The organism is Achromobacter sp. 10T422, assembly GCF_056394065.1.
On record NZ_JBFTHD010000007.1, the window covers coordinates 278,707 to 336,377 of the forward strand.

General features: G+C 64.0%; 43 protein-coding genes (2 of these 43 only partly in view). 25 read left to right on the top strand and 18 right to left on the bottom strand.

The window, feature by feature from the left end:
- Positions 1 to 3,552: the 3' portion of a DUF3683 domain-containing protein gene (locus AC1DB0_RS20485; RefSeq protein ID WP_054420649.1), read on the top strand. 408 nt of this gene lie to the left of the window's left edge; 3,552 of the gene's 3,960 nt are visible here — the last part of the coding sequence; its start codon lies off the left edge, out of view; the stop codon is at positions 3,550 to 3,552.
- A 113-nt stretch (positions 3,553 to 3,665) separates the two neighbouring features.
- Here AC1DB0_RS20485 and AC1DB0_RS20490 read toward each other — a convergent pair whose 3' ends face one another.
- Both AC1DB0_RS20490 and AC1DB0_RS20495 read right to left on the bottom strand, forming a co-directional pair.
- Entirely contained in the window at positions 3,666 to 4,634 is a 969-nt protein-coding gene (locus AC1DB0_RS20490; protein WP_476757524.1) for a Bug family tripartite tricarboxylate transporter substrate binding protein, read from the bottom strand.
- A gap of 173 nt (positions 4,635 to 4,807) precedes the next feature.
- Positions 4,808 to 5,527, bottom strand: coding sequence for a YggS family pyridoxal phosphate-dependent enzyme (locus tag AC1DB0_RS20495; RefSeq protein WP_427951155.1), 720 nt, complete (start codon positions 5,525 to 5,527; stop codon positions 4,808 to 4,810).
- A 191-nt stretch (positions 5,528 to 5,718) separates the two neighbouring features.
- On the opposite strand from AC1DB0_RS20495, the gene AC1DB0_RS20500 reads away from it, so the two are divergent.
- Both AC1DB0_RS20500 and AC1DB0_RS20505 read left to right on the top strand, forming a co-directional pair.
- On the top strand, positions 5,719 to 6,960 hold the full coding sequence (locus AC1DB0_RS20500) for an aminotransferase-like domain-containing protein (protein ID WP_476757525.1): 1,242 nt from the start codon (positions 5,719 to 5,721) through the stop codon (positions 6,958 to 6,960).
- A gap of 108 nt (positions 6,961 to 7,068) precedes the next feature.
- On the top strand, positions 7,069 to 8,085 hold the full coding sequence (locus AC1DB0_RS20505; protein ID WP_054420645.1) for an amino acid ABC transporter substrate-binding protein: 1,017 nt from the start codon (positions 7,069 to 7,071) through the stop codon (positions 8,083 to 8,085).
- 47 nt (positions 8,086 to 8,132) lie between these two features.
- Here the strand turns inward: AC1DB0_RS20505 and AC1DB0_RS20510 are convergent, their stop codons facing one another.
- The 3 genes from AC1DB0_RS20510 to dprA form a co-directional block, all read right to left on the bottom strand.
- Positions 8,133 to 8,606 (bottom strand): hypothetical protein, encoded by a 474-nt coding sequence (locus tag AC1DB0_RS20510; RefSeq protein ID WP_175171734.1) that lies wholly within the window; start codon positions 8,604 to 8,606, stop codon positions 8,133 to 8,135.
- 9 nt (positions 8,607 to 8,615) lie between these two features.
- Positions 8,616 to 9,524 carry a hydroxymethylglutaryl-CoA lyase gene (locus AC1DB0_RS20515; protein WP_054420643.1) on the bottom strand — a complete coding sequence of 303 codons (909 nt, stop codon included), beginning with the start codon at positions 9,522 to 9,524 and terminating at the stop codon, positions 8,616 to 8,618.
- A 133-nt stretch (positions 9,525 to 9,657) separates the two neighbouring features.
- A complete protein-coding gene (gene dprA, locus AC1DB0_RS20520) occupies positions 9,658 to 10,770 on the bottom strand; it encodes a DNA-processing protein DprA (protein ID WP_346553453.1) in 1,113 nt (370 codons plus the stop codon).
- 250 nt (positions 10,771 to 11,020) lie between these two features.
- Between dprA and def the strand changes: the two genes are divergently transcribed.
- Both def and fmt read left to right on the top strand, forming a co-directional pair.
- Positions 11,021 to 11,533: a peptide deformylase gene (def, locus tag AC1DB0_RS20525; protein ID WP_175171736.1), complete on the top strand. Its 513-nt coding sequence runs from the start codon at positions 11,021 to 11,023 to the stop codon at positions 11,531 to 11,533.
- Positions 11,534 to 11,592: 59 nt separating this feature from the next.
- A complete protein-coding gene (gene fmt, locus AC1DB0_RS20530) occupies positions 11,593 to 12,534 on the top strand; it encodes a methionyl-tRNA formyltransferase (protein ID WP_476757526.1) in 942 nt (313 codons plus the stop codon).
- Positions 12,535 to 12,591: 57 nt separating this feature from the next.
- On the opposite strand, the gene AC1DB0_RS20535 is transcribed toward fmt, so the two are convergent.
- Genes AC1DB0_RS20535 through AC1DB0_RS20555 form a run of 5 tightly spaced genes read right to left on the bottom strand, consistent with a single transcriptional unit; the run spans position 12,592 to position 15,625 of the window.
- Positions 12,592 to 13,110 (bottom strand): class IV adenylate cyclase, encoded by a 519-nt coding sequence (locus tag AC1DB0_RS20535; RefSeq protein ID WP_175171738.1) that lies wholly within the window; start codon positions 13,108 to 13,110, stop codon positions 12,592 to 12,594.
- Between the two features lie 22 nt (positions 13,111 to 13,132).
- Positions 13,133 to 13,759, bottom strand: a complete 627-nt coding sequence (locus AC1DB0_RS20540; RefSeq protein WP_447982774.1) for a pyridoxamine 5'-phosphate oxidase family protein — start codon at positions 13,757 to 13,759, stop codon at positions 13,133 to 13,135.
- Positions 13,760 to 13,773: 14 nt separating this feature from the next.
- Entirely contained in the window at positions 13,774 to 14,400 is a 627-nt protein-coding gene (locus AC1DB0_RS20545; RefSeq protein WP_054420637.1) for an HAD hydrolase-like protein, read from the bottom strand.
- Positions 14,401 to 14,436: 36 nt separating this feature from the next.
- Positions 14,437 to 15,000, bottom strand: a complete 564-nt coding sequence (locus AC1DB0_RS20550; RefSeq protein WP_346553456.1) for a hypothetical protein — start codon at positions 14,998 to 15,000, stop codon at positions 14,437 to 14,439.
- 34 nt (positions 15,001 to 15,034) lie between these two features.
- Positions 15,035 to 15,625 carry an LOG family protein gene (locus AC1DB0_RS20555; RefSeq protein WP_476758728.1) on the bottom strand — a complete coding sequence of 197 codons (591 nt, stop codon included), beginning with the start codon at positions 15,623 to 15,625 and terminating at the stop codon, positions 15,035 to 15,037.
- Between the two features lie 234 nt (positions 15,626 to 15,859).
- On the opposite strand from AC1DB0_RS20555, the gene AC1DB0_RS20560 reads away from it, so the two are divergent.
- Entirely contained in the window at positions 15,860 to 16,408 is a 549-nt protein-coding gene (locus tag AC1DB0_RS20560; protein ID WP_054420634.1) for a ferritin-like domain-containing protein, read from the top strand.
- 121 nt (positions 16,409 to 16,529) lie between these two features.
- Here the strand turns inward: AC1DB0_RS20560 and rimO are convergent, their stop codons facing one another.
- Positions 16,530 to 17,846: a 30S ribosomal protein S12 methylthiotransferase RimO gene (rimO, locus tag AC1DB0_RS20565; protein WP_054420633.1), complete on the bottom strand. Its 1,317-nt coding sequence runs from the start codon at positions 17,844 to 17,846 to the stop codon at positions 16,530 to 16,532.
- Between the two features lie 377 nt (positions 17,847 to 18,223).
- Between rimO and AC1DB0_RS20570 the strand changes: the two genes are divergently transcribed.
- The 7 genes from AC1DB0_RS20570 to AC1DB0_RS20600 all read left to right on the top strand — a co-directional run bounded on the left by AC1DB0_RS20570 (position 18,224) and on the right by AC1DB0_RS20600 (position 36,740).
- Positions 18,224 to 19,939 (top strand): ShlB/FhaC/HecB family hemolysin secretion/activation protein, encoded by a 1,716-nt coding sequence (locus AC1DB0_RS20570; RefSeq protein ID WP_476757527.1) that lies wholly within the window; start codon positions 18,224 to 18,226, stop codon positions 19,937 to 19,939.
- A 115-nt stretch (positions 19,940 to 20,054) separates the two neighbouring features.
- A complete protein-coding gene (locus tag AC1DB0_RS20575; RefSeq protein WP_476757528.1) occupies positions 20,055 to 33,692 on the top strand; it encodes a two-partner secretion domain-containing protein in 13,638 nt (4,545 codons plus the stop codon).
- Complete coding sequence (locus AC1DB0_RS20580) at positions 33,689 to 34,036, top strand: hypothetical protein (protein ID WP_476757529.1); 348 nt, start codon at positions 33,689 to 33,691, stop codon at positions 34,034 to 34,036. Before AC1DB0_RS20575 ends, AC1DB0_RS20580 begins: the two co-directional genes overlap by 4 nt.
- A 249-nt stretch (positions 34,037 to 34,285) precedes the next feature.
- The gene (locus AC1DB0_RS20585) at positions 34,286 to 34,462 is read left to right on the top strand and encodes a hemagglutinin repeat-containing protein (protein ID WP_476757530.1); all 177 of its coding nucleotides are present in this window, start codon (positions 34,286 to 34,288) and stop codon (positions 34,460 to 34,462) included.
- A 526-nt stretch (positions 34,463 to 34,988) separates the two neighbouring features.
- On the top strand, positions 34,989 to 35,699 hold the full coding sequence (locus AC1DB0_RS20590; protein WP_476757531.1) for a hypothetical protein: 711 nt from the start codon (positions 34,989 to 34,991) through the stop codon (positions 35,697 to 35,699).
- 245 nt (positions 35,700 to 35,944) lie between these two features.
- A complete protein-coding gene (locus AC1DB0_RS20595) occupies positions 35,945 to 36,274 on the top strand; it encodes a hypothetical protein (protein WP_346553461.1) in 330 nt (109 codons plus the stop codon).
- Between the two features lie 7 nt (positions 36,275 to 36,281).
- Positions 36,282 to 36,740, top strand: coding sequence for an immunity 42 family protein (locus tag AC1DB0_RS20600; RefSeq protein WP_346553462.1), 459 nt, complete (start codon positions 36,282 to 36,284; stop codon positions 36,738 to 36,740).
- 755 nt (positions 36,741 to 37,495) lie between these two features.
- Here AC1DB0_RS20600 and AC1DB0_RS20605 read toward each other — a convergent pair.
- Positions 37,496 to 38,128: a LysE family translocator gene (locus tag AC1DB0_RS20605; RefSeq protein ID WP_175171746.1), complete on the bottom strand. Its 633-nt coding sequence runs from the start codon at positions 38,126 to 38,128 to the stop codon at positions 37,496 to 37,498.
- 93 nt (positions 38,129 to 38,221) lie between these two features.
- On the opposite strand from AC1DB0_RS20605, the gene rsmB reads away from it, so the two are divergent.
- From rsmB to AC1DB0_RS20640, 7 genes are all read left to right on the top strand, one after another.
- On the top strand, positions 38,222 to 39,559 hold the full coding sequence (gene rsmB, locus AC1DB0_RS20610; RefSeq protein ID WP_427949240.1) for a 16S rRNA (cytosine(967)-C(5))-methyltransferase RsmB: 1,338 nt from the start codon (positions 38,222 to 38,224) through the stop codon (positions 39,557 to 39,559).
- 39 nt (positions 39,560 to 39,598) lie between these two features.
- Positions 39,599 to 40,189: a DUF4390 domain-containing protein gene (locus AC1DB0_RS20615; protein WP_156336368.1), complete on the top strand. Its 591-nt coding sequence runs from the start codon at positions 39,599 to 39,601 to the stop codon at positions 40,187 to 40,189.
- Positions 40,186 to 42,501: a sensor histidine kinase gene (locus tag AC1DB0_RS20620; protein ID WP_476757532.1), complete on the top strand. Its 2,316-nt coding sequence runs from the start codon at positions 40,186 to 40,188 to the stop codon at positions 42,499 to 42,501. Before AC1DB0_RS20615 ends, AC1DB0_RS20620 begins: the two co-directional genes overlap by 4 nt.
- An 11-nt stretch (positions 42,502 to 42,512) precedes the next feature.
- Complete coding sequence (locus tag AC1DB0_RS20625; protein ID WP_054420624.1) at positions 42,513 to 43,205, top strand: response regulator; 693 nt, start codon at positions 42,513 to 42,515, stop codon at positions 43,203 to 43,205.
- Positions 43,202 to 44,581 carry a Trk system potassium transporter TrkA gene (gene trkA / locus AC1DB0_RS20630; RefSeq protein ID WP_054420623.1) on the top strand — a complete coding sequence of 460 codons (1,380 nt, stop codon included), beginning with the start codon at positions 43,202 to 43,204 and terminating at the stop codon, positions 44,579 to 44,581. The genes AC1DB0_RS20625 and trkA overlap by 4 nt, the downstream gene beginning before the upstream one ends.
- A gap of 53 nt (positions 44,582 to 44,634) precedes the next feature.
- A complete protein-coding gene (locus AC1DB0_RS20635) occupies positions 44,635 to 46,104 on the top strand; it encodes a TrkH family potassium uptake protein (protein WP_054420622.1) in 1,470 nt (489 codons plus the stop codon).
- Positions 46,105 to 46,431: 327 nt separating this feature from the next.
- Positions 46,432 to 47,676: a YbdK family carboxylate-amine ligase gene (locus AC1DB0_RS20640; protein ID WP_476757533.1), complete on the top strand. Its 1,245-nt coding sequence runs from the start codon at positions 46,432 to 46,434 to the stop codon at positions 47,674 to 47,676.
- Between the two features lie 27 nt (positions 47,677 to 47,703).
- On the opposite strand, the gene AC1DB0_RS20645 is transcribed toward AC1DB0_RS20640, so the two are convergent.
- Complete coding sequence (locus AC1DB0_RS20645; protein WP_054421346.1) at positions 47,704 to 48,639, bottom strand: methyltransferase domain-containing protein; 936 nt, start codon at positions 48,637 to 48,639, stop codon at positions 47,704 to 47,706.
- Between the two features lie 249 nt (positions 48,640 to 48,888).
- On the opposite strand from AC1DB0_RS20645, the gene AC1DB0_RS20650 reads away from it, so the two are divergent.
- The gene (locus AC1DB0_RS20650) at positions 48,889 to 49,440 is read left to right on the top strand and encodes a ComF family protein (RefSeq protein ID WP_476758729.1); all 552 of its coding nucleotides are present in this window, start codon (positions 48,889 to 48,891) and stop codon (positions 49,438 to 49,440) included.
- Positions 49,441 to 49,613: 173 nt separating this feature from the next.
- Entirely contained in the window at positions 49,614 to 50,084 is a 471-nt protein-coding gene (locus AC1DB0_RS20655; RefSeq protein WP_054420619.1) for a tRNA (cytidine(34)-2'-O)-methyltransferase, read from the top strand.
- A 28-nt stretch (positions 50,085 to 50,112) separates the two neighbouring features.
- Here AC1DB0_RS20655 and AC1DB0_RS20660 read toward each other — a convergent pair whose 3' ends face one another.
- From AC1DB0_RS20660 to AC1DB0_RS20680, 5 genes are read right to left on the bottom strand one after another with little or no spacing between them, the layout of a single operon-like run.
- Entirely contained in the window at positions 50,113 to 51,105 is a 993-nt protein-coding gene (locus AC1DB0_RS20660; protein ID WP_175171751.1) for a Bug family tripartite tricarboxylate transporter substrate binding protein, read from the bottom strand.
- A 49-nt stretch (positions 51,106 to 51,154) separates the two neighbouring features.
- A complete protein-coding gene (locus tag AC1DB0_RS20665; RefSeq protein WP_054420617.1) occupies positions 51,155 to 52,240 on the bottom strand; it encodes an NAD(P)H-dependent glycerol-3-phosphate dehydrogenase in 1,086 nt (361 codons plus the stop codon).
- Between the two features lie 15 nt (positions 52,241 to 52,255).
- Entirely contained in the window at positions 52,256 to 52,798 is a 543-nt protein-coding gene (secB, locus tag AC1DB0_RS20670; protein WP_054420616.1) for a protein-export chaperone SecB, read from the bottom strand.
- Positions 52,799 to 52,837: 39 nt separating this feature from the next.
- Positions 52,838 to 53,095, bottom strand: coding sequence for a glutaredoxin 3 (grxC, locus tag AC1DB0_RS20675; protein WP_054420615.1), 258 nt, complete (start codon positions 53,093 to 53,095; stop codon positions 52,838 to 52,840).
- Between the two features lie 44 nt (positions 53,096 to 53,139).
- Positions 53,140 to 53,562 carry a rhodanese-like domain-containing protein gene (locus tag AC1DB0_RS20680; RefSeq protein WP_054420614.1) on the bottom strand — a complete coding sequence of 141 codons (423 nt, stop codon included), beginning with the start codon at positions 53,560 to 53,562 and terminating at the stop codon, positions 53,140 to 53,142.
- Positions 53,563 to 53,746: 184 nt separating this feature from the next.
- Between AC1DB0_RS20680 and gpmA the strand changes: the two genes are divergently transcribed.
- The 3 genes from gpmA to AC1DB0_RS20695 form a co-directional block, all read left to right on the top strand.
- Positions 53,747 to 54,499: a 2,3-diphosphoglycerate-dependent phosphoglycerate mutase gene (gpmA, locus tag AC1DB0_RS20685; RefSeq protein WP_054420613.1), complete on the top strand. Its 753-nt coding sequence runs from the start codon at positions 53,747 to 53,749 to the stop codon at positions 54,497 to 54,499.
- Positions 54,500 to 54,687: 188 nt separating this feature from the next.
- A complete protein-coding gene (locus AC1DB0_RS20690) occupies positions 54,688 to 56,301 on the top strand; it encodes a murein hydrolase activator EnvC family protein (protein WP_054420612.1) in 1,614 nt (537 codons plus the stop codon).
- Positions 56,302 to 56,369: 68 nt separating this feature from the next.
- Positions 56,370 to 57,671: the 5' portion of a S41 family peptidase gene (locus AC1DB0_RS20695; RefSeq protein ID WP_054420611.1), read on the top strand. 144 nt of this gene lie beyond the right edge of the window; 1,302 of the gene's 1,446 nt are visible here — the first part of the coding sequence; it begins with the start codon at positions 56,370 to 56,372; the stop codon falls past the right edge of the window.

Below are 57,671 nucleotides of genomic sequence, written 5' to 3' on the forward strand. Positions count from 1 at the left end.
CGCTCCGCCATTGCCGCGTTCGAAGGGGAGTTCGACCAGACGACCATGATGCGCAAGCAGGCGCAGAAGGTGCTGGGCCGCATCACCGCCCGCGACAACATCAAGTTCGATGGCCTGTCGCGCGTGTCGCACGTGACCGACGCCACTGACTGGCGCGTGGAATATCCCTTCGTGGTGCTGACGCCGGACTCGGAAGACGAGATCGCCGCGCTGGTCACCGCCTGTATTGAGCTGGGCCTGACCATCGTCCCGCGTGGCGGCGGCACCGGCTACACGGGCGGCGCCATTCCGCTGACGTGGAAATCGGCCGTCATCAACACCGAAAAATTCGACAAGCTGGGCAAGGTCGAGTCCTGTATTTTGCCGGGGCTCACCGAGCCCGTGGCCGTTATCCATGCCGGCGCCGGTGTCGTCACCAAGCGCGTGTCGGAAGCGGCCGAGGCCGCGGGCTTCGTGTTCGCCGTGGACCCCACATCCGCCGAAGCGTCGTGCGTGGGCGGCAACATCGCCATGAACGCGGGCGGCAAGAAGGCCGTGTTGTGGGGCACCGCGCTCGACAACCTGGCCTGGTGGCGCATGGTGGACCCGGATGGCAACTGGCTTGAAGTCAGCCGCCTGGAACACAACATGGGCAAGATCCATGACGTGGATACGGCGCGCTTCGAACTCAAGTGGTTCGACGGCAAGGGCAAGCCCGGCGAGCGTCTGCTGAAGACCGAACTGCTGGAAATCAAGGGCCGCGTGTTCCGCAAGGAAGGCCTGGGCAAGGACGTTACCGACAAGTTCCTGGCGGGCCTGCCCGGCATCCAGAAAGAAGGTTGCGACGGCCTGATCACGTCGGCGCGCTGGGTGCTGCACCGCATGCCGCGCCATACGCGCACGGTCTGTATGGAATTCTTCGGGCAGGCGCGCGACGCCATCCCGTCGATTGTCGAGGTCAAGGGCTATCTGGACGGCGAGGGCAAAGCCCGCGGCGCCATCCTGGCTGGCCTGGAACACCTGGACGAACGCTATCTGCGCGCGGTGGGCTACGCCACCAAGAGCAAGCGCGGCGTGCTGCCCAAGATGGTGCTGATTGGCGATATCGTCGGCGACGACGATGACGCCGTTGCCGCCGCCGCCAGCGAAGTCGTGCGCCTGGCCAACACGCGCCATGGCGAAGGCTTTGTGGCCGTGAGCCCCGAAGCGCGCAAGAAATTCTGGCTGGACCGCTCGCGCACCGCCGCGATCGCGCGCCACACCAACGCCTTCAAGATCAACGAAGACGTCGTGATTCCGCTGCCCCGCATGGGCGAATACACGGATCACATTGAACGCATCAACATCGAACTGTCGACCAGCAACAAGTTGAAGCTGCTGGGCGCGCTGGACGCGTACCTTTGTACGCCGCTGCCGGTGGGCAAGGCCGATGATGCCGACATCGAGAACACCCGCGCCGAAGTGCTGGCGGATCGCACCCGCCAGGCGCTTGAGCTGCTGGGCGGCGTGCGCCAGCGCTGGCAATGGCTGCTGGACAACCTGGACCTGCCGCTGGCGCAAGCGCTGCCGGAATTGCAGGCGCTGGGGCTGGGCGACGTGTACAACGCGCTGTCCGACCGCCTGGCCGCGCAGTCCACCGCGCGCGTGTTCGACGTGGTGCAAGACCGCACCATTCGCGTGTCCTGGAAGACCGAAGTGCTGGCGGGCTTGCAGCGCACGTTCTCGGGCGCGGCGTACAAGAAGATTGTCGACGAGCTCATCGCCATTCACGGCCGCGTGCTGAAAAGCCGCGTGTTCGTGGCGCTGCACATGCACGCGGGCGACGGCAACGTGCACACGAACATCCCGGTCAACTCGGACGACTACGAGATGCTGCGCGAGGCCCATCAGGCTGTTGACCGCATCATGCAGATTGCCCGCGACCTGGACGGCGTGATTTCCGGTGAGCACGGCATCGGCCTGACCAAGTACGAATTCCTGACCGAAGCCGAACTGGCGCCGTTCCAGGACTACAAGCGCCGCGTTGATCCCAACGGCCACTTCAACGCCGGCAAGCTGATGCCGGGCGCGGACCTGCGCCATGCCTGGACGCCCAGCTTCAACCTGATGGGCCACGAGTCGCTCATCATGCAGCAAAGCGACATCGGCGCCATTTCGGAATCCATCAAGGACTGCCTGCGTTGCGGCAAGTGCAAGCCCGTGTGCGCCACCCACGTGCCGCGCGCGAACCTGCTGTATTCGCCCCGCAACAAGATTCTGGCGACGTCGCTGCTGGTCGAAGCCTTCCTGTATGAAGAGCAGACGCGTCGCGGCGTCAGCCTGAAGCACTGGGAAGAATTCGAAGACGTGGCCGACCACTGCACGGTCTGCCACAAGTGCTACAACCCCTGTCCCGTGGATATTGATTTCGGCGACGTGTCGATGAACATGCGCGCCGTGTTGCGCCGCATGGGCCGCAAGTCGTTCAACCCGGGCACGGCCAGCGCCATGTTCTTCCTGAACGCGAAAGATCCGGCCACCATCAACGCCACGCGTAAAGCGATGGTGGGCGTGGGCTACAAGGTGCAGCGCGCGGCGCATGACCTGTTCTCGGGCCTGGTGAAGAAGCAGACGGCCAAGCCGCCAGCCACGGTCGGGAAACCGCCGCTGCGCGAGCAGATCATTCACTTCGTGAACAAGAAGATGCCGGGCGGGCTGCCCAAGCAGGCCGCACGCAAGCTGCTGGACATCGAAGACGCGAACTACGTGCCGATCATTCGTGACCCCAAAGCCACGACCGCCGACACCGAAGCCGTGTTCTATTTCCCGGGCTGCGGTTCGGAACGTTTGTTCTCGCAAGTGGGTCTGGCGACCCAGGCCATGCTGTGGCATGCGGGCGTGCAGACGGTGCTGCCGCCGGGCTACTTGTGCTGCGGCTATCCCCAGCGCGGCAACGGCATGACGGACAAGGCCGAGCAGATCATTACCGACAACCGGGTGCTGTTCCACCGGGTCGCCAACACGCTGAACTACCTGGACATCAAGACGGTCGTGGTCAGCTGCGGCACGTGCTATGACCAGCTGTCAGGCTATGAGTTCGACAAGATCTTCCCGGGTTGCCGCCTGATCGACATCCACGAATACCTGCTGGAAAAGGGCATCAAGCTGGAAGGCGCCAAGGGCGTGCGCTACATGTACCACGACCCCTGCCACACGCCGATGAAGCTGCAAGAGCCGATGAAGACCGTGCGCGCCCTGGTGGGCGACGAGGCCATCAAGAGCGACCGCTGCTGCGGTGAGTCGGGCACGTTGGCGGTCAGCCGTCCGGACATCTCCACGCAGGTGCGTTTCCGCAAGCAGGAAGAGCTGTTGAAGGGCGACGCCGACTTGCGCAGCGACGGCTTCACCGGCGACGTCAAGGTGCTGACGTCGTGCCCGTCGTGCTTGCAAGGGCTGTCGCGCTATGAAGGCGATACGAAGATGGAAGCGGACTATATCGTCGTCGAAATGGCTCGCCACATCTTGGGCGAAGGCTGGATGGAAGACTACGTGAAACGCGCCAACGCAGGCGGCATCGAACGCGTGCTGGTGTAAGGCTGCGCGCGCGTCGGCTGGCGCTTATCTGACGGCGTCGCGCGCCTGTCGCCATCACCCCAAAAAAAACCCGCGTTCATCGCTGAACGCGGGTTTTTTATCGTCTTGCCGGATCACTCCAGCTTGATGTTCGCCTTCTTGATCACGTCCGCCCAGGCGGCGCGTTCTTGTTCGGCGTAGGCCTTGAAGTCTTGCGCCGACATCGGCATCGGCACGACGCCCATGTCCAGCAGCTTCTGCGACACGGCCGGGGTCTTGAGTGTGGCGTCCAGGTCGGCCGACAGCTTCTTCACCACCGCTTCCGGCACGCCGGCCGGGCCGACCAGGCCTTGCCACGCGTAGGCCGTGAAATTGGCCACGCCTTGCTCGGCCATCGTGGGGGTGTCAGGCAGCGCCGACACGCGCTCCGGCGTGGCGGCGGCCAGCACGCGCAGCTTGCCGGCCTTGACGTTCGGCAGGCCCGAGGCCAGGTCGATGAACATCACGTCCACTTGTCCGCCCAGCAGATCCTGGATGGCGGGGGCGGCGCCCTTGTACGGCACGTGCAGCAGGTTGGCGCCCGTGCGCTGCTTGAAGAGTTCCAGCGCCAGATGGTGCGGCGAACCAGCGCCGGCAGAGGCCGCGGTCAGCTTGCCCGGTTCCTTCTTGGCGGCCGCCAGCACGTCGTCCACCGTCTTGTACGGCGAATTGACGTTCACGGCCAACAGCAGCGGGAACTTGGCGATGCCGCCGATGTAGGTGAACTTGGCCGGGTCGTAAGACAGCTTGGCGTACAACGACGAGTTGAACGCCAGTGTGCCGGAGTCGGCCGTGCCGATCATGTAGCCGGTGGGATCGGCCTGCGCGATGGCGGTGGCGCCGATGATGGTGGCGGCGCCGGGGCGGTTTTCGACCACGATGGTCTGGCCCAGCGGCTTTTCCAGGCCGCTGGCGACGGTGCGCGCAACGACGTCGGTGCCGCCGCCGGCCGGGTAGGGCACGATCCAGCGGATCGGCTGCGTGGGCCAGGATTGGGCGGAAGCCGTGGCGGCGGCCAGCGACAGAGCGGCCAGCGCCAACAGGCGCCGTGCGGGGGTATGCATGAAGTGTCTCCTCGTGCGGGGTCAAGTTCGAGCGCGGTGCGCGCTGCGTCTTGCTGTGCGTTGTCAGGGTGCGCGGCTATTTTTTCGCCGCATTTTTGCGCCGCTATTATGCTCGCCTTCGACGCGAAAAGGGGCCGGTGCGGCCCCCTGTTTTCCCGCATCGGTCAGGCGGATTACTGCGGGTCGGGATACGTGCGCGCGCCGAAGATTGCCGTGCCGATCCGCACTTCGGTCGAGCCTTCCTCAATGGCGAGTTCGAAGTCGCCGCTCATGCCCATCGACAAGCGGTCCAGCGAGACGCCCGCGATGTGCTCGTCTTGCAGGCGGTCGCGCAGCTCGCGCAGCGTGCGAAAGCATGCGCGCACGGCCTCGGGGTCAGGCGAGTTCACGGCCAGCGTCATCAAGCCTTTCACGTGCAGCGTGGGGAAGTCCGCGGCAATCAAGCGCAGGAAGGCGGGCACGTCGTCGGGCGCCATGCCGAATTTGCTGGGTTCGGATGACGTCTTCACCTGAATCAGCACGTCCAGCGTCCGGCCCTCGTTAACGAGCCGGCGGTGCAGGGCTTCGGCCAGGTCGGCGCGGTCCAGTGACTGCACTTCCGTTGCATCGCGGGCGGCATCGCGGGCTTTATTCGTTTGCAGGTGGCCGATCAGCACCCATTGCAGGCCCTGACCGGCCAGCGCGGCAGACTTCTGCCGGATCTCCTGCGTCTTGTTTTCGCCAAAGCGCGTCAGGCCCAGCGCCATGGCTTCCCGGATGGCGTCCACGTCGAAGGTCTTGCTGACGGGCAGCAGGACCACGCTGTCAGGTGCGCGGCCGGCACGCGCGCAGGCGTCGGCAATGCGTTGCTGGATCTGGGCGATACGCCCGGCCATGGTGTCGACAGAGGTCATGCAGCTCTCTTGCAGGAACAGGATGTCCCATAGTGTAGGACTCTGGATGATCGTTTCGCCACACTGCCCGCGTGCGTCGTTGACCCTGTGTAATTGGCAGGCTTAGAATTTGCGGAGATTTGTTTATATTTCAATGTTCTAAGCCCTCCGGCGCCGCCCCAGGGTCGTCCATCTTCCTCCAGTCCCCCGCCATGTCCAGCGCAGCGCCAGAATACGCCTTTGCCACGCCTTTCCTGAATCCCCCCGCGTCCCCCATCCGCTCGCTCATGCCCTACGCCATGCGTCCGGGCACGATTTCGCTGGCCGGTGGCTACCCCGCGCAAGCGCTGTTCGATGTCGAGGGCCTGTCGATTGCGTCGACGCAAGTCATGGCCCGACTGGGCGCGTGCCTGCAGTATTCCAACATCGACGGCCAGGCCAGCCTGCGCCACGAACTGGCCCGCTTGTCGGCCGCGCGCGGCCTGAACTGCAACGCTGATACTGAACTGGTTGTGACGGGTGGCTCGCAGCAGGCGCTGGCGCTGTTGACCCGCGTCATGCTGCAACCGGGTGACCACGCCATCATCGAATCGCCCGCCTTCCCGAATTCCGTGCAAGCGCTGCGCTACACGGGCGCAACCGTACACACGGTGCCTTCGGGCCCGGACGGCATTGATGTGGATACGCTGGATGAATTGGCTGCCCGCATCAAGCCCAAGATGGTGTGCGTGGTGGCGTCGTTCTCGAACCCCTGCGGCGCGACCATCACGCGCCAGCGCCGCCTGCGCTTGCTGGAACTGGCGGTCAAGCACCGCTTCCTGATCGTTGAAGACGACCCCTACAGCGAACTGCGCTTTGCGGGCGAAGCCGTGCCGCCGATTGCGGCGCTGGCCGAAGGCGAAGCCCGCCATTGGGCCGTGTACCTGGCCAGCATGTCCAAGACCATGGCGCCCGCGCTGCGCATCGGCTGGCTGGTGGCCCCGCCCGAAATCCGCCGCCGTTGCGTCAGCGCAAAAGCGGCCGATGACATGGCGTCTTCGGCCTGGATTCAAGAAGTGGTGGCGCAGTACCTGGCTAACGGCCGCTACGAAGAGCACGTGCCGCGCATCCGCGCCGCCTACGGCCTGCGCTGCGACGCCATGGCCGACGCGCTGGCCCGCGAACTGAACGGCCGCGTCACGTTCCGCAAGCCCGAAGGCGGCATGTTCTTCTGGGCGCGCCTGACGGGCGACATCGACGCCACGCGTCTCTTGCCCTACGCCATCGAACACGAAGTGGTCTATGTGCCGGGCAAGGCCTTCTACGCCAACGCGGAAGAGGCGGATCTCTTCGCCATGCGCATGTCGTTTGCCACCATGAACGAAGCCGAAATCGCGCAAGGCATGGTGCGCCTGGGCCGCGCGCTGGATGCTTGCCAAGCCAACGAGCCGGTGTCGATTTCGCTGGCGGCTTGACGGCCTGACATACCTAAATAAGCGCTGGTTATTTGGCGCGGGCGCTTCATGTCTATAAGCTTCTCGCCTCGGCGCGTCCCCGCGCCCGGCTTAACAGGAATCCAGGTCATGAACATTGCAAAAGGGTTGGTGGGTGCGGCGCTCTTGATGGCGGCGGCGCAAGGCGCGCAGGCGGCAACGGTAGACGTCGTGCGCCAGCGCGGCGCCGTGGCTTGCGGCACGACCACGGGCTTCGCCGGTTTCTCGGCGCCCGATGCGCAAGGCAAGTGGCAGGGTCTGGATGTGGACCTGTGCCGCGCCATTGCGGCGGCGGTGTTCGGTGACGCCAACAAGATCAAGGTGGTGCCGCTGAATTCGCAGCAGCGCTTCACCGCGCTGCAATCGGGCGAAGTGGACGTGCTCACGCGCAACACCACTGTCACTCAGCAGCGCGACACCGCGCTGGGCATCATCCACGCGGGCATCAACTTCTACGACGGCCAGGGCTTCCTGGTGCCGAAGTCGCTGGGAGTCAAAAGCGCCAAGGACATCAACGGCGCCACGATCTGCCTGCAAACCGGCACGTCCAACGAGAACACGCTGGCCGACTGGGCGCGCGCCAACAACGTGACGTACAAGCCGGTCGTGATCGAGACCTTCAACGAAGTGGTCAACGCCTTTGCCGCGGGCCGCTGCGATGTGTTCTCGACCGATGCATCGGGCTTGGCCTCGATCCGCATTTCCAAGCTGCAAAACCCGGACGATTACGTCGTGCTGCCGGAAATCATCTCGAAGGAACCGCTGGGCCCCTTCGTGCGCCAGGGCGACGATACGTGGCTGAACATCGTGCGCTGGTCGTTGTCGGCAATGATTGAAGCCGAAGAATACGGCGTTACGTCCAAGAACGTGGACGAGCAACTGAAAAGCGCCAACCCCAACATCAAGCGCATCCTGGGGGTTACGCCGGGCAGCGGCGCGAACCTGGGGCTGGACGAAAAGTGGGCCTACAACATCGTCAAGCAGGTGGGCAACTACGGCGAAAGCTTTGACCGTAATGTGGGCGAGGGTAGCCCGCTGAAGATCAAGCGCGGATTGAATGCGCAGTGGACCCAAGGCGGTTTGATGTACGCGTTGCCGATTCGTTGATGGTCAGGATGGGTTGTGCGCGATGGACTTCCACCGCGCGCAATCCATCATCCCCGCCGGTACAACTCAGCAATCTTCACAAACGCGGTACGCAGTTCCCGCGTGCCGCCTTGAATGATCACGGGCTTGCCCCGATGCGTGAAGATCACCAGCCGCTTTGAAAACAGCATCGGTACGAAGCGCGCGGCGCGCACGTCTTCCCATGCCACTTCGCGGCGCGTGAACCAGGTCTGGCGCAGGCCCTTTTCATCGATCGTGGTGATCGACGTCTGCATGTGCCACGACACAAACAGCAGCCCCACGAAACACAGCACCACCACCACGGCCAGCACGGTATCGAACGGCTGCGCGGGCGCGCGGATGGCGGTGGTGACGACCTGCACGCCCAGCACGGCCAGAATCACCCAGGCCAGGATGCGCACCCAGTCGGGCCAAGCCTGGCCCGACAGCGGCAGCGGGCCGATCTCGCGCAGCAGCGCCGCGCGGTCTTCGGTGGACGGGGCAGGGGCAGGCGTCGTCATGCGGCCCGTTTACGCGGCGCGTTTGGCGGCGATGGCGTTGCCCGCGCGGCTGGAACCCTTGCGGTTCAGATGCGCTGACATCCATTGGCCGATATCAACCACGGCGTCAAAGTCCACGCCCGTGTCGATGTCCAGCCCACGCAGCATGTACAGCACGTCTTCGGTGGCGACGTTGCCTGTGGCGCCCTTGGCGTAGGGGCAACCGCCCAGACCCGCGACCGAGGTGTGGAAAATCGAAATACCCGTTTCCAGCGCGGCCAGGATGTTGGCCAGCGCCTGGCCGTAGGTGTCATGGAAGTGGCCGGACACGTGAGCGGGGTTCACCACGCGCGTCACCGCCGTCATGACGTCGCGCACGCGCTGCGGGGTGCCGACGCCGATGGTGTCGGCAACGTCGATCTCATCAACCTGCATGGCCAGATAGCGCTGCGCCACATCGACCACGGCTTCAACGGGGACTTCGCCTTGGTAGGGACAGCCCAGCGCGCAGCTGATGCTGCCGCGCACGCGCATGCCGGCTTCGCGCGCGGCTTGCACCACGGGTTCGAAGCGGGCGATGGATTCGGCGATGGAGCAGTTGATGTTCTTTTGCGAAAACGCTTCGCTGGCGGCGCCGAAGATCACGATTTCGTCAGCGCCCGCGGCCAGCGCGCCTTCAAACCCCTTCATGTTGGGCGTCAGTACCGAGTAGATCGTGCCGGGGCGGCGCTCGATGCGCGCCATCACGTCGGCGCCGTCGGCCATTTGCGGCACCCACTTGGGCGACACGAACGACGCGGCTTCCACGTTGGGGAAGCCCGCGGCGGACAGCCGATTGATCAGTTCCACCTTGATGTCGGTGGGCACGAATTCCTTTTCATTCTGCAGACCGTCGCGAGGCGACACCTCGACGATCTTCACGCGGGAGGGCAAAGCCATGTCTCTTCCTGGTTCGGTATTGGATGGCGCCGCGGGCAACGCGGCGGCGCTATCGGCAATAGTAGCGCCATCGCATGACGGGCTGCTTGGTCCATCGGACGGAGGCTTCGGATGGATGCCGGCGCAAAAGTCCCTACTTCAGACGCTGGTATCGGCCGTCGTCCAGGCGGGCGATGCGGCCCTGCAATTCCAGCTCGACCAGCTGCGCCTGCAAGTCGCCGATATCCAGCCCCGTGCGCGCCTGGATGGCGTCCAGGTGCAGCGGGTCGTAGCCCAGGGCGTCCAGCACGGGATGATCCGGTAACGCGGCCTCGGCCTCGCGCGTGCGGCGCGCGGCAGGGGTGGGGCCGCCACCCAGTTCGTCGGTAATGTCCGCAGCGGTTTCGACAAGCTTGGCGCCCTGGCGGATCAGCGCATGGCAGCCGCGCGACAGCGGCGAATGAATGGAGCCGGGGATGGCGAACACCTCGCGCCCGCTTTCGCCGGCCAGCCGGGCCGTGATGAGCGAGCCGCTTTGCTTGGCGGCTTCGACCACCAGCACGCCGCGCGCCAAACCCGCCACGATACGGTTGCGCTTGGGGAAGTGGGGCGGCAGCGCGCCCGTGCCTAATGGAAATTCAGAGACCAGCGCGCCGTGCGCCGCGATGCGGTGCGCCAGGTCGCGATGGCGGGCGGGGTAGATGCGGTCAATGCCGGTACCCATGACGGCGACCGTGCCCGCGCCATCGCGGCCGGCGTCCAGCGCGCCTTCGTGCGCGGCGGCGTCAATACCCAGCGCCAAGCCGCTGATGACCCGCCAGCCGTGTGCGGCCAGATGGCGGGCGAAGGCGCGGGCGTTTTCCTGGCCGCCGGGCGTGGCGTTGCGGGCGCCCACCACCGCCAGCGACGGGCCTTGCAGAAACGCCGGGTCGCCCGCCACATACAGCAGGATGGGCGGGTCGGCGATGGTCAGCAGGCTTTGCGGATAGGTCGGGTCAGCCAACGTCACGATGTGGCGGCCGGGGCCGCTGACCCATTCCAGCGCGCTCTCCACCAGCGCCGCCATATCGGCCGGCATCGGGGCGGCCAGTTGCCGCGCCAGCGCTTCCGGAATGTGGCGGGAGAGCGCCGTGGCGCGTTGCGCGTAAATCTGCTCGGGCAGGCCCAGCGCGCTCAACAGCGTACAGGCGGTGGCAGAGCCGATGTTGGGCTCGAGCGATAAGCGCAACCAGGCGGACAGTTCGTCGGAAGAATGCGTAAGCGGCATGAGCAGGGACGGCGGGGTAAGGCGAGTCAGGCGTTAAGGGTCTGGCAGTGTCGCATGCGGGGGCAGCGGGGTGCGGGCCAGGCTGGGACAAAACCGTCACCGCAGCGTCGTTGTAAACGCGTCTGAAAAGCAGGGACACAACCGTGTCGACATCAACGGCGCAATGCCTGACTTAGCCGAAAACTATTAGAAATCAAGACTCTAATGAATTAAACTCTTACTCAAACTTTATTTTGGCGATTCCCCTTCAATGGCTTTACTTCCTATCCTTCGCTACCCGGACCCGCGCTTGCACAAAAAGGCCAAGCCGGTAGCCGAAGTCGACGACCGCATCCGCCAACTGGTGCGCGACATGGCCGAGACCATGTACGACGCGCCCGGCGTGGGCCTGGCCGCAACCCAGGTCGACGTGCATGAGCGCGTGGTCGTGATCGACGTGTCCGAAGACAGCAACGACCTGCTGACGCTGATCAACCCCGAGATCACCTGGCACAGCGACGACTACAAGATCTACGAAGAAGGCTGTCTGTCGGTGCCGGGCATCTACGACGAGGTCGAACGCGCCTCGCGTATTCGCTGCAAGGCGCTGGACATCGACGGCAAGCCCTTCGAGTTCGAAGCCGACGGCCTGCTGGCCGTGTGCGTGCAGCACGAACTGGATCACCTGGAAGGCAAGGTCTTCGTCGAATACCTGTCCAACCTGAAGCAGAACCGCATCAAGACCAAGCTGAAGAAGGCCGAGCGCGAAGCGCTGCGCGACTGATTCCCGGGTTGCTTCCCGCGGGTTGCTTCCCAATTTTCCACTCTTTGGTCCGACACCCCATGCGCCTAGTTTTTGCCGGCACGCCGGAATTCGCCCGTATCGCATTCGACGCTTTGCGGGCCGCAGGTCACGAGATTCCGCTCGTCATGACTCAGCCTGACCGGCCCGCTGGCCGTGGCTTGAAGCTGACGCCCAGCCCGGTCAAACAGGCGGCTTTGGACGCCGGTATTCCAGTCGCCCAGCCGCGCAGCCTGCGTCTGGACGGCCGCTATCCCGACGAGGCCGCCGAGGCTCGCGCGTTGCTGGAGCAGATTGCGCCGGACGTCATGGTGGTGGCGGCCTATGGCCTGATTCTGCCGCAATGGGTGCTGGACCTGCCGCGCCTGGGTTGCCTGAATATCCATGCCAGCCTGTTGCCGCGCTGGCGCGGCGCGGCGCCCATCCAGCGCGCCATTGAAGCGGGCGATGCGCAGACGGGTGTGACCATCATGCAGATGGATCAAGGCCTGGACACGGGCGACATGCTGCTGGAACGCGTGGTGCCGATCACCGCTGACACCAACGCCGCGCAACTGCACGACGCGCTGGCCCTGGCCGGTGGCGAAGCCATTGTGCAAGCCCTGAACGCCTTGGCCCAGGGCGGTTTGACGCCAGTGAAGCAACCCGAAGACGGCGTGACGTACGCGGCCAAGCTGGACAAGGCCGAAGCCGCGCTGGACTGCACGCAAGCGGCCGAATTGCTGGAACGCCGCGTGCGCGCCTTCAACCCCGTGCCGGGCGCCAGCATTCGTTTGCCCGGCCTGGCCGACCCGGTGAAGGTGTGGCGCGCGCAGGTGGTTGCGTCTGACGCCACCGGCGAACCCGGCAGCGTGTTGCGTGCCGACGCTTCAGGCATCGATATCGCCACGGGCAGCGGCGTGTTGCGCTTGCTGGAGTTGCAGAAAGCCGGCGGCAAGCGCCAGCCGGTGGATGTGTTCGCGCGCGGCTGGCAACCGGGCTGAACGCTGACGTCTGGCAGTGCGGACCGCTCTGACGGACCCCGACGCTGCCAGCGTGTCTTACGGCTGGCGGCTGGCCAGCAAGTCCAGGTAGGCGCCGGACAGCAGTTGCTTCGCCGACACCCCCAGCCCCTCCATCAAGGTGCGGGCTTCTTCCATGCCATCGCTGGCGCTTTCGCCGTCGCGCAGCACCACTTCCAATTCCAGGAATTCTCCCAGGCCCTCGACGCGGTCCAGGTGGATGCGCGTGCGTCCGGCCATGAACACGACGCGCTGCTTCTTCACGCGGCCGATTGCGCCGTACGCCAGCGTCAGCGCTTCGCGCAAGGTGTCGGGCGAGTCGGTGGGCGAGATCACGTAGAAGCTTTCTTTCGGCCCCTTGTCGTCGGCGCGCTGATAGAAGATAAGCTCGCCCGTGCCATCCGCAAACGCGCGCAGTTTCAGCCGGCCGTGGGTGCAGGCGAAGAAGGTGTCGTCTTGCGCGATGGCAACCGGTTCCTGGCCGGACAAGGCGGCAGCCAAGGGTTCGATGGCGTCCAGGCTATCCACCTGGGCCTTGATTTCCACATTGCGGGCCATGAGCGACACCTCTACGTTGCGATCAGTACAGCGTGCTGGCTACGCGGGCGGGCAAGTCGCGGTCGTAAGTCACGCCATCAAACGTGCCGGCCGTCAGGTCCGACAGCACGCGGCCGACGCTGGGCAAAGCGCTACGCGGCACCTGGGTGGACGCCTCCCACAGCCGCGAACGCAGCAGCGCGCGCGAACACTGGAAGTACACGGTTTGCACATCCACGATCAGCACGGAACGCGGTAGCTTGCCATCCATTTCAAAACGCGCCAGCAAGGCCGGGTCAACGCTGATGCGGGCCGTGCCGTTCACGCGCAGGGTCTCGCCCACGCCGGGTATCAGAAACAACAACGCCACACGCGGATCGGCCAGCACGTTTTGCAGGCTGTCGACGCGGTTGTTGCCGCGGCGGTCGGGCAGCAGCAACGTCTTTTCGTCTTCGACCACCACGAAGCCTGCGGGGTCGCCGCGGGGTGACGCATCCAATCCGCCGGGGCCTGACGTTGCCAGCACGGCAAACGGCGCGGCCTCGATGAAGGCGCGATAGTGCGGGTGCACGTGATCCACTTCTTTCTTCAGCGAGGCTTCGCCGGGCGCGCCGTAGAGCGCCTGCAAGGCATCGGCGTCGGTGATGAGGTGCGCGGGATCAGTGTGCATGGCAAGGTTCCGGTTCAGGCCAGGATGGCGGAAAGGTCGTCGACAGCAAGGAATTGTTCGTCCGGGCCGCGTTCACGCAGCGCGTCCATGTGGTTATAGCCCCAAGCGACGGAACCGACACGCACGCCGGCCTTGCGGGCGGCGTCGATGTCGCGCATCTCATCGCCTACCAGCAAGAAACGTTCCGGCGCGATGGTGTGGCGGCGCATCAGGCGGTCGATCTTGGCGGCCTTGCCGAACAGGTCGGTGCCGCATTCATAGTCGTCAAACAGCGCGGCCGTTTCCGCGCCCAGCACGCGCTGCACATTTTCGATGGAGTTCGAGCTCACCACCGCCAGCCGCATGCCGCTGGCCTTCAACTGCGCGAGCGCGGCAGGAATGCCGTCGAACAGGTGCACGCTGGGGTCGATGTCCTGCATCAGCGTGCGCACGTGCGTCATGATCGACGGCAGCTTCCACAGCGGGATGCCCAGATACTTCAGGATCTCGGAGGCTTCGCGGTGGCGCAGCTGGTCGCGTTCCGACAAGTCGATTTTGCGAAAACCATACTTGTCAGCCACCGTGTTGAGGATGGAATTGAACCAGGGCATGGTGTCCGCCAGGGTTCCGTCGAAATCAAAAGCAGCAAGGTCGTATTTCAAGTAATCAATCCGATAGCCGGCTGGCGGCAAGGCCTACTAGCCGTTGGGGTGAAGCAGATAATGGACGACCGGCGCCAGGCCTTCCAGCGGCGGCGCGCTGGCCACGACGCGGGCAGCGTTGGTCCACGGGTAGTCCAGGCCCAGCAGCCAGCCAAAGACGGCGGGCATGTCGCCGGGCGGCAGCGTCACCATGGTTTCGATGGTGATGGTCAGGTCGGTTGCGCGATACGGTTCGGGCTGGAATTTCCAGTCATAGCGGCCACAGCCCACGCGCACGTTGCCGGTGGCCTTTTCCGTCATGCCGACGATCCAGTCGCATTGGTAATCAGGCAGCCGCTCGCCGGACTCGGGGCGCGACAGGTAGAACGTGTACACGTTCTCGTAGGTTTGGCCGAATTTGCGCACCAACGTGTCGGCAATTGCGGCTGCGCCATGCGATTCGGGCGGGAAGGCAATGGCCTGCGTGCGCAGCGCCATTTTCAGCACGGCGTCGGGGGCGAACGCACGCATCATGAAGTGCGGGCGGTTTTCGTCCTTCGCGTGAAAGTAGTCGCGCAGCACGGATTCGGTGCTGGAAGGGGACAACGAATCAGAGGACATTACGTGGGTTTCCGTCATGGTCTTGATATGGGTGTCAGGCGGCCTTGATGGGATCGAACCATTTCGAGACGTTGGGCGGCTCGTAAATGGCGTAGCGGTCAAGCAGCACGGCCGGGTCTTCTTCCACCACCAGCATGTCGCGATGCTGCGGACGGATGAAGGCTTCGTCGACGGCGTGGTCCACAAACTGGACCAGCGCATCGTAGTACCCCGCAATGTTCAGCAAGCCGCAGGGCTTTTGATGCATGTTCAATTGCGCCCAGGTCCAGACTTCGAAGAATTCCTCAAGCGTGCCGGCACCGCCGGGCAGGGCGATGAAGCCGTCGGCCTTGTCGATCATCATGGCCTTGCGTTCGTGCATGTTCTGCACCAGGTGCAGCTCGGTCAGGCCGCGATGCGCCTGTTCCTTCTTTTGCAGCAACTCGGGAATCACGCCAATCACGCGGCCGCCGCCCGCCAGCACTTCATTGGCGATCACGCCCATGATGCCGACGACCGATCCGCCGTACACCAGGCCCAGATCCCGTTTGACCAGTTCGCGGGCCAGTACGYGGGCTTGCTCGATGTAGTCGGGGCGCGTGCCCGGATTCGAGCCGCAATACACGCAGATGTTCTTCAGAGTCATAAAAGGGTTGCAGATTGCCGGGCCAGTTACAGATTGCGTCACCGGCTTTTCGGGAAGCCGATAGTTTACGCAAGGTTTGACCGAGGGGTTTTCGCCCCTTGGGGGTGACGCAAAACGGGGGCGGGAGCAATGTTTGGACACAGCAAGATCCGCCATGATCGGTAGACTCAATCATTCGGTACGACTGGATATCCAGCGTCGTCGTGCTTTCACTAACCTAGAGGAGCTAACGATATGGAACAAGCAACCCGAAACCCCCGCCCCTTCGACATGGACGTGAAGGCGATACGCGCCAAGGCGCGTCAGGATATTGAATCTGGCGCCGTCACGGACAGCTACCGTGCAGACCGGCAGACCGTGTTGAAACTGCTGAACGAGGCGCTGGCCACCGAGATCGTCTGTGTGCTGCGCTACAAGCGCCACTACTTCATGGCCCGTGGATTGAACGCCGAACCGGTGGCCGCGGAATTCGCCGAACACGCGGCGCAGGAACAGCAGCACGCGGACCAACTGGCCGAACGCATCGTGCAGCTGGGCGGCGAACCGAACCTGTCGCCCAAGGGCATTCTGGACCGCAGTCATTCCGAGTATGTCGAAGGCAATACGCTGGAAGACATGATCAAGGAAAACCTGATCGCTGAGCGCATCGCCATCGACAGCTATCGCCAGATGATCGAATACATCGGCGAACAGGACTCCACCACGCGCCGCATGCTGGAAGAAATCCTGGCGGTGGAAGAGGAACACGCCGACGATATGTCGGACTTTCTGGCCAAGACGTAAGCGAAAGCAGCAATAGGAAGACGGATGCGCGACCGCGCAGACGTAAAAAAACCCGGCCTTGCGAGGCCGGGTTTTGTTTTGGGGTGAAGGCGTTTTTCGCTTTTCGCCTTACCCGCCGTGATCAGATCACGTCGCCCCACAGGTCGTATTCGTCGGAATCCGTGACGCGCACGCGCACCATGTCGCCTGCCTTCAAGGGCTTGTCCGAACTGACGTAGACACAGCCGTCGATCTCGGGCGCGTCGGCGCTGCTGCGGCCCACGGCGCCGTCTTCGTCGACCTCATCAATCAGCACATCGATCTCGCGGCCGACCTTGCGGGCCAGGCGCGCGGTCGAGATGCCTTGCTGCAATTCCATGAAGCGTTCCCAGCGGTCTTGCTTCACGTCGTCCGGCACGGGGTTGTCCAGCAGATTCGCGGGAGCGCCTTCCACCGGCGAATACTGGAAACAGCCCACGCGGTCCAGCTGCGCTTCCTGCATCCAGTCGAGCAGGTACTGGAAGTCTTCCTCGGTTTCGCCGGGAAAGCCCACGATGAAGGTCGAACGAATGGTCAGGTCGGGGCAGATCTCGCGCCAGCGCTTGATGCGCGCCAGCGTCTTGTCTTCAAACGCCGGGCGCTTCATGGCCTTCAGGATGCGCGGGCTGGCGTGCTGGAAGGGAATGTCCAGGTACGGCAGGATCTTGCCTTCCGCCATCAGCGGAATCACTTCGTCCACGTGCGGATACGGGTACACGTAGTGCAGGCGCGTCCAGATGCCCATTTCGGACAAGGCCAGACAGAGCTCGGTCATGCGCGTCTTGACCGGGCGGCCGTTCCAGAACCCGCTGCGGTACTTCACATCCACGCCGTAGGCGCTGGTGTCTTGCGAGATCACCAGCATTTCCTTCACGCCGGCTTTGACCAGGCGCTCGGCTTCGCTCAAGACATCGCCCACCGGACGGCTGACGAGGTCGCCGCGCATCGACGGAATAATGCAGAAGCTGCAACGGTGATTACAGCCTTCCGAGATCTTCAGATACGCGTAGTGGCGCGGCGTGAGCTTCACGCCTTGCGGCGGCACCAGATCCAGATAGGGGTTGTGGTCCTGCTTGGGCGGCGCGGCCTCATGCACGGCGCGCACCACCTCTTCATATTGCTGAGGGCCAGTCACCGCGAGCACGCTGGGGTGCACCTTGCGAATCACCGATTCCTCAACGCCCATACAGCCGGTGACGATCACCTTGCCGTTTTCGGCCAGCGCTTCGCCAATGGCTTCCAGCGACTCCGCCTTGGCGCTGTCGATGAATCCACAGGTGTTGACGACGACGACGTCCGCGTCGTTGTACTCGGGCGTGACTTCGTACCCTTCGGTGCGCAGTTGGGTCAGGATGCGTTCGGAGTCGACCAGGGCTTTAGGACAGCCCAGGCTGACGAAGCCGACTTTGGGGGAAGACATGGAATACCTCGGTGGGCGCGAGCCGGCGCCAATGATCAAAAGCTGCGCAATTTTAGCGCGGGCAGAGCGGGGGCCGTTATTTTAGGGGAAACCGCCGAAAATCAAAGGGTTACTTGCATGGGGCCGGGCGCAATGTGTCCCAGGCGCTGCGGCGCCGTTCCCTGGCAGGGACGGAAAAGTGAAAATCTGAAAATTACTAAAATCCATCAACGTCGCCGAATAGCATTAAAACGTCGTTCAAATATTAGTAAAAATCAGATTTTGACCCATTGCGGCGATTTCTTGTGGTTATTGGCTATCTTGTATCGCAAACTACATCCACATTTAGTTTCATCGAGATAGATGGCGCCCGCGGCTCGCTGCGGCGCCGAACCGTTATGAATTCCCTTTGGTGCCGGCGTGTCGCCGCAAGTATTTTGATCGCGGCGGGCGCTTTTCCCACCGAGCCCATCGCGCAGACTCCGCCGGAAGCGGTGCTGCGACCCGTGGAGGTTGAACGCAGACAAGAGCAAGAACTGGACGCCCAGCGCGCCCGCGCGGCCGAGCGTCCGGACGTCATGTCCTCGGGCGGCGATAGCGATCCGGCCGGGCTGGAGCTGCCCGTTGAGACGCCTTGCTTCGTGATTCGCGATCTGTCCTGGGAGCAAGCCGCGCCGCCCACGGCCATGGCTGAGGCCGCAAGCGGCGTCATCGTCGGCCACTGCGTCGGCGGGCAAGGCTTGCGCCGCTTGCAAGACCATCTGAATGGTTTGCTGATTCAAGGCGGGCAGGTCACCGCGAGGGTCGTCGTGCCTGAACAGTCCCTGGCCGCCGGGGTGCTGACCTTGCGCTACTTGCCGGGCCGCATTTCCGGCGTGCAAGACGAAGGCGCCATCGGCTGGTGGCGCACCGCGATGCCGACTGGCCCCGGCGGCAATTTGAATCAGCGCGATCTGGACCAGGCGTTGGAGAACATTCGCCGGCTTCGCGGCCAGTCCGACGCCGCCATCGATGTCGCTCCGGGCCCGGAACTGGGCGACTCCGACATCATCCTGCGCCCAGGCACCGGCAAACGCTGGCATGGCTATGTGGGCGGCGACAACGGCGGGCTGGATGCCATCGGCAAGTATCAGGTCAACGCCGGGCTGACCCTGGATTCCCCTTTGTTCCTGTACGACCAGCTGTCCGTCGCGTGGAACAGCAACGCGCGCTGGCGCGACGCGGATTCAAACACGCGGGCGGCGTCCATCCACTACAACATTCCGTTTGGCTACTGGGCCGTGTTCGCCAGCGCCAGCAAATCCACCTATCGCCAAGCCGTGGCCGGCTTCGATGAGCCCATCGTCTACGGGGGCACGACCAAGCAGCTGCAAGCGGGCGTGTCGCTGGTGCCTTATCGCGGCGCCGATTACAAGGGCACGGCGACGTTGGCCCTGCTGCGCAAACGCGTTGGCAGCACGTTGAACGATGAGCCCATCGATGTTCAACGGCGCGACGTCACGGGCTACGACTTGAACGTTGCGCACCGCCACTATCTGGGCCGCGCGGTGCTGGACATGGGCGCAGGCGTGCGCGGCACGTTGACCGGCTTGTCCGACCAGCCCGGCTACGTCTACGGCAAGCCCGACTGGAACGGCCGCAGCACCATCGTTGCGGCCAATGCCGGCCTGTACCTGCCGTTCCAGATGGCGGACCAACCCTGGGCCTACCACGTGAACTGGCAAATCCAGCATGCCAAGACGGCTGTGGTGCCCTCGGACTATTTCACCATCGGCAACCGCTATGCGGTGCGTGGTTTCGACGGACAGATGACCTTGGCGGCCGAAGACGGCTGGACGCTGCGCAACGACTTGTCGCTGGGGCTGGACAACATGCTGGGAGCGCCCGGCCATCAACTGTATGCGGGCGTGGACGTGGGGCGCGTGGGCGGCGAATCGGCGCAATGGTTATCGGGGCGCACGTTGGCAGGAGCGGTCACCGGACTGCGCGGGCGCTTATCGGTTCCGTACGTTCAAGCCAGCTACGACCTGTCTGCCGGTTGGCCGCTGAAAAAACCTGAGTCGTTAAAAACCGCCTCTACCGTTTTCGCCGCCGCCTTGATGTTCGAGTTCTGATGCCGCGGCCTTGTGCCGCCGGCTTTCCTGATTGATCTGGTCGACATCGCCCGGGGCTTGTGCCCGGGGCGCGACGGCTTACGCCGATGTCGACCCTTACGTTACCCGGGTTCGCATGATGTCCAAGCTTCGTTCGATGATTGTCTGGTCCGTCGTTTTCTTGCAGGTCTGGTCGCCAGTGCTGGCGCAGACCCTGCCGATCACGGTCGACCGAAGCGTGGCGGGCGCCAAGCCTGCCGTGGGCGTGACCAATGGGGTGCCGGTGATCAACATCGCGCCGCCCAGCGCCGGTGGCGTGTCGAACAACCGCTACACACAGTTCAACGTGGGCCCGTCCGGCGCGGTGCTCAACAACAGCGGCGGCGCCAGCCAGACGGAGCTGGCGGGGCAGGTGGCAGGCAACACCATGCTGGGCAACCAGCGCGCAACCACCATCCTGAACCAGGTCACCGCGCCGAACCCCTCGCAATTGCTGGGCACGTTGGAAGTGGCCGGCAACCGCGCCAACGTCATCGTCGCCAACCCCGCCGGTATCACCTGCAACGGCTGCGGCTTCTTGAACGCCGACCGCGCCACATTGACGACCGGGCGGCCGCAGATCGGTACGGATGGACGTATCGGCTTTGACATTGCATCGGGCAACATCCGCGTCGATGGCGCCGGGCTGAACGGCGCGAACCTTGGCCAGGTGGATTTGCTGGCCCGCACGTTGGAAATCAACGCAGGCGTGTGGGCCGACAGGCTCAACGTCACGGCCGGCGCTGCGCGGGTCGATTACGAAACGGGCGTTGTGTCCGCACGAGCCGGGCAAGGCGTCACGCCCGAGGTGGCGCTGGACACGGCCGCGCTGGGCGGCATGTACGCCAACAGCATCCGGCTGATCGGCACCGAGGCCGGCGTAGGCGTGAACATTGGCGGCAACTTGGTGGCGCTGACGGGCGACCTGCACGTCAACGCGGCGGGAGACGTGCGCATTGCGTCCAGTGGCACCGTACAGGCGGCGGGCGCGCTTCAGGTCGACAGCGGCCGGGACCTTGCCGTGCAGGGAATCGCGCAGGCCGCGGGCGCGGCCACGTTGACCGCGCGCCGCGATGCAACCATCTCGGGCGCGGTCGGGGCTGGCGGACCGTTAAGCGTGCAGGCGGGCAAGAATGTGATYGTCGGCGCGCAAGGCAGTTTGCGGACGCAGGATGCATTGAGCGTGGTCGCCGCCAGGGATCTGGTGCTGTCGGGTCACTTGCTGACGGCGGATCAGAACATCCGCGCGGTGGCCTCACGCAATCTGAGGATGACTGGCGCGCAGGTTCCCGCAGTTCAGCCCGACGCGGGCGTGGCGAATGGCAGCGGCAATAGCAGCGGCAACAGCAACAGCAACAGCAACGGCAATAACCCCGGCAACGGCGGTACCGGCAACGACAACGGCGGCAACGGGGATGCGGACAAGCCTGGAAAGGGCGCATCGGCCAGCATTGCGGCATCCGGCAAGCAGGCAAGCGGGGCGTCGGAAACTCCCGGCGTCGTTTCCGCCAAGGCAGGCGTCTCGCTGCAAGCCGGGCGCGACCTGGTACTGCCGCGACAGGTATACACGTCTGGCACGTTGTTGGCCCAGGCAGGCGCCAACATGGTTTCCGAAGCGGGCGCGCAGGCACAGTCGGCAAACGGCATGACGATGCGCGCGGGCGCAGACGCCAATCTGGCGGGCACGGCCTTGACGGATGGCGCACTGTCGATCGACGCGGCGCGAAATCTGCGCATGGAAGGCAGCGCGCTGGCCTACGGCGCAGGCCTTGACCTTAAGAGTGGAAACGATCTGCGGCTTGGCCAGGCCAGCCGCGCGCAGGGCAAACGCATCGTGGTGGACGCCGGCGGCGATGTCCGCACGGGCGGTGAAATGGTGTCCGAGGGAACCGTCGACCTGAAGGCGGGCGGCAATGCTCTGCTGACGGGCGCGCTGAGCGGCAATCAAGGCGTGGCCGCGCGGGCGGCTGGCACGATGGGTATCACCGGCGCGGCCGGCGCCGCGCAAGGCGCACTGACGCTGACGTCGGGCGGTGACCTGTCCATTGGCGGCAGCGGCAGCGTACAGGCCAGCGGTCCGGTCACATTGCATTCCAAGGGCGCCTTGAATGCGGCCGGCACGGTGTCATCCATGGCGGCGCTGACGGCGCAGGCCGCGCATGACGCCAAGGTCGACGGCAAGCTGTTGGCAGGCGGCTCGTTGCAGCTTCAGGCTGCGGGCCAGATGGCGGCAGGCGCGAATGCACGGCTGCAATCCGAAGGGGCGATGACGCTGCTTGCCGGTCAGGACTTGTCCTTGGCGGGCGAAGCGGAAACCAATGCGGGCCTGAAGTTGGATGCCGGGCGCGACTTGCGCATCGATGGTGCGGCGCGCGCTTACTCCGGCGCGCTCTCGATGAACGCGGGCAATGCAGTGCAGCTGGGCAAGACCAGCCGTGCGCAAGGCGACGGCGTATCCGTGCGAGCGGGCGGCGATCTTATCGCCGATGGCTCGGTGGGTGCGCGCGGCGACATGGCATTGACGGCGGGCGGGGACGCGCGGGTCGGCGGTCAGGCGCAGGCCACGGGCAAACTGAACCTGCAAGGCGCGGGCAATGTCACGGTCAGCCAGGGCGCAAGCATCGACGCTGAACGCAGCGCGGTCGTCAAGGCGGGGCAAAACATCCTGATCGCTGGCGCGCTGCGCAGCAATGACGGCAATCGCGTTGAAGCCAAGGGCGCGTTGCGTCTGGATGGCGAAACGTCTGCCGCACAAGGCGGGCTGGAGATGCTGGCGGGCGGTGACCTGTTGGTCGGCAAGCAGGGCAAGGCCGTGGCGGGCGCCACATTGCGTGGCGAAAGCGGCGGCGTCCTGAGGATGGATGGTGCGCTGTCCAGCAAGGGCGCGCAAACACTGGCGGCGGTGCGCGACATCGCCGTGGGCGGGCAACTGCTATCCGGCGACACGCTGTCGTTACGCGCGGGCCAGGACGTGAGCGTCCGCGCCGCCGCACAGCTGCAATCGGCCACGAACATGGCCTTGAACGCGGGCCGGAATGCGGATATGTCGGGCACGGCTACCAGCGACGGCGCGATTGCGATCGACGCGGTGCGCGACCTGAACTTGGACGGCGCGGCGCAGGCGTACGGTGGCTCGCTTGACTTGAATAGCGGCAATGATCTGCGTTTGGGTGAAAGCAGCCAAGCTCAGGGCGTAGGCGTTACGGTGGCCGCTGCGCGCGACCTTTACACAAACGGCGACGTATCCGCCGTGGGCCCGGCGGTGCTGACGGCGGGCAATCGAGCAATGCTCGGCGGCAAGCTTGGCGCCGATGGTGATCTGACGTTGCGGGCGGCGGGTGCGGCCCACGTCACCGGTGCATTCGAAGCCACCGGCAGCGCGGCCTTGGCAGGCGGTGGCGATGTTGGGCTGGCGGGTAGCCTGCGCAGCAACCTGGGCACGCAAGTGAACGCGCTGGGCAAGCTGGATCTCACCGGCACGGTGGATGCGGCGCAGGGCGCAGTGACCCTGGCGTCGGGCAATGACCTGTCCATTGGCACAAGCGGCCGCGTCAATGCGGCAGGGCCAGTGGCCTTGCTTGCCGGGGGCGCGCTGAATGCGGCGGGCACGGTGTCGTCGTTGGCAGCGCTGACGGCGCAGGCGGCACGTGACGCCACCATCGACGGCACACTGCTGGCGGGCGGAAATCTGCTGCTTCAAGCGACCGGCATGGTCGCGGCAGGTGCCCATGCGCGCCTGCAATCGGAAGGGGCCATGAACGTGCGTGCCGGCCAGAATCTGGCCATGGCGGGCGAAGCGCTGGCCAACGCGGGCATCACCCTGGACGCGGGTAACGATCTGCACATTGATGGCGCGGCGCGAGCCTACGCGGGCGCGCTGACCCTGAACGCGGGCAAGGCGCTGCAACTGGGCGAGTCCAGCCAGACTCAGGGCCAGGGCATATCGGCGCAGGCGGGCAGCGATCTGTACGCGGCAGGCACGATGGGGTCGCGCGGTGCGATCGAATTGGCTGCGGGCCACGATGCGCATGTGGACAGCGCTGCGTCGGCCAGTGGCGACGTGTCGCTTGTCGCCAAGCGCGATCTGGACATGGGCCGGGCGGCGCAATGGGAAACCGAGGGCGCGTCGCGCGCGACAGCGGGCAACGATATAACGCTATCTGGCGCATGGCGGGGCAACGGCGACATCAACGTGGCCGCCATCGGCGCACTGACGGTGGATGGCGAAATGGCTGCCAGCATTGGCGGCCTGGACCTGAGTGCGGGGCGCGACCTGTCGGTTGGCGCCTTGGCGCGCATTGCGGCGGCAGGGCCCGCGCGTGCAAAGACCGACGGCAACCTTCATGTGGCGGGCAAGGTCAGCTCATTGAAGGCGTTGACCTTGCAGGCTGCGCGCAACGCAAGCATCAGCAATCAGCTTTACGCGGGTGGCGCGCTGGACGTGCGGGCGGGCCATGCGTTGACCGCGGCGGGCGGATCACACCTTCAGTCCGATAGCGCACTGGCGCTGCAAGCGGGTCAAGATCTGAACATCGCCGGGACCGCGTTGTCCGAAGGCGGCATGGCGCTGTCGGCCGCGCGCGATCTGCGCGTAGAGGGCAATGCGCTGGCCTACGGCGGCACGCTGGCGTTGAAGAGTGGCGATGATCTGCTGCTGGGCTCGGGCAGCCAGCTGCAAGGGCAGGGCATTCACGCGCAGTCGGGCCGCGACATTGCCGCCAATGGTGTGCTGGTGTCCAAGGGCGATGCGCAATTGCGGGCCGGCCGGGATGTCGGGGTCGACGGCAAGGTGGGCGTGGATGGCTCGCTGAATATGGCTGCAAAGAACGACGTGCGCGTCGGCACGCTGGGGCAGTTGGAAGCCTCCGAGAGCGCGCGAATCCAGGCGACGGGCGCGGCGGCAATCGCAGGCGCCGTTCGCGGCGATCAAGGCGCGTTGATACAGAGCGGCGGCGCAATGGCGCTGACGGGCACGGCGGCGTCGGCGAAGGGTTCATTGCAGTTGATCGCCGGACAAGAGATGGTGCTGTCGTCTGACAGCCGAGCGCTGGCGGGCGGCGCTTTGCTGGCGCGCGCGGACGCTTCGCTCATGGCGGCTGGCACGATGTCATCACTGACCGATCTGGTTCTGGATGCGGCGTCCAACATCACGCTGGCAGGCCAGAATCTGGCGACGGGCTCGATCAGTGCAAAGGCCGGCGCCGGCCTGACTGCCTTGGCGGGCTCGCGGGTGCAGGCGGATGGAGCCGTAGCGATCCACGCAGATAGCGCGGCGTTGTCCGGCGCGCTTGTCGCCGGACAGTCGGCGCAGTTGCGCACGCAGCACGATTTGACGGTGGACGGCACTGTGCTGGCCGATACGGGCACGCTGTCTGTCAGCAGCGGCGGCAACATGACGCTGGGCGGCGCAAGTGAACTGCAAGCGAGCGGAAAACTGATTGCCAAGGCCGACGGGAAGCTGCTTGCAGCGGGTACCGTTTCCAGCGAAACCGACATCGCCCTGACTGCGGGTACGGACGCTGAATTGCAGGGCAAGACGGTCGCCAACGGAACTCTTGAAATCGATGCCGCCGGAAATCTGACGGTAGCCGGCAAGGCCCTGGCGCAAGGCAGCCGCAAGTTGCTGATGGCTGCGGGCCAAGACTTGCGTATCGCTGGCACAGCAGGCACTGCAAACGGCGCGGTCACCCGGGACGCCATGGGTGGCACGCTGCGCGCGCAGGCCGGTGGCGATCTGGTCATTACAGACACGGGCACGGTTACCGCAGGTTCCCCCGTCGCATTGAAGGCGGGCCGCAACATCCACATTGACGGCATCGCGACCGCCCTGGCGGGCGCGCTGCAAGCAGACGCCGGCGCCAAGCTGCAAGTGGGGGCGGCCGGCAGAATGCAAGCTTCCGACGGCCTTGCCGCAAGCGCGGGCGCCGATCTGGATACCGACGGCGTCATTGCCGCTGGCGGCGGCCTCACGCTGGCTGCGGGCGGTAGCGCCCGATTGGGCGGCGTCGTGGCGGCGTTGGGCGAGCGCGCGGCAGGCGATGCGCTGATCTCTGCACAGCATGACGTGGTCGTGAAGCAAGGCGGACAGGTCCAGGCCGCTGGGGCGCTGAGCGCACGTGCAGGTCAAGACCTGAGCGCCCTGGGCGTATTGAGTTCGGTAGCGGACATGGCGTTGGCCGCCGCGCGCGATGTGCGAGTGGACGGCACCGCGGCTTCCGATGCGAACCTGACACTGACCGGACGTGACGTAACCGTCGCCGCGTCGGGTCTTGCGCAAGCAGGCGGCGCACTGGCCGCCACCGCGCAACGCGCCATGTTTGCCGCCGGCCGCATGTTGGCCGGACATACGCAAACCCTGATCGCGGGTGACCACTTGACGGTAGACGGCACGGTTGCCGCGCTGAATGGTGACCTGACGCTGACTTCGCGGCAAGGCGATCTGGTATTCGGCGCGGCATCGACCGTACAGTCCAGCGGCGCGTTGTCGGCCGATGCCGGCGCTGCGTTGCGCACGCAAGGTTCGCTCGCTGCGGGCCAGGGCATGCGCCTGCAAGCGGGCACGGATGCCGCGCTGGGCGGCATCGCCGCAACCCAGGCGGGCGATCTGAACGCGCGCGCGGCGGGCAACCTGGCGGTTGCCGCAGACGGCCGCCTTCAAGCGGCCGGCGCACTGGAATTGGTGGCCGGCGGTACGTTGGCCAACGCGGGCGTTGCGTCCGCACAGCAAGACGCTCGCCTGAACGCGGGCGCAGCATTGTTGAATCAGGGTTCGGTCCTGGCGGGGGGTGACGTGCTCGTCACCACGCCGGGCGTGCTGACCAACGCCGGCCGTTTCGTGGCCGGCATGGACGGCGACGGCGTCCTTAACCAGCCCGGCAGCCTGACGCTGACGGCGGGCGACCTCATCCATCACGGCACCAGTCTTGCTGGCAAAGACCTGACGCTTACCGCAGGCCGCCTGGATCTTGCGCACGGCACGCTGTCCGCATTGGGCAACGTCACGCTTGCCACGCCGGGCGATATCGACACGCGCAATGCCGTCGTGCAAGGCGGCGGCCTGGATATCACTGCCGACAATCTACACAACCAGGCAGGCAAACTGACCTCGACCGGCGCCGCGACCCTGACGTTGGGTGGCAAGCTCGACAACACCGACGGGCTCATCGCTGCGGCGGGCGACTTGAACATCGCCGCCGCCACGGTCGTCAACCGCGCGGGCACGCTGGCTGGTGGCAATTTGGTGCTCAAGGCGGATGGCGCGCTCGACAACCGCGCCACGCTGACAGCGGATCGTGCAACGCCGAAGGGTGTGCTGGGCAAGGTGATTGCCATTGTGGCGGACCGCGTCGACAACCAAGGCGGCTCGATCCAGGCAGGCGAGGACCTGACCCTGACCACGCGGGAACTGGATAACCAGGGAGGCGAGGTGGCCGCGCAGGGCAACGCCCGCATCGTGGCCGACGCGTTGAAAAACGGCCAAGGCAAGCTGCTGGCGGGCAACAGCCTGACCGTCATCGCGCAGGTCTTGCACGGCCTGGGCACACTGCAATCGGCGGGCGATCTTACCTTTCAATATGCGGGCGCGTTGAATCAGACGGGCGACCTCTCCAGTGGCCGCGACATAAACTTGTCCTTGGGCGGCGCGCTGCACAACAGCGCCACCCTCAGCGCCGGGCGTGACTTGAGCATCAAGGCGGACTCGCTGGTCAACCAGGCCAGCGGTCAGCTTCTGGCCGGAGGCGCCAATACGCTCAACGTCGCGCAGGACTTGACCAATGCAGGGCTGATCGATGGCGCCGCCACGCACATCAACGCCGGCCGCGTGGATAACCTTGCCCGCATCTACGGCGACAAGGTCGCGATTCAGACCCAAACACTCGTCAACAGTGCAGGCGTGGGCGGCGGCGCCGTCATCGCGTCCCGAGGCGCCATGGACCTGGGCGCCGCAACGCTCGTGAATCGCGAGCACGCGCTGATCTATGCCGGTACGGATCTTGCCATCGGCGGCGCGCTGGATGCCGGCGGCAACGCGGCAGGCCAGGCGGGATCGCTGTTGAACACGGGTTCCACCATCGAAGCGGCGGGCGATGCCCGCATTTCGGCGGCGTCGCTGTTGAACCAGAACGCGGGATACACCAGCCAGACCGTGCAGGTTGCGTCGCAGTCAAAGGTGTACTTCACACCGGCCGGCAGTACCGACATGTACGACGCCGAGACGCACTGGTTGTGTGACGAGGTCACGCCCCAGTGCAGCAAGGACCCGGCTTGGCTGGACGACGATCCCGAACGCATGTTCCTGCTGCCGTCCGACAAGTACCCGGCGGCGCGCTACGGCCCGCCGTTCGACTACACACCCGGCGGAAGGCGCCAGGCGGGTGTCAGCGCGCCGATTGCACTGGCCTTTACCCCGGCCGACGTCGCTTGCAGTGGCGGCGACGCCGGAGGCGGATGCTGGGACGTGCCCGAATGGTTCGGCTATGGCACCGACGCGCGCATCTGGTCGGTGTTCGGCGTCACGCCGCCGACGGGCTCTTTGCCTGTGTGGGTTCCCCCGGAAGCTCCCTGCTTTACCAACAGCCCCGCATGCCTTGCGGAAGCCGCGCGCCGCAAAGCCTTTGAAGCGGCCTATGCCGCTTACACGGAGCCATACAAAGCGCTGGACGCGCGCATCCGCGCATTCAACGCCGATTTCAACAACCGGCTGGTTGGCACGCTGACCTATTACCAGGTCAACGAAACGGTCACCGAGACGCGCACGCTGTCCTCGGACCCGGGCAAGATCCTGTCCGGCGGCGCAATGACGTTGGCCGGCTCGGTCACCAACGACAAGAGCCAGATCGCAGCGGGCGGGGCGCTGCATGTAGCGGGCCCGGCCATCAACAACATCGGCGCGGGCGGACAGCGCACCGTGACGCGCCAAGGCACGGCCACGGTTTCGCAGGCGCGCTCCAAGGACCGCAAGGAATACTCCAGCCCGTACACCGCCACTCTGGCGGGGCAGGCCATTGAACTTCCTGTGGGAACCTCGGGCGGATACACCAGCGTCACGCTTGACGGATCGGCGCCCGGCGCCACGGGCGTCGGTAAGCCGGGACCCGTACTGGTCGCCAGCCTGGATCTGCCCGGTGGAACGGTGGTGCGCACCGTTTCGAACCCGGCCAGCATCCCCGACAACCAGCTGTTTGCAGTGGACAAGCGCCCCGACGCGCCTTACATCGTCGCCACCGATTCGCGCTTCATCGGCCAACGCCCCACCGTGTCCAGCGACTATCTGTTCGACCTGCTGCGCCAGCCGGACGCGCTGCCGGGAACCACGGTAGCGGGCAGCGCAGGGGCAGGTGCCGGGCTTGCCGGTCAGCACGCTGACAAGCCTTCCGATCCCAGCCACGTCCAGGCCACCATCGGCAAGGGCGCCGTCACGTCGCAGGGGCCGGCAGGCCCCGCAGTAGGCGCTGGTTCGAGCGTAGACGTGCAGCGTCTTGACGCCCCGACGGCGTCCGCGGCCGGTAACACGGTGCTGGCCAACGGCAGCACCGTAACAGGCAACCCCGTGCAAGACGCCAAGACGCTGTCTGGCGCGCGGCTGGCGGGCTGGGACGCTCTGGTTCCGCCCGGCGCCAAGTTCCTGACGCCTTCGGGTCAACCCAAGCGACTGGGTGACGGATTCTACGAGCAAAAGCTCGTATCCGATCAAATACTCGCCACGACCGGTCAGCGCTTCCTGGGCCGCTTCAGCGACAACGACAGCCAGTACAAGGCCTTGATGGCCGAAGGCGCCAAATTCGCCCGCGACCACAACGTCAAGGTGGGTGTTGCGCTGACTGAAGCCCAACAACGCCAGCTAACCAGCGATCTGGTGTGGCTGGTGGCCGAAACGGTCACCCTGCCTGATGGCAGCACAGAAACCGCATTGGTGCCCAAGGTCTACCTGGTCGTGCGAAAAGACGACTTGAAAGGCGACGGCACGCTGATGGCCGGACGCGACGTCAAGCTGGCGGCGGACGGTGATATCAACAACAGCGGCACGATCGGCGCGCGCCATGCCACCGTCATGAGCGCATCGAACATCGTCAACCAGGCAGGCGGCCTGGTCCAGGGCGCCACCGTGGATCTTTCCGCGCGCACCGACCTGACCAACCTGGTGTCGCTGATCAAGGGAAATTCCGTCGCACTGAAGGCGGGGCGCGATATCGCGCTGACCTCCACATCAGCGTCGGAGAATCACAGCGCGACGTGGGGTTCACACATCTCGGGCGTCTCTCGTGTGGACGCCGGCAACCTCAGCATGCAGGCAGGACGCGACGTCACCTTGACGGCGGCGCAGGTGGCCGCCAAGGACGGCGTGCGGGTGCAAGCGGGCCGGGATATCAATCTGGCCACGCTGGAGGAGAGTCATGGCGAATCGCTGGTTCTGAACAGGAAGAATCGGCATGACCTCGCCACCAGCAAGGAAATCGGTTCGAGCATCGATGCGGGCGGCAACGTCACGTTGATCGCGGGGCAGGACGTCAACGCGCGAGTGGCTGATGTTACGGCCGGAAAACAGTTGGGCGTCGCGGCGGGCCGCGATATCAACCTGACGGCCGGTGTGCAGGGCGGTTCGGCTTACGACGAAACGCACTACAAAACCCGTGGTTTCCTGTCGTCGAAGACCACGCATACCAAAACGGCCAGTGATTGGACCGACGCCAAGGGCTCCAACTTCATGGGCGATACCGTTGCGCTCATGGCCGCACGCGACTTGACCGTGCAGGGTTCCAACGTGGTCGGTGACCACGACGTAATGCTGACGGCCAATCGGGACCTCACGATCGAGGCTGCGGCGGAATCGTACAAAGACTATCAGTACGAGAAAGTCACGAAATCGGGATTGGGCGGCGGCGGCGGATTCAACATCGGCTACAGCAAGCAAGCGCGAACCGATTGGATGAAGGGCGAGAGCGGCGGCTATTCCAGCAGCACCGTGGGCAGTGTCGGTGGCAACGTGGTCATCGATGCGGGCCGCAATGTCGGCGTGTTCGCCAGCAACGTGCTGGCGCAGGACGGCGATATTTCGATCGCAGGCCGCGACGTCGCCATCGTGGCTGGCGTGGGTGAAGCCCGTCAACACGAGTATCACGAGCTCAAGCAATCCGGTCTCACGATCGGAATGGCCGGAGGCGTGCTGGGCGCGGCGCAACAGATTCACGGCACGCTCAAGCAAGCAGGTGAAGCCAAGAGCGGCCGCCTGGCGGCCGTCAAGGTCGGGCAGGCCGCGTATCAGGCGGTGCAGGCTGATCGCATGATGGACGCGGCAAAGGGCCCCGAGGCGACCACAGCACAAAAGGAAGCCGCAAGCGCCCAGATCCAGATCAGTCTGAGTTCCAGCAAATCCGCCAGCGAGACTAAGCGCACGCAAGAGACTGCGTTTGAGTCGTCCATCATGGCGGGGGGGAACGTATCCATTGCGGCGCTGGGCGAGAAGGGAGTCGCCGGGTCTGGGAACCTGTCAATTGTCGGAAGCGACGTCACCGGCAAGAACGTCCTGCTGGCATCAACGAATGATCTCTACCTTTTGAGCCAGGCACAGACCTCAACAGAAACCTCGACCAACAAAAACAGCGGCTGGAAGGTCGGTGTTGGCATCGGCGTCTCCGATAGCGGCAGCGGCGGGGGCATCAATATCTTCGCCAGCGGTTACGCGGGCAAAGGCAACGCCCACGGCAACGGCACGACCTACCAGGAAACCCAGATCAGCGCCCGTGACAACCTGACGCTGATCTCGGGCCGGGACACCGTACTGATGGGCGCGCAAGCGCGCGCCGACAGCATTCGCGCCGACATTGGCCGCAACCTGACTATCGCCAGCCAGCAGGACACGGACCGCTACAACGCCAAGCAAAGCCAGGTCAATGCAGGCGGCAGCTTCAGCTTTGGCTCCATGACCGGCAGCGCGTATATCGGCGCCAGCATCGGCAAGACCAAGTCCAACTACGACAGCGTCATCGAGCAATCGGGCCTATATGCAGGGACCGGCGGCTTTGACATTTACGTCGGCAAGCACACGCAACTGGATGGGGCGGTGATCGCCAGCGACGCGGAAGCGGCGAAGAACAAGCTGTCCACGGAGACGTTCGGCTTTACCGATTTGGAGAACAAGGCCGCATACAAGTCCACGACTGCTGGTGTGAACCTTGGTATGTCGGGCGCATTCGACGTTGCCAATAAGGGCGGTGCGAATGGGATCGGTCCCTCGGGATTGAGCTTTGGTCATACCAGCGGCAGCGATTCCGGCACGACCTACGCCGCCATCGCGCCGGGCGCGATCGAAGTGCGCTCGGAAAAGGAAACCGGCCGCGACAGCACGGCGGGCCTAAGCCGGGACACCGCAGGCGCGAATGGCAGCATCGGACAGATCTTCGACAAGGATAAGGTCCGCGAGCAACTGGAGTTCCAACAGGCGTTTGGCCAGTTGGGGATGCAGATTGCGGGGGACGTGCTGAATGATCTGAAGAAGGATGACCCTGACCTTTGGGGAGAGGGCGAGGCGGGCGCGATTGCCATGCACGCAGCTATTGCGGGTATTGGTGCGGCATTGGGGGGAGGGAATGTCGCAGGGGCGATTGCGGGGACGATCGCGGGGGACTTGGCGAGCAACCTTGTGCAGGATCAGATCGCTCTGGCGGTGGCAGATTTGCCTGTCGAACTTCGCAGCCAAGTCTACAAGGTCATTACGAACGTGGTCGCGAGTGCGGCAGGGGGACTTGCAGGCGGCCTAAGCGGAGCAGGAGGTGCAGCCGCATCGAATATGTTCAACCGCCAATTGCATCCCTCTGAGACTGAATGGATTGAAAAGAATGCCAAGCTCTACGCGTCGAGGAAGGGGATAGCCGAGGAGGATGCGTTAAAGCAATTGGCCGCCCAAGCCTATCGGCAAGTGCAGACGGGGGCAGAGGGAGCTTGGGATGCAGAAGCGCAGGCGTTTTTAAAGCAGGCGCACGGCATGTTGCCCGACGGCGGGTACATGTTTTACGCGCCTCCGTTTCAGCGGAACGATTCAGCAATGTATGCAGAGAATCTGCCTATGCTCGCTGACTTCTACGTGAAAAACGGGCTTCAGTTTCCTGCCGAAGGCAAAGTGGTGGACGCGGCAACCAGGAATGCGCAAAGCCTGAACTTGATGTCTAATTTGACATTCACTGCGGGCGGTGTTTCTGCCGCTTTGGCGTTGGCGGGGCTTCCACCAACATTAATTTCTTGGGCGTTTGCAAATCCCGCTGATGCCGTAACCATTGGCGTCATATCCGCAGAAACGGCCGCGGCTATTCAAAGTGGCGCTGTTCTGCCAACTTCCGTTTTGGCTGGCCCGCGTAATGCGCCGGGGAAGGTGCTTGGTGCAAAAAGCCCTTTGAATACCTTGGGTGGTGTCCCTGGTCGAGTCCAGTCCCGAATTAATTTGGCTAACGAGGGTATGGAACACTTGGTATCACGTCACCTGTCGGGAAAAGTAAATGCAAGCCAGTTTTCTATTGGGGAGCCTGAATTGCGTGGTCTTCTGCAAAGCAAAGCTGTTGTGAGTACTCCGGTCACACGAATTGTAGAAAGTGCTGATGGTGTGCGCTATGTGCGCGAAGTCGATGTTCAACATATTATTGGTACTGATAAATTTAGTGGGGGAGGGGCGACCTCGATAATGACTGTTATGACTGATAGATTTGGGAATTTAGTAACAGCGTTCCCAGGGGTAATGAAATGAGCTCTCGTGATCATGTGCAAGCGGATTTACTTAGCTCTATGACATCGGTGTTTTCAGATGGCACTAATCCTTTGCTATTGGCTGCTCTTAAAACGGCTTTTCCTAGGCTGTCGTTTGCCCTGATCGTAAATTGGATTCCTGAGCAGGCCGAGGATATTTACTGGGTGTTGATCGACTTAAATCGTATTGCGACTGTAGAAATCCCACGGCCAGGTAATGATTTGACAGGCGTATCCGTCGAAGTATTGGATCTAAATATATATAAGGGACGTCGTCTTTCCATTGATAGCCACCGAAAGCTCGAGGCTGCGATTGAACTGATGAGAGAAAATTGCGCTAGCTAGCGGTTTTCCCTAGTGGTTAAAAAGATGGGATTGATAGCCTTCGGTACCGAAAACTTGGCCTTGCATCCAAAGTTGAAGACCTATCTGATTGTGACGCCGCGATCGAGCACACTGTTAATTGTCCGTTGGGGCCAAAGATGGGTGGGTCGAGGCAGTTTCGTCACCCTAAAATAAAGGGCTAGTTGTGATTCATTATAGGACGGCGACATCTACAACAGCGGCACCATCGGCGTACGCGACGCCACCTTCGTGATCGCCGCCAACATCGTCAACCAGGCCGGCGGCCTGATCCAAGGCGCCGTCGTCAGCCTGGCTGCGCGCGATGATCTGACTAACCTTGTGTCGCGTATCAAGGGCGACAACGTCGCGCTGTCGGCCGGCCGTGACATTGCGCTGACGTCCACATCGGCGTCGCAAAGGCGGTAGTGATATTGCGCCCCTCGCTTCTCCGATTTCCAATGTAATTGGTGATTACTTAAAATTGAGGTATGCAAGTTAATATTTTTATGAGATTTATAAAAAAAATAAAAGCGATATTTATCCGTGATGGAAATTTCGCCCCTTCTTTCGAGCTTTTTTTGTAATCGTTGGCGGTGGGGCGGTTTTTCTCGATTTAGACATCTGGCGGACGGGTTGGTTATATATAGTCGGGTTTGTGGTTGGCGGTGTTGGTGGCTATGCCGCCCGGGAAGATCAATTGGGTATTCGCTCGTTTGAACCTTCTCCGTATCCTCGTGGGTGGTTGAAAGGGCGAAAGCCGAATAATGGAAAAGAAAAGTCTGATTCAGATGGATCGAACTGATGATGCTTTGGGATCGATATTGAGCGCCAGCCTGTTTTGCACAGTGGCTATCGGTGCAAAGATAATTTTCTATAAATTTCAAGTGAATGCTGCGGTCCGATAAGTAATCCTGGCTTTGGTGTTTCCGAAATTCATTTGGTTTGATCGTTAATGAAATTGGCGAATATCGGGAGAAACAAATATATGCGCTCACGCAAACCTCTCGCGGTAGCCCTGTTGTTGGCATCTTCCGGTTGCTCGTTCATCATGGGTTCATCACCCAAGGCATTAATGTCGAATCCGGGGCCACAGGAGAAAATCAGTCCGGTTCTGATATTTACCTCCGACTGCGATTTCAAAGAGAAAATCGACGGCATTGGAATTGTGGGTGCGAGAACAGCCTATCCTGCCTCGTACGCCGCCGAAGCGGTATGCAAGGCGTTGAATAGCGAGCTCCCAAATGCTATGGACTCCGCGGGCGTCAAGGCAACTGTTAAAGCCCGCCCTGTGGAGGCCCACACAGCCAGGCCTCCAACGATGAAAGAGGACGCAGCGTCTGCCGGGGCGAGGTACGTGGTGGTCGTCGGTAGGGCCAATGGATTCGCAGGCTATCAACAATATCCTCCCAGCGTGGGCGTCATCATTCGTCTGTATGACGCCGTATCTGGCGAATATCGAGCCATGGCCGAAGAAACGTATCGGATATCTCTGCGCGATTTCTCGAATCGCGGTCCTACAGCAGAAGGGCAGAAAATTGCGGCTAGCATGGCGAATAAGCTCGCGCGTACGATGTTGAAGCGATGCACTGAGAAGTACTCATATCAGTGCGAGAAGTTTGGAGAACTGCGCTTTGCTGAGCCACGAGATTCGTACGGCAAATGATGCAGAACGTGGAGGCTGGCGCTTGTTGAATTCGCCGCGAAGACGTGGATTCGCCCCTGTACTGTCCGTCGGGCGTTCTAGATCTGATGTGAATTCGAAAGGCGGCTCGCAGCTTGAGAGTTACGGGCCGGCCAAGCAACTCCTCGTCAACGGCGTGCAGTTCGCCGTGGACAACGGCGGCAAGCTTGGCGCGGCGCTGACCGAAGCGCAGCCGCGCCAGCTGATCACCCACCTAGTCCGGCCGGTTGTCCATCACGCTGCCCGACGGCACCACCGAGACCGTGCTGGTCCTGCAGGTCTACCTGCTGTTTCGCGAAGGCGACTTGAGGGGCGACGCCACCCTGATGGCAGGCCGCGACATTGTGCTTACTCCCCCATCGGCGTCGCAAAACAACGGCGCGACGTGCAGTTCATACATCTCGGGCGTCTCTCGTGTGGACGCCGGCAGCCTCAACATGCAGGCGGGACGCGACGTCACCTTGACGGCGGCGCAGGTGGCACCGCCAAGGACGGCGTGCGCGTGCAAGCGGGCCGGGGCGAGATACCAAGCGACGTGCAAAAACAGTTGGGGGTGAAACTAAAATGATAGTAGGTGATCCATTCAATTTCTCGCTCCAGTTTGATGTTGTCGATAATTGGAATTTATCTGATGATTCTTGGAGGAATGGGGTTTTTTTCTTATATATAAATGGAGAAAGAGTTTTTAGTGTGGTGGATGTATTTGAGTTAAGAACAATAATTTCTTTCTACTCTAATGCGCCCATTGAAGAGCTGCGTGTTAATGATACGCAGATCGATAGTTCAGAGCTTTATAAAGTTGCGAGCGAGTATTTTTGGGGTGACGGCTCTGAATTGTTGGATGGCTTATTTGACTTAACAGCCACTGCAATGAGTGATAGTGCGTGCTTTCTCTATTTTATAAAGACCAGTGTTGGGGATAGACTTGTTTGGAAGGTGGGTAGTGAGAGGGTAAAAGAGCTATATCTGGAGGTGGGTACTGTGTTGGATGTGATTAAGAGGCTCCGTTCTTATAATTTGTAAGGGCAAAAGGCGGAGTTCGGCAGTGTTCATTGGTGTTCGAAAGAGCCCATGGACTAACGTTTCGGTCAAGGCCAAAGTCCGTTCGGCATATATCATGGCCTGAAGGGTAAGCAGCGAGATGGTCGGCCGGTCTTTCCGGTTGTTGGATTCATAGGCTGGCCTCAGTTTTCGGCTCTCGGCCAATTTGCCGACTAGCCACATCAAGAACGTGGCTAACGCGTGGATCACCAACAAGATCTGCAGACGCGTGGCACCTGCGCTTTGACTATCCTCGAACGCGAACTCGAACTGGTGGGATTTCAAGCTTCGAAAATTTGCCTTTAGGGGAGGCGTCGTCAACGGCGATCGATTCCCTATGTCAGTATTGGAAGTGCTGTAAATTGCAGCGATCAGGTGCGTGCGCACTGATCCATCGGAAGATGCTGCGCTCCGCGCTGGAGATCTGAGTAGGTAATCGCCCAGACGGGCGGCGGCCTGCGTCGGCCACGATTAAGAGCGACTTCAAGTCCGTCATGAAGCAGACAGGCCTGTGGACCTGCCATGCCGGCTATCAGACCGCCCGGTACTACGCCGCATGCATCGCCTAGTGGTGGTTTCGGCTTTGACAACAGCACTTACAGGGGCAACCGCGGAAGTCGCAAAAGCGTTCCCGTTAACTCCTTGCCAGGATTTAACGGCCTCTAATCAAGCGCCTCGAACAAATTCCAGCGCCATCCAATCCGCTTTCCGCCAGTTCCCCGCCACCCACCCGCCCCTCAAGCCCCCCGCCGATACAGCGCCAACGTCCCCGCCAGCCCAATCATCAACCCCCCACAAACCCGATTCAGCCAGCGCAGTCCCGACCCCTGAAACGCCCGCACCAGTTGCGCGCCCAGCGTCGCATAAACCAGCATCGTCAATATATTGATCGTCGCCAGGACGCCCGCCACGATGGCGTATTGCATTAACAGCGGCGCTTGCGGGTTGATGAATTGCGGTAGAAACGCGGACATAAACAACAGCGCCTTGGGATTGGTCAGCGCCACCAGGAAGCTGCGCATGCCCAGCGCCAACCCGACCGGGCGGGCGTCGGCTGCCGAGGCCGATGATGGCAAGACCAGTGCCGAATCCGATCGCAGCATCTTCCAACCCAGATAAGCCAGATACGCCGCGCCCACCCATTTAATAATCTGAAAGGCGACTTCCGACGCCGCCAGCACCACGCCCAGGCCGGACGCCACCGCGCCGACCAACATCAAATCCGCCAGTACCGCACCCGCCATGCCCCAACTGGCGGCGCGCACGCCGTGGCGCGAGCCGTTGCTCATGGCTAGCAGGGTGGTGGGGCCCGGCGTCACGATGGCGACGGCCGAAGCCAGGATGAACAGCAGCAGCGTGGCGGTGGTCATAAAGGGCTCCCGGGGCAGCGGCAAGTTTGACGCGCGGGCCGCCATTCGTCCAGGTGCGGCTACCATATCGGTCTTATCCTTTGAATTCCCACCATGTCCACGCGTTCCGACTCCCCCAATCTTGCCCCCCCGCTTTCCTCCGTTCTTCTTTCCAGCGCGGGGGTGGTCGAGGGCGTGCTGGACGGCCGTTCCTTGACGGACGCGTTGACCGACGTCAGTTCCGCCCTGCGTCCGGCCACCCAGGCCGTGTCTTTCCACGCGATGCGCTATCTGGGTTGGGCTGATGCCGTCGGCCGTGAACTGGTGCAGCGCTATCCCAGCGTGCTGTTTGAATCGCTGTTGCTGGTGTCGCTGACCTTGCTGAAAGAAGAGGGCGAAGCCGCTGCGGCGCTGCCCGGTATGCCGGTGTATGCGGCGCACACGGTGGTGGACCAGGCCGTGACGGCTGCCTCCAATACTCGCAGCCTGTCGTCATTCAAGGGCATGCTGAATGCCTGCCTGCGCCGTTTCCTGCGGGAGCGTGCGGCGCTTGAGGCCGCCGTGGCCGACAGCCCCGAGGCGCAATGGAACCATCCCGGCTGGTGGGTCAAGCAGTTGGGCGTGGCCTATCCCCAGCAATGGCGCGAGATCCTGGAATCTGCCAATGTGCCGGCGCCGTTGACGCTGCGTGTGAACCGCCGCCGCGCGACCCGCGAACAGGTGCTGGCCGCTTTTCAGGCGGCAGGGTTGGCGGCGGAGCCGGTGGGCCAGTCTGGTCTGGTGCTGGGCAGCCCCAAGCCTGTGACCCAGTTGCCGGGTTTTGCGGAAGGGTGGTGGTCGGTGCAGGATGCGGGCGCGCAGTTGGCGGCCGAATTGCTGGCCCCCGCTGACGGCATGCGGGTGCTGGACGCCTGCTCGGCGCCCGGCGGCAAAACGGCGCATCTGCTGGAGCTGGCCGACATTGATCTGGTGGCGTTGGATGCCGACGGTGAACGCCTTGAGCGCGTGGAAGAGAACCTGGGCCGCCTCGGTCTGGCTAGCAACCGTGTGCAGTTGCAAGCCGCCGATGCCGCCGATCTGGACGCCTGGTGGGACGGCAAGCCCTTTGATGCGGTGCTGGCGGACGTGCCCTGCACGGCCTCGGGCATCGTGCGCCGGCATCCCGACATCCGCTGGTTGCGCCGTGAAAACGACGTGCGCCGCACCGCCACGCTGCAAGCCAAGATTCTGGATTCGCTGTGGCAAACCGTCGCGCCCGGCGGCCGGCTGCTGTATGTGACGTGCTCGGTGTTCCCGATCGAGGGCGCCCGCCAGGCGCTGGAATTCATGCAGCGTCATCCGGAAGCCCAGCGGCTGGACGCGCCGGGCCAGTTGCTGCCAGTTGCGCTCAATGCAACACCCGCCGAGCAACATGACGGGTTTTTCTACGCCTTGTTTGCCAAGCAGTCCTGAATCACCAAGAATAGGGGCATGACGGTGTTTCGGTGTCGTATGTCCACTATTTCGCGTTTATTTCTTGGGTTGTTGCTGGTATCTGCCTTGCTTTCGTTAGTGCCGGGCGGCGAAGTTTATGGCGCCGAGCCCAAGGTCACCCGGGTTGAACCGGCCGTGCGTAACGGCAAGCTCGAGATCGACGCGGACATCGAATTTGAATTGAACCAGCAGTTGCGGGACGCGGCTCAGCGCGGCGTCCCGCTTTATTTCACCGCCGACCTCACCATGACGCGCGAGCGCTGGTATTGGTTCGACAAGTCCCTGGTGGACACGTCGCGCACCTGGCGGGTGGTCTACAACGCCCTGACCCGGCAATGGCGCGCGGGCGTGGGCGAGCTGTCTTTCCCCGTGGCCTCGCTGGATGACGCGATGAGCGTCATCCGCCATATCCGCAACTGGCCGGTGGCGGATGCCGCTGATTTTGACCAAGGGGTACTGTATGGCGGCCAATTGCGTTTGCGCCTGGACACCTCGCTCTTGCCCCGGCCGTTCCAGGTCAACGCCTTGAATAGCAGCTCGTGGGCGCAGGGGACTCCCTGGATGGACTTCTCGTTCATGCTGAGCGACAAGGAGAAAGATCCCTCATGAGGCTGTTGCTTCGGCTGGCCCTGATGGTGGGTGCCGTAAGCGGCCTGGCGTTGCTGGGCTTGCTGGCATGGTCCACGGGCAATGCCTCGCGCTTTGCGCGGTATTACGACACGCTGCTGGTGTTGAACGGCATCTTCGCCCTGGCGCTGTTTGTCTGGGTGGTGGCGCTGACGGTGCGGCTGGCCCGGCAGATCCGGCGCCGGCAATTCGGCGCGCGCCTGACCGCGCGCTTTTCACTGGCTTTTGCGCTGATCGGCGTCGTCCCGGGCGCCCTGATCTACACCGTCTCCGTGCAGTTCATGTCGCGATCCATCGAATCCTGGTTCAACGTGCGCGTGGACACGGCGCTGGAAGCCGGCCTGAACCTGGGCCGCGCCGCGCTGGATTCGCTGCTGGCTGACCTGGATGCGCGGGCCCGATCGATGGCGATGGAGCTGAACCGCAGCACCGACAGCGGCATAACCTTGGCCCTGACGCGCTTGCGTGAAGCCAATGGCGTGCAAGAGGCCATGGTGTTCACGGGCAGCGGCCGCATGATCGCGTTTTCGACCAGCCAGTACGGGCAGCTGCTGCCCGCGATGCCGCCGTCGACCGTGATGAACCAGTTGCGTCTGGCGCGCGGCTATTCGGCGGCTGAAGCCGATGACCCCGTCACGCCCGGCGTCGAGGGCGGCCTGCATCTGCGCGTGGTGATTCCGCTGACCGGGCCTGAGCGTTACGACAATCTGTTGGGCGCTGCGTCCGAACCGCGCTGGCTGCAACTGCTGCAACCCGTGCCTGAGCAAATCGCGCACAACGCCAATCTGGTGCAACAAGGTTTCCGTGATTACCAGGAACTTGCGTTGTCGCGGCTGGGCCTGCGCAAGCTCTACGGCATTACGCTGACGCTGGCGCTGCTGCTGGCGGCATTCGGCGCCATCGCCGTGGCGTTGTCGCTGTCCAAGCGGCTGGTGCGTCCGCTGCTCAGCCTGGCGGGCGGTACGCAGGCGGTGGGTGTGGGGGATTACCGGCCGCTGCCGGAACCCCCGGAACGCGACGAAGTCGGCCAGCTGACGCGGTCGTTCAACGCCATGACGCGGCAACTGGATGAGGCGCGGCGGATGGTCGAAAGCAATCGCCAGCAGCTGGAGCGGTCGAACGTTTATCTGGAAAGCGTGCTGTCGAACCTGTCTTCCGGGGTGCTGGTGTTTGACGAGTCGTTCCGCGTGACCACCGTCAACCAGGGCGCCCAGACCATTTTGGGCGCGGACCTGCGTTCGGTGATTGGCCGGCCGCTGGAAACCGTAGACGGCATGCTCGAATTCGCCAACATCGTCCGGCAGGCGTTTTCGACGCACGCGGCGGTGGGTTCCGAGCGTCAGCACTGGCAACAGCAATTTGAAATCGGCCCCGCTCAGGGGGGCGCTCCCACGGCGCCGCATCCGCTGACCTTGCTGACTCGCGGCACCCATCTGCGTGTGGATGGGCGCGGCAACGGGTATCTGGTGGTGTTCGACGACATCACCGAAGTGATCTCCGCCAACCGGACCGTGGCCTGGGGCGAAGTGGCGCGCCGGCTGGCGCACGAGATCAAGAACCCGCTGACGCCGATCCAACTGTCGGCCGAGCGCCTGGCCATGAAGCTGGAAGGCAAGCTGCAACCGGCCGAGGCCCAGATCGTCACGCGGTCCACGAACACCATCGTGAATCAGGTGGCGTCGCTTAAGCAGATGGTGGACGATTTCCGCGAATATGCCCGCACGCCGCCGGCCGTCATGCAGCGCATTGATTTCAACGCGCTGGTGGCCGACGTGCTGTCTCTATATGGCTGGGAGCCCGATGGCGCGGCGTCTCGCCATGTGGGCAAAGCGCTGAACCTGGACGTGAAGCTGGAGCCGGGCCTGCCCGAAATTGAAGGCGACCCCACCCAGTTGCGCCAGGTCATACACAACCTGCTGTCTAATGCCCGCGACGCGATTGCCGAGCTGGGCGGCGAGGGCCGGGTCAGCGTCACGACCCAGTTAATGCGCAGCGAACAGCCCGACCGGGCCGATCAGCAGGCATTGAGATTTACCGTTGCCGACACCGGGCCGGGCTTTCCGGCGCAGGTGATGCAGCGCGCGTTCGAGCCCTACGTAACCACAAAGTCCCACGGGACTGGGTTAGGATTGGCAATCGTACGCAAGATTGTGGAAGAGCATGGCGGACGTATCGACCTTGCCAACCGCAAGGAAGGAGGCGCGCGGATTTCCATCTTGTTGACCCGGTTGGCTCCCGGGACAGACACTATGGACGCGACCGCGCAAGAAAAGGATAATGCGGCTACGCAATAGGTGGATGCTTTATGGCCAGAATTCTGGTGGTTGACGACGAAGTCGGTATACGCGAGCTTTTGTCGGAGATCCTTTACGACGAAGGACACACGGTCGAACTGGCCGAAAACGCGGCGCAAGCGCGCGCCGCACGCCTTCGCATGCGTCCTGATTTGGTGTTGCTGGACATCTGGATGCCCGACACCGATGGCGTGAGTTTGCTGAAGGAGTGGGGCTCGCAAGGCCTGCTCGACATGCCGGTGATCATGATGAGCGGCCACGCCACCATCGATACGGCAGTCGAAGCGACGCGCATCGGCGCCATGGATTTCCTGGAAAAACCGATCACGCTGCAACGTCTCTTGAAGACCGTTGCGGCGGGTTTGGCGCGCGGCCGCGCGCCGCATCCGGCGCCGGTTGCCGCACATCCTGCCGCCGCCAGCGCCACCGTGGCGCTTGAAGACGAGCTTGATCCCCCCGTGCTGACGACGGCGCCCGCCAATGACGCGCCGGTGGCGTCCAACGGGCTGCTGGGCAGCATTTCGCTGGATCAGCCGCTGCGGGAAGCGCGCGACGAGTTCGAACGCATCTATTTCGAATACCACCTGGTCCGCGAAAGCCACAGCATGACGCGTGTGTCGGAACGCACCGGGCTGGAACGTACTCACCTCTACCGCAAGCTCAAGCAATTGGGCATCGAGTCGGCGCGCAAGCGCAGCACATGAAAATCCTGATCATGGGCGCTGGTCGCGTAGGCACCAGCGTGGCCGAAAACCTGGTGTCCGAGGAAAACGACATCACCGTGGTGGATTCTGATCCCACGCAATTGCAGTACCTGCAAGAACACTTCGACTTGCGGGTCGTCCATGGCGACGGCTCGCAAGTGTCGGTGCTGGAAGCCGCTGGCGCCGCTGATACCGACCTGTTCATCGCCTGTGCGGCCTCTGACGCCGCCAACATGGTGGCGTGCAAGATCGCCCGCCAGCTGTTCAACATCCCCCGCCGCATTGCCCGCATCCGCTCCGCGGAATTTCCGGAACACCCGGAATTGATGAGCGAAGACGGTTTCTGCATCGACGCCCTGATCAGCCCCGAACGCAGCGTCACGACCTATCTGCACAGCCTGATCGAATTTCCCGAGGCCTTGCAGGTTGTGGAATTCGCCGAAGGCCGCATCAGCGTTGTCACCGTGCGGGTCGGCCACGGCAGCCCGATGGCGCATTCGTCCGTCGACAAGCTGCGTGATGTCTGGCCGGACGTAAAGGCGCGCGTGATCGACGTCTTGCGCGGCGGACGCCCGCTGCGGGCGGGCAGCGGCACCGTGATCGCCCCGGGTGACGAAGTCGTGCTGGTGGTGGATTCGCGGGATGCGCGCCGTGCCGTGCGTCAGTTGCGCGATGCCGAGCGCGCCGTGCGCCGGGTGATGATCGCGGGCGGCGGCAATATCGGCCTGCGTCTGGCGCGCCAGCTGGCCGAAGAAAAGTACAGCGTCCGCATCATCGAGCGCGACCTGAAGCGTTGCGAATACCTGGCGACCCAGTTGCCCGACAGCGTACTGGTGCTGCATGGCAGCGGCACGGACGAGGCCCTGCTGGAACGCGAAAATATCGAAGACATGGATACCTGGCTGGCCCTGACCAGCGACGACGAAGACAACATCATGTCGTCGTTGCTGGCCAAGCGGCTGGGCGCTCGCAAGGTGATCGCGCTGATCAACCGGCAGGCGTATGGCGAGCTGATGCAAGGCAGCCATATCGACATCGCCGTGTCGCCGTCGCAGGCGACGATGAGCGAACTGCTGCGCCATGTGCGGCGCGGCGACGTGGCGGCCGTGCACCGGCTGCGCCAAGGCGTGGCGGAAGCGTTGGAGGCCATCGCCCACGGCGACCGTTCCACCTCCAAGGTGGTGGGCCGGCCGGTTGGCCAGATCAGCCTGCCCAAGGGCGCCAGCATCGGCGCTCTGGTCCGGGGTGACGAAATCATCATGCCCGACGCCGACACCGTTATCGAAACGGACGACCACGTGATCGTCTTTGTGCCCTCGCGCCGGCAGATGCCGCGCGTGGAAAAGCTGTTCCAAGTCTCGGCGTCCTTCTTCTGATGCGCGCCGTTCCCATGCCCCCTTGCGGGCCACGCGCCGCTGGATAGGCTCCCATGAAGCGCGTCCTGGGCACCCTCTATATCTTGGGTCTGACCATGGTGATGTTCGCCCTCACCATGCTGATTCCGTTGGTGGTCGCGTATGTCGGCGGCGACGCCGCGCGCCAGGCGTTCCTGAATGGCTTCCTGATATCTGTGGGCATCGGGGGCGGGCTGGCCGCGTTGACCCGGCGCAGCCGCTGTGAACTCCGGGCGCGTGACGGCTTTGTGTTGGTCTCGGCCGTGTGGGCCGGGCTGCCGCTGTTGGCCGCGATTCCGCTGATGCTGTACTTCCACGGCGCGGGGCTGCCACTGTCGTTCACGGGCGCCTATTTCGAGGCCATGTCCGGGCTGACGACCACCGGCGCCACGGTGCTGACCAACCTGGACGCCTTGCCTGCGTCGATCAACCTGTGGCGCGCCACGCTGATCTGGATTGGCGGCATGGGCATCCTGGTGCTGGCCGTGGCGATTTTGCCGCTGCTGGGCGTGGGCGGCCATCAGGTCGTGCGGGCCGAAACGCCCGGGCCCATGAAGGACGAGCGCCTGACGCCGCGCATCGCCAGCACGGCCAAGGCGCTGTACGCGGTGTACTTCGTGTTCTCGATCCTGTGCTTCCTGGCCTACCGGGCGGTGGGGCTGTCGTGGTTTGAAGCCTGGTGCCACATGGCCACCACGATGGGCCTGGGCGGTTTTTCCACCTGGGACGATGGGTTCGCCCACTTCGATTCGGTGGCCGTGGAAATGGTGGCCATGGTGTTCATGCTGATCGCCGGCATCAACTTCGCCACCCACTTCAACGCCTTCCGCCAGCGCAGCCCGCGCGCCTACGTGCGGTGTCCGGAAGCCATTCCGTACCTGGTCATCGTGCTGGGGGTGGGGCTGGTCATTTCGGTGTTCCTGTACGTCAAGGGCGTCTACGCCGAGCCGCTGGAAGCGCTGCGCTACGGCATGTTCAACACCATTTCGATGGCCACCACCACCGGTTACGCCAACACGGACTTCGCGCAGTGGCCCCTGTTTGCACCGCTGACGATGCTGCTGCTGTCCGGCTTCGCGACGTCGGCCGGGTCAACCGGGGGCGGCATCAAGATGATTCGCGCGATCCTGCTGGTCAAACAGGCGCGCAACGAGCTGGTAACAATGTTGCACCCGCATGCGGTCAGCCCGGTGCGAATCAACGGCCGGGCCGTTGAGGGCCGCACCATGTCGTCCGTGCTGGCCTTCATGCTGTTCTACGGGCTTTCTATCGCGGTTTTCACAAGCCTGCTGCTGCTCTCTGGGCTGGACCCGATTACGGCGTTCTCGGCCGTTTTCGCCAGCGTCAACAACACCGGCCCGGGCTTGGGCCCGGTGGGCCCCATGGGCAACTTCGCCGTGCTGTCTGATTTCCAGATCTGGGTCTGCACCTTCGCCATGCTGATTGGCCGCTTGGAATTGCTGACCGTGCTGGTGCTGTTCACGCCCATTTTCTGGCGCAAATAAGGGCCACCGGGCTCGAATTTTCACCCGGGATAACCCGATAAAGGGTTATCCCACCCCCTCTCGAAATCCGCTTCCTGACTTGGATTGCCGCCGCCATCGGCCCGCAACCCGCGCCGTTTCTATGTTGTAAGCACTTGCTCACTTATCCTCAGAGGGCAAAACTGGATGCTTCGCGATGTTGCACACAAATGTCACGATTTTCAATCGTTTTGCCACAAACCTGCGGCTATCATGCGTTCACAAGCTGCCGTCTAGTGCCCCCCGGGATGTTGCCGGGCTTCAAGGTCGAACGGCGCATCCCTCATCAAACATTCAAAGGAGTCCGAGATGGAACAGATCCCGTTCATTTCGTCGGCCCCCAACACCTTGGGCATCGAACTCGAGCTGCAACTGATCGACCCCCGTAGTTTTGATTTGACCGCTGCCTCCGATGAACTGTTGGCCCAGATGGCCAACCACCCCATTGCCGATCGCGTTAAACCGGAAATCACGCGGTCAATGATCGAACTGAATTCCTCGGTGCATGAGCTCCCCATGGGCCTGCTGGCCGAAATGCGCGAGATGCGCGACGCCTTGGTCGAAGCCGCCGACGCGGTCGGCGTATCGGTCGCAGGCGGCGGGGCGCATCCGTTCATGCGGTGGCAAGAGCGCTCTATCTCGGACACCCCGCGCTTCCAGTACCTGGCCGAAATGTACGGTTACCTGGCGCGTCAATTTACGGTTTTCGGCCAACACATCCACTTGGGCGTGAAAAGCGGCGACGATTCCATCAAGCTGCTGCGCCGTCTGTCCCCCTATGTGCCGCACTTCATCGCGCTGTCGGCCTCGTCGCCGTACTGCGAGGGCGTGGATACGCTTTTTTCGTGCTCGCGTCTGAACGCGGTGAACAGCTTCCCGCTGGCTGGCCACATGCCGCCTGAAGTAAAGGACTGGTATCAGTTCGAGGCCCATCTGGCCCAGCTGCGTGAATACGGCCTGGCGGAAAGCATCAAGGACTTGTACTGGGATATCCGCCCGAAGCCGGAGTTCGGCACGGTCGAGATCCGCGTCTGCGACACCCCGCTGACGGTTGAACGCGCTTGCCAGATCGCGGCATTCGCTCAGGCCCTGGCGGTGCTGCTGATGCGTGAAGAGGACCCCAGCGACAAGGCGTGGCTGTCCTATCGCAGCAACCACTTCCAGGCTTGCCGTTTTGGCTTGCAGGGCAGTTATGTCACGCCGGACGGCCAGCGACTGCGCCTGATGGACCATCTGCGCGCCTTGTTCCAGCGCCTGATGCCGGTGGCGGAAGAGCTGGGCACGGGCGACATGATCGCCGCGCTGCGCGACGAAGCCATGCGCAGCGGCAACGATGCGCGCTGGCTGCGCAGCCAGTTTCATCGCCTGCGTGACCTGCCGCTGGTGGTTGACGCCATGGCGCATGCCTGGCGTGGCGAGTCGGCGGCTGCCGCTGCCCCGGCGGAACCCACGGCGGTGCTGCGCCGCCGTATCCGGGCGAACTCTGAGCCGATGCAGCCTTTGTCGGCCTCTGAACCGGGGGTCAGCGTGCCCCTGCCGGAACGCCTGCACTAGGTACGCGTTCCGGGGCGCGGACCCTGTTCAGGGGTTTCCGCGCTGCCGGCCGCCGATGGCGCTGACGGACAGCCGGGTTTCTCCGGCCACCGTTCGATGCGCGGCGGCGCGCCAAGCGTGGCCATAGGCCACTTCAATACTCAATGCGATCAGCCCGTCGGGCCGTCGCTGCGCTTCCAGCGCGGCGACGAGGCGGTCGCGCCAGTCGCGGCCGACCAGCCCGCCACGACGGCCTTCAGCCGGGTTGCCGCCTAGCGCGCGCACGTCCGCCAGCAGCTTTTCGGGGCTGCGGTAGGTCAAGGTCAGGATTTCCTGGTCCATGACCGGGTCGGCAAAGCCGTTTTCCACCAGCAGGTCACCAAAGTCGTGCATGTCCACAAAGGACGGCGTGGCGGTGGCCAGGCCGGCGTCGGTCAACGCCTGGCGCAGCTCGCGCAGCGTGGCCGGCCCCAGACAGGAGAACATCGCTAGCCCGCCCACCTTCAGGATGCGCCGCCATTCGGCCAGTACCGCATGCGGGGCGCGGTGCCAGTGCATGGCCAGGTTCGACCAGACCAGTTCCAGCGATTCCGGGGCCAGCCCCGTCTCCGCCAGATCGGCGTTGACGAAGGCCGGGGCAGACGGGCCGCGGCGGGCCAGCTTGCCGATCCAGGCGCCCAGGCCCGCAGGCGCGTGGCGCTTTCTGGCCAGCTCCAGCAGCGGTTCGCAATTGTCCAGCCCGGTGTAGGCGGCATCTGGGTAGCGTTCGCGCAGCAGGGGCAGGTTATCGCCGGCCCCACAGCCCGCATCCAGCATCGCTTGCGGTTGTACGCGTATGTATTGCAGGCGGCCAAGCATGCGGCGGGCCACTTCGCCATACAGAAATTGAGCGTCAGACAAGTCGCCACGGCGGGCAAACTGGCGCGGCACATCGGCGCTGACGATGGGAAGAGTGGGGAGAGGGGCGGATTCTGGCAGGGACATTTCGGTCACGCCCGCGACGTCGCCGCGGGGCGGAACATGATTTCATGGGGGATGGCACCCATTATTGCGCATCCCGGCCGACGTACCCGATTGCCCCTACAGGCCATGGGGCGGTGGTTGGCGGCCCGAATCGGCTGCGACTGCCCGCTGTGCGGCGCGCGTGTGGCGGGGGCGCGGCTATGTGGTGGGTGCCAGGCTGACATCACCTTTGCTCCGCCCGGCAGCCCGCCGCGTTGTCCGCGTTGCGCCTTGCGCTTACCCAATACGGCGTCAACCTGTCCGGCTTGTCTGGGCGCCCCGCGCGCCTACCTGCGCACGATCGTCGCGTTCGACTACCTGCCCCCCGCTGACGCCCTGATTCGCATGCTGAAGACCCAGCTGCGCTTGAGCATGGCGCCGGTGCTGGCGCGCCTGCTGGCTGACGCCGTTCGCAGCGAAGGCGGGCTGCCCGAAGGCATCTTGCTGGCGCCCATTCCCGCCAGCCGAGCGTCGCTGCGCCTGCGCGGCATGAATCCGGCGGCGGAGATCGCGCGCAGTTTGTCGGCGGAACTGCATGTGCCGCTTGTCCGCCACGCGCTGCGCAGGCGGCGCGAAACGCCCCGGCAGACCGCGTTGGGCCGGCGCGCTCGGCAGCAGGTGGCGGCGGGCGTGTTTCTGGGCGCGCCATCGGTGCGGGGCCGGCATGTCGCGGTGGTGGACGACGTCATGACCACGGGCAGCACCGTTGAAGCCGCCGCCGTCGCCTTGCTGGCGGCGGGCGCGGCCGGGGTGACCGTGCTGGTGKTCGCCCGTACGCCGTGACCCCGAACGCCTTGCGCCGCAAATCGGCGACAATTCCGCCAGGCGGCGCGTCGCTGCTCCGCATTCCGTCCGCGTTTTCGCCGTCTTGTATTGGGGGCTCGGCTTTCGGCCTAGCCCCTTCGCCCAGACCCGCCGCCCAGACTTTCCCCTAGCCTTCGCCCTGTAGCCCCACCATGTTCCACGTCATCCTCGTCTGCCCCGAGATTCCCCCCAACACCGGCAACGCCATCCGCCTGTGCGCCAACACCGGTGCCCAATTGCACCTGGTGCGCCCGCTGGGTTTTGAATTGGACGATGCCCGCATGCGGCGCGCCGGCCTGGATTATCACGAGTGGCAGCCCGTGCGTGTGCACGACACGTTGCAGGAAGCGCTGGACGATACGGGGGCGGACGCCTCCAGCATCTACGCGCTGACGACGCAGGCGCAGCGCAGCGTGGCAGACATCGGATTCAAGCCGGGGGATGTGTTCGTATTCGGCCGCGAGACGGCCGGGCTATCCGACGAACATCAGGCGATGTTCGCGCCCCAGCAGCGCTTGCGCTTGCCGATGCGCGCCGGGCAGCGCAGTTTGAACCTGTCAAACGCCGTCGCGGTGACGGTGTTCGAAGCGTGGCGTCAGCAAGGGTTTGAAGGCGGCGTGTAAGCACGCCGCCTGTTCCTGAACGGCGCGCTTAATCCAGCGACAGGTTCAGCTTTTCAATCACCTGGTCCCAACGCGCCTTCTCATTCTTGATGCGGGCGGTCAGGGCTTCCGGTGTGGACGGCGCGGGCGTGAAGTACTGCAACGCCAGTTGCTTGCGCACGGCGTCGCTGTTGATGATGCGGGCCAGCTCGCTATTGAGCCGTTCAACGATCGGGGTGGGTGTGCCTGCGGGGGCCAGCACCGCGTTCCACGAAATGGCTTCGAAGTCGGGGTAGCCTTGCGAGGCCATCGTCGGCACGCCCGGCAGCGCTTCGCTGGGTTGCAGGCTGGTCACGGCCAGCAGCTTGACCTTGCCGTCGCGCGCTTGCGGCACGGCGATGGCGGGCACCATGAACCCGGCTTGCACATCGCCGCCGATGATGGCGGTAATGACCTGCGGGAAGCCGGAATAGGGAATGTGCGCCAGGTCCACACCGGCGCGTTCCTTGAACATTTCCATCGCCAGATGCGCCGAACTGCCCGGGCCGACCGAACCGTAGTTCAGCGAGTTGCCGCGGCCTTTGACGAGTTTGACGAAGTCCTGGACGTTGTCGACCTTCAGGCTGCCCGGCACGACCAGCACGTTGGGGCTGGTGCCTACCAGCGAGATCGGCGCGAGATCGTTGATGGGGTCATAGCCCAGCGTCTTCTTGTACAGCGTGGGGGCCGTGACCAGCGGGCCGTTGATCGTGTAGAGCAACGTGTAGCCGTCGGGTTTGGCCTGCGACACGATGCGCGTGCCGATGTTGCCGCCCGCACCCGGCTTGTTGTCGATGACGATGGGCTGGCCCAGCGCTTGCGACAGCGGCTCGGAAATCGTGCGCGCCAGAATGTCCGGCGACGAGCCGGGCGGGAAGGGCACGACCATATGGATCGGGTGATCGGGCCAGTCGGCATGGGCGGCGGCCGGCAGCACGGCGGCTAGAGCCAGGCACAGGCCGCGCAGAAGCGGGCCGACCCGGAGCTTGCGGGTTTGCGTCATGAAGGATGTCTCCTCGAAAGGGGGCGGGTGTTTTGTTGTTAGGGTGAAATCAGAGGTGACCGCCCAGCGATTCGTCGTCCAGCGGGCCGCTGGCGTCCGCGCTTTCGTCGCGCGGGTCGCGCGCAAGCAGGGCGGACACCGCGGTCATGGGGGCGACGCCGTCAAACAGCACGGCGCAGACGGCTTCGGTGATGGGCAGTTCGACGTTGATGGCGCGGGCGCGGTCGCGCGCGGCGCGGGCGCAGCGCACGCCTTCGGCGGTGATGCCGCTGGCCAGAATGTCGGCCAGCTTGCGGCCGGCGCCGATTTCCAGGCCCACGCGGCGGTTGCGCGACAGTTCGCCCGTGGCGGTCAGCACCAGGTCGCCCAGGCCCGTCAGGCCGGCGAAGGTGCTGGCGCGTGCGCCCAGCGCAACGCCAAAGCGGGTCATTTCGGCCAGGCCGCGGGTGATCAGCGCGGCGCGGGCGTTGGTGCCCAGCGCCAGCCCGTCGCCAATGCCACAGGCGACCGCAATCACGTTTTTCAGCGCGCCGCCCACTTCCACGCCGACCAGATCAGCGCTGGCGTACACGCGCAGCGCCGCGCCGTGAAACGCGGATGTGGTGGCGTCACGCAATGCGGTGCTGGTGCTGGCGACCGTCAGCGCAACCGGCAGGCCTTGAGCGACTTCGCGCGCAAACGACGGGCCCGACAAGGCGCCGCCGATGGCGTCAGGCAGCGCCTGGCGCATGATTTCGTGGGGCAGCCTGGCCGTGTCGGCTTCAAAGCCTTTGCACGTCCAGACGATGGGGGTGTCTTGTAATCCCAACGCGGGCAGCCGGCGCGACAGTTCGCTGCAAATGGCGGTCAGCCCGGCCACAGGTACGCCCAGCACGATCAGGCGGCGTGCGCCCTCGTCTTGCAGGCTGCGCAGCGTGGCGTCGAGATCAGAGGAAAAATTCAGGGACTTGGGCAGAGAGATGCCCGGCAGATAGCGCGCGTTTTCATGCGTGGCGGCCATGGCGGCAGCCTGCGCGGCGTCGCGCGCCCAAAGCGTGGTGGCGTGGCGGCGGCTGGAGGCCGCCGCCAGCGCGGTGCCCCAACTTCCCGCACCCAGAACAGCAACGCGCAAGCGCGGCTCGGTGGGATGGTTCATCGGGGCGTGGCGTGCTTACTGGCGGGTGGCGCTGGCGGGCAGGATGATGCCCGAGTCGCTGCCGTTGCCATTGCCGTTGGCGGCGCCTTGCTGCTGCTGTTGCAACTCGGCCAGGCGCTGTTCGTACAGAGCTTGGAAGTTGACTTCGGTCAGGTGCAGCGGCGGCATCGAGGTGCGGGTGATCGCATCGGCGATGTTGGCGCGCAGGTACGGGTACAGCATCGTCGGGCAAACAATGCCCAGCAGCGGATCGAGCTGCTCTTCGGGGATGTTGGCCGCTTCGAAGATGCCGGCTTGCGTGCCTTCAACCAGGTACACGACCTTGTCGTTGATGCGGGTCGTGACGGTGACGGTGACCGTGGTTTCGAACACGGTTTCGGCCAGGCGCTGGCCGCCCACGGTGATGCTCACTTCAACCTGGGGGGCTTCTTGCTCCAGGAAGACGTGGGGCGCGTTCGGCATTTCCAGCGAAAGGTCTTTCAGGTAGACGCGTTGCAGATTGAACGAGGGCGCGTCGTTGCCGCCTTCTTGCTGGGTGTTTTGGTCTTGATCAGCCATGAGTGTTTCCGTTGGTGGGAGGGGGCAAAGGTAAGGCGATTAGCCGTTCAGCAAGGGGGCAAGGCCACCCGAGCGATCCAGGGCCATCAGGTCGTCGCAACCGCCGACATGGGTATCGCCAATAAAGATTTGCGGCACGGTGCGTCGGCCGGTACGTTCGATCATGACATCGCGCTGGGACGGGTCCCGGTCGATCTGGATGATTTCCAGGTCACTCACGCCGCGTTGCTCAAGCAGAGCCTTGGCGCGTGCGCAATATGGACAATAGTCCTTGCTGTACATGACAACTTTATTCATAGGCGCTCCTGAGGATTCAAGATGAAAAAGGGGGCGAGCCGCGCTCAGCCCTTTTGGGTGACCGGCAGGCTGGCGGCCGACCAGGCGCGCATGCCGCCGTCCAGCGGCACGACGTCCGCGAAACCCTGGGCGCGCAGCTTGGCGGCGGCGCGGGCCGAGTCACGGCCGTTATCGCACACCACAACCAGCGGCTTGTTCTTGGGCAGCGACGCGGCCTTTTGTTCGAGATCGGCGGCCGGCACGTTGCGGGCCTGGGCGATATGGCCGGCCTGGAACTGTTCGGCGGGGCGCACGTCAACCCAGACAGCGTTGCGCTGGTTGACCATCTGAATGGCTTCGCCGGTGCTGACGGCCGAGCCTGAGCGGCCCTTGCGCAAGGCTGGAATCGCCAGCATCACGCCGGAGATCACGGCCACGCCGACGATGAAGACGTTGTTTTTATCGAGCAAGAATTGCAAAAGATCCACGGGGCATCCTGAAGGGTGGCGACGAGCCTGGTAACGGCGAACCCGAGATGAAATCCGGGTCGCCGCGCCAGGGAAATGGACGGGTGCGCCGGGGCTAAATCAAGGGCAAAATCACTCAATTATAAAATGAGCGCATTCTTTAACCATCCTTTAACTTTAACCCGCGCGGAAAGCGTGCCAAACCATGCATAAACTCGTTCTGATGCGCCACGGCGAAAGCCAGTGGAATCTGGAAAACCGTTTCACCGGCTGGACCGACGTCGACCTGACCGAAACCGGCCGCGAACAGGCCCGCAAGGCGGGCGAATTGCTGAAGAAAGAGGGCTACACCTTCGATCTGGCCTATTCGTCGCTGCTCAAGCGCGCCATCCGCACCCTGTGGATCGCGCTGGACGCCATGGACGCCATGTACACCCCGGTCGGCGTGAACTGGCGCCTGAACGAACGCCACTACGGCGCGCTGCAAGGCTTGAACAAGGCCGAGACCGCCGCCAAGTATGGCGACGAGCAGGTCCTGATCTGGCGCCGCGCCTACGCCATCGCCCCGGAACCGCTGGCGCTGGACGACGAACGCCACCCGCGTTTCGACAGCCGCTACGCCAAGATCCCGGCTGACCAGCTGCCCGCCACCGAGTGCCTGAAAGACACCGTGGCCCGCGTGCTGCCGTTCTGGAACGAATCGATCGCCCCGGCCATCCGCGCCGGCCGCAAGGTGCTGGTCGCCGCCCACGGCAACAGCCTGCGCGCCCTGATCAAGCACCTGGACAATGTGTCGGACGACGACATCGTCAACGTGAACATTCCGACTGGCCAGCCGCTGGTCTACGAATTGGATGATGACCTGCGCCCGATCCGCCACTATTATCTGGGCGACGCCGCCGAGATCGAGGCGGCCATGGCTGCGGTCGCAGCCCAAGGCAAGGCTAAGAAGGACTAAAGGACCTGTTCACACCAGATGGAACCTCGCATGATTGCGCAATCACCCTTCGGGCAGGCTGAAAATCGGGCGCCTGGCGTTGTTGTAGCCTCCTTGCGTGGTGCAGGCCACGCGGCGTCGGCCACGCCTAGCCCGGCACCCGATTTTCAGCCTGTGCGAGGCTCCCTCCGGTGAGAGCAGGTCCTACTATGCGTCGCACGGCAGGGGTGTTGTTGGCGGTCATGTTGACCGGCGGAGCGTTGTCGGCTCGGGCCGCGCCCAACGACCTTGCCGGACGCCAGTCCGACGCTGAGCGTCAGCAGGCCGCCTTGCGGGATCGCATCGAAAACCTGCAAAAGGATATCGATGGCCGCGAGGCCGCCCGCAAGGAAGCCGCCGATGCGTTGAAGCAATCGGAATCGGCCATCTCCAAGATCAACCTGCGCCTGCGGGAGCTGGCCGAGGCCAACCGCCAGGCGCAGGCGGACCTGACCGGGCTGGAAAAGCAGATCGGCGTGCAGGAAACCGTGCTGGCCAAACGCCGCACGGAACTGGCCGAACAATTGCGCACCCAGTACACCAGCGGCTTGTCGCCGTGGACGGCGCTGCTGTCTGGTGACGATCCCCAAGTGCTGGGCCGCAACCTGGGTTACCTGGATTACGTGTCGCAAGCCCGCGCCAACGCGGTGCAGGCCTTGCGCGAAGACATCGAACGCCTGGCCGCATTGCAGACGCGTGCCGACGCCCGGCGCGCGGAAATTGAAAAAGTCGTGGCCGAGACCTCGGAGCAGAAGACCGCTCTGGTCGGCCAGCAGAAAGAGCGCGCCACCTTGCTGGCGCAGCTGGAAGGGCAGATTGCCGCCCAGCGCGCCGAGGCCAACAAGCTGGGCCGCGATGATCAGCGCCTGTCGCGCCTGATCACCGATCTGGATGCGGCCATCGCCAAGCAGATCGAAGAGGCCCGCAAGGCCGAGGAAGCGCGCAAGAAGGCGGAAGAGGCCCGTCGTGTGGAAGAAGCCCGCCGCGCCGCCGAAGAGGCCAAAAAACGTGCCGAGGCCGAACGCCGTGCGGACGAAGCCCGCAAGAAGGCCGAGGCCGACCGCAAGCTGGCCGCCGACGCTGCTGCGCGCCGTGATCGCGATTCGCGGGATGCCCGCGATGCCGCGCAGGCGCGTGAACAAGTCGAAGCGGCCTCGCGGCAGAATCGCGGGCCGGTCGCCGTGGCCGACCCGGACGCCGCAGGATTACGTCCGGCTGAACAGAAACACACGCGTTTGACCGATCCGGTTCAAACGCCGCCCGCGGCAGCGGAAAAACCCGCAGAAACGCCTAAAAAAGCGGAACCTAAAGCGGAACCTGCCGAGCCCGAAACCACTCCAACCCGCAGTGCATCGGCTCAGCAGGCCAGCCGCGCCGCGCCTGCGGTCGGCGGCGGCAGCGGTTTGAAGCATGGCCTGGCCATGCCGGTGCGCGGCCAGGTGCAAGGCCGTTTCGGGGTCGACCGCCCGGATGGCGGCGTTTGGCGGGGCGTGGTGCTGCGCGCGCCGGAAGGCACGCCTGTCAAGGTGGTGGCCCCCGGCACCGTGGTCTACGCCGAATGGTTGCGGGGTTTTGGCAACCTCATCATTGTGGATCATGGCCAGCAATACCTGACGGTCTATGCTTACAACCAAAGTCTGCTCAAACGGGTGGGGGATTCGGTGACAGGTGGCGATACTATTGCTACGGTAGGGGCAACCGGCGGCCAAGTGGAATCCGGCCTATACTTTGAAATTCGCCATCGTGGCGCTCCTGTGGACCCGGCCCAGTGGCTGGCCCAATAGGTTGGTAGGTAAAGTCGTTGGTAAATTACCAAACCCCCATCGGCGAAAACAAAATTCGGGAAGTGTGCATGGGCACTCGCAAGTTTCGCGGTTTCGGTCTGATTGCCATCGGTGCGGTGGCTGGCGTATTGCTTAGCGTGGGGGTAACAGCTGTTGCTCAGCGCGGCAGTCCTTTGCCTTTGGACGAGCTCAGGCAACTGAGCAACGTGTTCGCGGCCATCAAGAACAACTACGTCGAAGCGGTCGATGACAAGACCCTGATCGACAATGCCATCTCTGGCATGGTCTCCAACCTTGACCCCCACTCCGCCTATCTGGATGCCGACGCGTTCCGCGAAATGCAGACGGCCACGCAAGGCGAGTTCGGCGGCCTGGGTATCGAGGTCGGCGCGGAAGACGGCTTCGTCAAAGTGATTTCGCCGATCGAAGACACGCCCGCCGCGCGCGCTGGCGTGATGGCCGGTGACCTCATCATCAAAATCGACGACACGCCCACCAAGGGCATGACGCTGAACGACGCCGTGAAGCTCATGCGTGGCGCGCCCAAGTCGCCGATCACGCTGACCATCATGCGCGCCGACCGTCCCCAGCCCATCGTGCTGAAGATCGTTCGCGACGTCATCAAGGTTCGCAGCGTGCGCAGCAAGATGCTGGACAACGGCATTGGCTACGTCCGCGTTGCTCAGTTCCAGGAAAAGACCGGCGCTGATCTGGCCAAGCAACTGAAGGACCTGGGTGCGAAGGAAGCGCCCAAGGGTCTGGTGCTTGACCTGCGCAACGACCCGGGCGGCCTGTTGACCAGCGCCATCGGCGTGTCCGGCGCGTTCCTGCCGCCTGACGCCCTGGTGGTGTCCACCGACGGCCGTACGCCCGACGCCCGCCACAAGTATCTGGCCACGCCGTCGGAATACGCTCGCGGTGAAAGCAACTACCTGTCGGGCCTGCCCGCCTGGACCAAGACCGTGCCGATGGTGGTGCTGGTGAACGTGGGTTCGGCCTCGGCTTCCGAGATCGTGGCCGGCGCGCTGCAAGACCACAAGCGCGCCAAGGTGCTGGGCAACCGCACGTTCGGCAAGGGCTCGGTGCAAGTCATCCTGCCGCTGTCGGAATCGACCGCGGTCAAGCTGACCACCTCGCGCTACTTCACGCCCAGCGGCCGTTCCATTCAGGCCACCGGTATCGAACCCGACTTTGTCGTGGCCGATACGGCAGATGGCGACTTGTTCCGCCTGCCGCGCGAAGCCGACCTGCAACGCCACCTGTCCAACCCCGAGACCGCCAACGAGGTGAAGTCCAACTCGGCGCAAGACAATGTGGACTTGCCGACCAAGGTGTTCGAATTCGGCGGCAAGGACGACTTCCAGCTGCAA

Excerpts from the sequence above, each read along its gene's own strand:
- AC1DB0_RS20515 (WP_054420643.1), bottom strand. The coding sequence starts at position 9,524 with ATGGCTTTGCCCTCCCGCGTGAAGATCGTCGAGGTGTCGCCTCGCGAC.
- grxC (WP_054420615.1), bottom strand. The coding sequence starts at position 53,095 with ATGAATAAAGTTGTCATGTACAGCAAGGACTATTGTCCATATTGCGCA.
- AC1DB0_RS20590 (WP_476757531.1), top strand. The coding sequence starts at position 34,989 with ATGAAATTGGCGAATATCGGGAGAAACAAATATATGCGCTCACGCAAA.
- AC1DB0_RS20540 (WP_447982774.1), bottom strand. The coding sequence starts at position 13,759 with ATGCACACTGATCCCGCGCACCTCATCACCGACGCCGATGCCTTGCAG.
- AC1DB0_RS20635 (WP_054420622.1), top strand. The coding sequence starts at position 44,635 with ATGAAGCGCGTCCTGGGCACCCTCTATATCTTGGGTCTGACCATGGTG.
- AC1DB0_RS20690 (WP_054420612.1), top strand. The coding sequence starts at position 54,688 with ATGCGTCGCACGGCAGGGGTGTTGTTGGCGGTCATGTTGACCGGCGGA.
- AC1DB0_RS20570 (WP_476757527.1), top strand. The coding sequence starts at position 18,224 with ATGAATTCCCTTTGGTGCCGGCGTGTCGCCGCAAGTATTTTGATCGCG.
- AC1DB0_RS20560 (WP_054420634.1), top strand. The coding sequence starts at position 15,860 with ATGGAACAAGCAACCCGAAACCCCCGCCCCTTCGACATGGACGTGAAG.
- AC1DB0_RS20510 (WP_175171734.1), bottom strand. The coding sequence starts at position 8,606 with ATGACGACGCCTGCCCCTGCCCCGTCCACCGAAGACCGCGCGGCGCTG.
- AC1DB0_RS20615 (WP_156336368.1), top strand. The coding sequence starts at position 39,599 with ATGTCCACTATTTCGCGTTTATTTCTTGGGTTGTTGCTGGTATCTGCC.
- AC1DB0_RS20625 (WP_054420624.1), top strand. The coding sequence starts at position 42,513 with ATGGCCAGAATTCTGGTGGTTGACGACGAAGTCGGTATACGCGAGCTT.
- rimO (WP_054420633.1), bottom strand. The coding sequence starts at position 17,846 with ATGTCTTCCCCCAAAGTCGGCTTCGTCAGCCTGGGCTGTCCTAAAGCC.
- AC1DB0_RS20535 (WP_175171738.1), bottom strand. The coding sequence starts at position 13,110 with ATGGCCCGCAATGTGGAAATCAAGGCCCAGGTGGATAGCCTGGACGCC.
- AC1DB0_RS20600 (WP_346553462.1), top strand. The coding sequence starts at position 36,282 with ATGATAGTAGGTGATCCATTCAATTTCTCGCTCCAGTTTGATGTTGTC.
- secB (WP_054420616.1), bottom strand. The coding sequence starts at position 52,798 with ATGGCTGATCAAGACCAAAACACCCAGCAAGAAGGCGGCAACGACGCG.
- def (WP_175171736.1), top strand. The coding sequence starts at position 11,021 with ATGGCTTTACTTCCTATCCTTCGCTACCCGGACCCGCGCTTGCACAAA.
- AC1DB0_RS20655 (WP_054420619.1), top strand. The coding sequence starts at position 49,614 with ATGTTCCACGTCATCCTCGTCTGCCCCGAGATTCCCCCCAACACCGGC.
- AC1DB0_RS20605 (WP_175171746.1), bottom strand. The coding sequence starts at position 38,128 with ATGACCACCGCCACGCTGCTGCTGTTCATCCTGGCTTCGGCCGTCGCC.
- AC1DB0_RS20495 (WP_427951155.1), bottom strand. The coding sequence starts at position 5,527 with ATGACCTCTGTCGACACCATGGCCGGGCGTATCGCCCAGATCCAGCAA.
- rsmB (WP_427949240.1), top strand. The coding sequence starts at position 38,222 with ATGTCCACGCGTTCCGACTCCCCCAATCTTGCCCCCCCGCTTTCCTCC.
- AC1DB0_RS20500 (WP_476757525.1), top strand. The coding sequence starts at position 5,719 with ATGTCCAGCGCAGCGCCAGAATACGCCTTTGCCACGCCTTTCCTGAAT.
- fmt (WP_476757526.1), top strand. The coding sequence starts at position 11,593 with ATGCGCCTAGTTTTTGCCGGCACGCCGGAATTCGCCCGTATCGCATTC.
- trkA (WP_054420623.1), top strand. The coding sequence starts at position 43,202 with ATGAAAATCCTGATCATGGGCGCTGGTCGCGTAGGCACCAGCGTGGCC.
- AC1DB0_RS20645 (WP_054421346.1), bottom strand. The coding sequence starts at position 48,639 with ATGTCCCTGCCAGAATCCGCCCCTCTCCCCACTCTTCCCATCGTCAGC.
- AC1DB0_RS20640 (WP_476757533.1), top strand. The coding sequence starts at position 46,432 with ATGGAACAGATCCCGTTCATTTCGTCGGCCCCCAACACCTTGGGCATC.
- AC1DB0_RS20550 (WP_346553456.1), bottom strand. The coding sequence starts at position 15,000 with ATGTCCTCTGATTCGTTGTCCCCTTCCAGCACCGAATCCGTGCTGCGC.
- AC1DB0_RS20505 (WP_054420645.1), top strand. The coding sequence starts at position 7,069 with ATGAACATTGCAAAAGGGTTGGTGGGTGCGGCGCTCTTGATGGCGGCG.
- AC1DB0_RS20490 (WP_476757524.1), bottom strand. The coding sequence starts at position 4,634 with ATGCATACCCCCGCACGGCGCCTGTTGGCGCTGGCCGCTCTGTCGCTG.
- AC1DB0_RS20580 (WP_476757529.1), top strand. The coding sequence starts at position 33,689 with ATGAGCTCTCGTGATCATGTGCAAGCGGATTTACTTAGCTCTATGACA.
- dprA (WP_346553453.1), bottom strand. The coding sequence starts at position 10,770 with ATGCCGCTTACGCATTCTTCCGACGAACTGTCCGCCTGGTTGCGCTTA.
- gpmA (WP_054420613.1), top strand. The coding sequence starts at position 53,747 with ATGCATAAACTCGTTCTGATGCGCCACGGCGAAAGCCAGTGGAATCTG.
- AC1DB0_RS20620 (WP_476757532.1), top strand. The coding sequence starts at position 40,186 with ATGAGGCTGTTGCTTCGGCTGGCCCTGATGGTGGGTGCCGTAAGCGGC.
- AC1DB0_RS20660 (WP_175171751.1), bottom strand. The coding sequence starts at position 51,105 with ATGACGCAAACCCGCAAGCTCCGGGTCGGCCCGCTTCTGCGCGGCCTG.
- AC1DB0_RS20665 (WP_054420617.1), bottom strand. The coding sequence starts at position 52,240 with ATGAACCATCCCACCGAGCCGCGCTTGCGCGTTGCTGTTCTGGGTGCG.